General features: G+C 66.4%; 46 protein-coding genes and 1 pseudogene (1 of these 47 running past the window's edge). 24 read left to right on the plus strand and 23 right to left on the minus strand.

What is annotated here, in order from left to right; translation table 11 throughout:
* Nucleotides 1-211, minus strand: a pseudogene (locus OCW50_RS21515) (hypothetical protein); the annotation flags it as partial.
* A 308-nt stretch (nt 212-519) separates the two neighbouring features.
* Nucleotides 520-1218, minus strand: coding sequence for an alpha/beta fold hydrolase (locus OCW50_RS21520; RefSeq protein ID WP_262298888.1), 699 nt, complete (start codon nt 1216-1218; stop codon nt 520-522).
* A gap of 189 nt (nt 1219-1407) precedes the next feature.
* Here OCW50_RS21520 and OCW50_RS21525 point away from each other — a divergent pair, with 189 nt between their 5' ends.
* The gene (locus OCW50_RS21525) at nt 1408-2868 is read left to right on the plus strand and encodes a DEAD/DEAH box helicase (RefSeq protein WP_262298889.1); all 1461 of its coding nucleotides are present in this window, start codon (nt 1408-1410) and stop codon (nt 2866-2868) included.
* A 348-nt stretch (nt 2869-3216) separates the two neighbouring features.
* Here the strand turns inward: OCW50_RS21525 and OCW50_RS21530 are convergent, their stop codons facing one another.
* A complete protein-coding gene (locus tag OCW50_RS21530; protein ID WP_262298890.1) occupies nt 3217-3609 on the minus strand; it encodes a TfoX/Sxy family protein in 393 nt (130 codons plus the stop codon).
* 3 nt (nt 3610-3612) lie between these two features.
* The gene (locus OCW50_RS21535; RefSeq protein ID WP_262298891.1) at nt 3613-3993 is read right to left on the minus strand and encodes a HesB/IscA family protein; all 381 of its coding nucleotides are present in this window, start codon (nt 3991-3993) and stop codon (nt 3613-3615) included.
* Between the two features lie 172 nt (nt 3994-4165).
* On the opposite strand from OCW50_RS21535, the gene ybaL reads away from it, so the two are divergent.
* Together ybaL and OCW50_RS21545 are read left to right on the plus strand one after the other, a co-directional pair.
* A complete protein-coding gene (ybaL, locus tag OCW50_RS21540) occupies nt 4166-6019 on the plus strand; it encodes a YbaL family putative K(+) efflux transporter (protein ID WP_262298892.1) in 1854 nt (617 codons plus the stop codon).
* Between the two features lie 97 nt (nt 6020-6116).
* Nucleotides 6117-6881, plus strand: a complete 765-nt coding sequence (locus OCW50_RS21545) for an SDR family oxidoreductase (protein WP_262298893.1) — start codon at nt 6117-6119, stop codon at nt 6879-6881.
* A gap of 81 nt (nt 6882-6962) precedes the next feature.
* Here the strand turns inward: OCW50_RS21545 and OCW50_RS21550 are convergent, their stop codons facing one another.
* The 6 genes from OCW50_RS21550 to OCW50_RS21575 all read right to left on the minus strand — a co-directional run bounded on the left by OCW50_RS21550 (nt 6963) and on the right by OCW50_RS21575 (nt 13600).
* Nucleotides 6963-7259 (minus strand): SUF system Fe-S cluster assembly protein, encoded by a 297-nt coding sequence (locus OCW50_RS21550; protein ID WP_371823118.1) that lies wholly within the window; start codon nt 7257-7259, stop codon nt 6963-6965.
* An 85-nt stretch (nt 7260-7344) separates the two neighbouring features.
* Nucleotides 7345-8580 (minus strand): cysteine desulfurase, encoded by a 1236-nt coding sequence (locus tag OCW50_RS21555; protein WP_262298894.1) that lies wholly within the window; start codon nt 8578-8580, stop codon nt 7345-7347.
* 123 nt (nt 8581-8703) lie between these two features.
* Nucleotides 8704-10017: a Fe-S cluster assembly protein SufD gene (gene sufD, locus OCW50_RS21560; RefSeq protein ID WP_262298895.1), complete on the minus strand. Its 1314-nt coding sequence runs from the start codon at nt 10015-10017 to the stop codon at nt 8704-8706.
* Between the two features lies 1 nt (nt 10018).
* Nucleotides 10019-10771 (minus strand): Fe-S cluster assembly ATPase SufC, encoded by a 753-nt coding sequence (gene sufC / locus OCW50_RS21565; RefSeq protein ID WP_262271714.1) that lies wholly within the window; start codon nt 10769-10771, stop codon nt 10019-10021.
* A gap of 117 nt (nt 10772-10888) precedes the next feature.
* A complete protein-coding gene (sufB, locus tag OCW50_RS21570) occupies nt 10889-12361 on the minus strand; it encodes a Fe-S cluster assembly protein SufB (protein ID WP_262271715.1) in 1473 nt (490 codons plus the stop codon).
* A gap of 66 nt (nt 12362-12427) precedes the next feature.
* Nucleotides 12428-13600 (minus strand): cysteine desulfurase family protein, encoded by a 1173-nt coding sequence (locus tag OCW50_RS21575; RefSeq protein WP_262271734.1) that lies wholly within the window; start codon nt 13598-13600, stop codon nt 12428-12430.
* Nucleotides 13601-13832: 232 nt separating this feature from the next.
* Between OCW50_RS21575 and OCW50_RS21580 the strand changes: the two genes are divergently transcribed.
* The 5 genes from OCW50_RS21580 (at nt 13833) to OCW50_RS21600 (ending at nt 17520) form a co-directional block, all read left to right on the plus strand.
* The gene (locus OCW50_RS21580; protein WP_173945208.1) at nt 13833-14489 is read left to right on the plus strand and encodes an alpha/beta hydrolase; all 657 of its coding nucleotides are present in this window, start codon (nt 13833-13835) and stop codon (nt 14487-14489) included.
* 36 nt (nt 14490-14525) lie between these two features.
* Nucleotides 14526-15788: a tyrosine--tRNA ligase gene (gene tyrS / locus OCW50_RS21585; protein ID WP_262271716.1), complete on the plus strand. Its 1263-nt coding sequence runs from the start codon at nt 14526-14528 to the stop codon at nt 15786-15788.
* Between the two features lie 130 nt (nt 15789-15918).
* Entirely contained in the window at nt 15919-16611 is a 693-nt protein-coding gene (locus tag OCW50_RS21590) for a helix-turn-helix transcriptional regulator (RefSeq protein WP_262271717.1), read from the plus strand.
* A 69-nt stretch (nt 16612-16680) separates the two neighbouring features.
* Nucleotides 16681-17052: a VOC family protein gene (locus OCW50_RS21595; RefSeq protein ID WP_262298896.1), complete on the plus strand. Its 372-nt coding sequence runs from the start codon at nt 16681-16683 to the stop codon at nt 17050-17052.
* A gap of 12 nt (nt 17053-17064) precedes the next feature.
* A complete protein-coding gene (locus OCW50_RS21600) occupies nt 17065-17520 on the plus strand; it encodes an EVE domain-containing protein (RefSeq protein ID WP_262298897.1) in 456 nt (151 codons plus the stop codon).
* 71 nt (nt 17521-17591) lie between these two features.
* Here the strand turns inward: OCW50_RS21600 and OCW50_RS21605 are convergent, their stop codons facing one another.
* Entirely contained in the window at nt 17592-21062 is a 3471-nt protein-coding gene (locus OCW50_RS21605; RefSeq protein WP_262298898.1) for a YhdP family protein, read from the minus strand.
* A gap of 158 nt (nt 21063-21220) precedes the next feature.
* Here OCW50_RS21605 and OCW50_RS21610 point away from each other — a divergent pair, with 158 nt between their 5' ends.
* Nucleotides 21221-21688 (plus strand): peroxiredoxin, encoded by a 468-nt coding sequence (locus tag OCW50_RS21610; protein ID WP_262298899.1) that lies wholly within the window; start codon nt 21221-21223, stop codon nt 21686-21688.
* 74 nt (nt 21689-21762) lie between these two features.
* Nucleotides 21763-22905: a matrixin family metalloprotease gene (locus OCW50_RS21615; RefSeq protein ID WP_262298900.1), complete on the plus strand. Its 1143-nt coding sequence runs from the start codon at nt 21763-21765 to the stop codon at nt 22903-22905.
* A gap of 103 nt (nt 22906-23008) precedes the next feature.
* On the opposite strand, the gene prfB is transcribed toward OCW50_RS21615, so the two are convergent.
* The 3 genes from prfB to OCW50_RS21630 all read right to left on the minus strand — a co-directional run bounded on the left by prfB (nt 23009) and on the right by OCW50_RS21630 (nt 28137).
* Nucleotides 23009-24137, minus strand: a protein-coding gene (gene prfB / locus OCW50_RS21620) for a peptide chain release factor 2 (protein ID WP_262271723.1) whose coding sequence is annotated in 2 segments (ribosomal slippage) — nt 23009-24067 and nt 24069-24137 — 1128 coding nt in all. Because the reading frame shifts where the segments join, the coding sequence is not laid out codon by codon here.
* A 195-nt stretch (nt 24138-24332) separates the two neighbouring features.
* Nucleotides 24333-26780 carry a penicillin-binding protein 1A gene (locus OCW50_RS21625; protein ID WP_262298962.1) on the minus strand — a complete coding sequence of 816 codons (2448 nt, stop codon included), beginning with the start codon at nt 26778-26780 and terminating at the stop codon, nt 24333-24335.
* A 109-nt stretch (nt 26781-26889) separates the two neighbouring features.
* Nucleotides 26890-28137 carry an N-acetylmuramoyl-L-alanine amidase gene (locus OCW50_RS21630; RefSeq protein ID WP_262298901.1) on the minus strand — a complete coding sequence of 416 codons (1248 nt, stop codon included), beginning with the start codon at nt 28135-28137 and terminating at the stop codon, nt 26890-26892.
* A 605-nt stretch (nt 28138-28742) separates the two neighbouring features.
* Here OCW50_RS21630 and OCW50_RS21635 point away from each other — a divergent pair.
* Nucleotides 28743-31520 (plus strand): Rne/Rng family ribonuclease, encoded by a 2778-nt coding sequence (locus tag OCW50_RS21635; RefSeq protein WP_262298902.1) that lies wholly within the window; start codon nt 28743-28745, stop codon nt 31518-31520.
* Nucleotides 31521-31623: 103 nt separating this feature from the next.
* On the opposite strand, the gene OCW50_RS21640 is transcribed toward OCW50_RS21635, so the two are convergent.
* A complete protein-coding gene (locus OCW50_RS21640; RefSeq protein ID WP_262298903.1) occupies nt 31624-32805 on the minus strand; it encodes a pyridoxal phosphate-dependent aminotransferase in 1182 nt (393 codons plus the stop codon).
* 261 nt (nt 32806-33066) lie between these two features.
* Between OCW50_RS21640 and OCW50_RS21645 the strand changes: the two genes are divergently transcribed.
* The 5 genes from OCW50_RS21645 to aat all read left to right on the plus strand — a co-directional run bounded on the left by OCW50_RS21645 (nt 33067) and on the right by aat (nt 37512).
* Nucleotides 33067-33846 carry a DsbA family protein gene (locus OCW50_RS21645; protein WP_262271727.1) on the plus strand — a complete coding sequence of 260 codons (780 nt, stop codon included), beginning with the start codon at nt 33067-33069 and terminating at the stop codon, nt 33844-33846.
* A gap of 323 nt (nt 33847-34169) precedes the next feature.
* Nucleotides 34170-34637 (plus strand): type II 3-dehydroquinate dehydratase, encoded by a 468-nt coding sequence (gene aroQ, locus OCW50_RS21650; RefSeq protein WP_262298904.1) that lies wholly within the window; start codon nt 34170-34172, stop codon nt 34635-34637.
* Between the two features lie 26 nt (nt 34638-34663).
* Nucleotides 34664-35140 carry an acetyl-CoA carboxylase biotin carboxyl carrier protein gene (accB, locus tag OCW50_RS21655; protein WP_262298905.1) on the plus strand — a complete coding sequence of 159 codons (477 nt, stop codon included), beginning with the start codon at nt 34664-34666 and terminating at the stop codon, nt 35138-35140.
* Between the two features lie 8 nt (nt 35141-35148).
* The gene (gene accC, locus OCW50_RS21660; RefSeq protein WP_262298906.1) at nt 35149-36507 is read left to right on the plus strand and encodes an acetyl-CoA carboxylase biotin carboxylase subunit; all 1359 of its coding nucleotides are present in this window, start codon (nt 35149-35151) and stop codon (nt 36505-36507) included.
* Nucleotides 36508-36834: 327 nt separating this feature from the next.
* A complete protein-coding gene (aat, locus tag OCW50_RS21665; RefSeq protein WP_262298907.1) occupies nt 36835-37512 on the plus strand; it encodes a leucyl/phenylalanyl-tRNA--protein transferase in 678 nt (225 codons plus the stop codon).
* Between the two features lie 3 nt (nt 37513-37515).
* On the opposite strand, the gene OCW50_RS21670 is transcribed toward aat, so the two are convergent.
* Nucleotides 37516-38121 (minus strand): DUF2155 domain-containing protein, encoded by a 606-nt coding sequence (locus tag OCW50_RS21670; RefSeq protein WP_262298908.1) that lies wholly within the window; start codon nt 38119-38121, stop codon nt 37516-37518.
* A gap of 236 nt (nt 38122-38357) precedes the next feature.
* Between OCW50_RS21670 and OCW50_RS21675 the strand changes: the two genes are divergently transcribed.
* Nucleotides 38358-39365, plus strand: coding sequence for an SDR family oxidoreductase (locus OCW50_RS21675; RefSeq protein WP_262298909.1), 1008 nt, complete (start codon nt 38358-38360; stop codon nt 39363-39365).
* Between the two features lie 64 nt (nt 39366-39429).
* Here the strand turns inward: OCW50_RS21675 and OCW50_RS21680 are convergent, their stop codons facing one another.
* Nucleotides 39430-40422, minus strand: coding sequence for a bile acid:sodium symporter family protein (locus tag OCW50_RS21680; RefSeq protein WP_262298910.1), 993 nt, complete (start codon nt 40420-40422; stop codon nt 39430-39432).
* 209 nt (nt 40423-40631) lie between these two features.
* Entirely contained in the window at nt 40632-40787 is a 156-nt protein-coding gene (locus OCW50_RS21685) for a DUF1127 domain-containing protein (RefSeq protein WP_262298911.1), read from the minus strand.
* Nucleotides 40788-41015: 228 nt separating this feature from the next.
* On the opposite strand from OCW50_RS21685, the gene OCW50_RS21690 reads away from it, so the two are divergent.
* Nucleotides 41016-41633 (plus strand): hypothetical protein, encoded by a 618-nt coding sequence (locus tag OCW50_RS21690; RefSeq protein WP_262298912.1) that lies wholly within the window; start codon nt 41016-41018, stop codon nt 41631-41633.
* Nucleotides 41634-41982: 349 nt separating this feature from the next.
* Here OCW50_RS21690 and OCW50_RS21695 read toward each other — a convergent pair whose 3' ends face one another.
* Nucleotides 41983-42396 carry an NADH:ubiquinone oxidoreductase subunit NDUFA12 gene (locus tag OCW50_RS21695; protein WP_262298913.1) on the minus strand — a complete coding sequence of 138 codons (414 nt, stop codon included), beginning with the start codon at nt 42394-42396 and terminating at the stop codon, nt 41983-41985.
* 667 nt (nt 42397-43063) lie between these two features.
* On the opposite strand from OCW50_RS21695, the gene OCW50_RS21700 reads away from it, so the two are divergent.
* Both OCW50_RS21700 and OCW50_RS21705 read left to right on the plus strand, forming a co-directional pair.
* Nucleotides 43064-46765, plus strand: coding sequence for a vitamin B12-dependent ribonucleotide reductase (locus OCW50_RS21700; protein ID WP_262298914.1), 3702 nt, complete (start codon nt 43064-43066; stop codon nt 46763-46765).
* An 852-nt stretch (nt 46766-47617) separates the two neighbouring features.
* Nucleotides 47618-48838 (plus strand): AI-2E family transporter, encoded by a 1221-nt coding sequence (locus OCW50_RS21705; RefSeq protein ID WP_262298915.1) that lies wholly within the window; start codon nt 47618-47620, stop codon nt 48836-48838.
* 188 nt (nt 48839-49026) lie between these two features.
* Here OCW50_RS21705 and OCW50_RS21710 read toward each other — a convergent pair whose 3' ends face one another.
* The 4 genes from OCW50_RS21710 to OCW50_RS21725 form a co-directional block, all read right to left on the minus strand.
* Nucleotides 49027-49359, minus strand: a complete 333-nt coding sequence (locus OCW50_RS21710) for a hypothetical protein (RefSeq protein WP_262298916.1) — start codon at nt 49357-49359, stop codon at nt 49027-49029.
* Between the two features lie 98 nt (nt 49360-49457).
* The gene (locus OCW50_RS21715; protein ID WP_262298917.1) at nt 49458-50621 is read right to left on the minus strand and encodes an AraC family transcriptional regulator; all 1164 of its coding nucleotides are present in this window, start codon (nt 50619-50621) and stop codon (nt 49458-49460) included.
* 50 nt (nt 50622-50671) lie between these two features.
* Nucleotides 50672-51304: a response regulator gene (locus tag OCW50_RS21720; RefSeq protein ID WP_262298918.1), complete on the minus strand. Its 633-nt coding sequence runs from the start codon at nt 51302-51304 to the stop codon at nt 50672-50674.
* Between the two features lie 132 nt (nt 51305-51436).
* Complete coding sequence (locus tag OCW50_RS21725; RefSeq protein WP_262298919.1) at nt 51437-53182, minus strand: sensor histidine kinase; 1746 nt, start codon at nt 53180-53182, stop codon at nt 51437-51439.
* Between the two features lie 595 nt (nt 53183-53777).
* Here OCW50_RS21725 and OCW50_RS21730 point away from each other — a divergent pair.
* The 4 genes from OCW50_RS21730 to OCW50_RS21745 form a co-directional block, all read left to right on the plus strand.
* Nucleotides 53778-54701: a formylglycine-generating enzyme family protein gene (locus OCW50_RS21730; protein WP_262298963.1), complete on the plus strand. Its 924-nt coding sequence runs from the start codon at nt 53778-53780 to the stop codon at nt 54699-54701.
* A 53-nt stretch (nt 54702-54754) separates the two neighbouring features.
* Nucleotides 54755-56464, plus strand: a complete 1710-nt coding sequence (locus tag OCW50_RS21735; RefSeq protein ID WP_262298920.1) for an arylsulfatase — start codon at nt 54755-54757, stop codon at nt 56462-56464.
* A 115-nt stretch (nt 56465-56579) separates the two neighbouring features.
* Nucleotides 56580-56948, plus strand: a complete 369-nt coding sequence (locus tag OCW50_RS21740) for an Ig-like domain-containing protein (RefSeq protein ID WP_262271702.1) — start codon at nt 56580-56582, stop codon at nt 56946-56948.
* A gap of 199 nt (nt 56949-57147) precedes the next feature.
* On the plus strand, nt 57148-57671 hold the 5' portion of the coding sequence (locus OCW50_RS21745) for a hypothetical protein (RefSeq protein WP_262298921.1). 127 nt of this gene lie beyond the right edge of the window; 524 of the gene's 651 nt are visible here — the first part of the coding sequence; its start codon is at nt 57148-57150; the stop codon falls past the right edge of the window.

The following is a 57671-nucleotide window of genomic DNA, read 5'->3' on the forward strand; positions in this document are numbered from 1 at the left end:
CATCCAGGTCGAAGCGCAGGCCGCCGACCGTGATCGAGTCGTTCGTGTTCCAGCCGTAGCCGGCGTTCACACCCACGTAGAAGCCCGTCCAGGTGAACACCGGAACAGCAGCAACGATCGGAGCCGGAGCGCGGCGGGAGGGAAGGTCAGCAGCCAGAGCGCCCGTGGCGAGGCCGAGCAGAGCAACCGAAGAGAGGAGAATCTTTTTCATTGGTCTTGGTCCGTCCGTTAGAAGGATGTGACGCAGCTTGTAGCCGAGACTTGCCCCTGCGTCTGTCACTTTCCTGCCACAGTTGGGGCGAGAAGCAAAGCTTTTCCGACGCGCAGCCGTCGGGGTTCTGAAACGACCCCGCCGCCGGCGCATCCAAGCCATCCACCGCCCAAACTGGCGATGCGAATAATGCTTATCTATCAGACGGTTATATCCATGCGAAGCTCGGGCGGCCGTGCCTGACGCAGCGGTAACCGATCATTGACCATATCTTCGGGAAGGGTCGCAAGACCAAGGCGGAACGATGGTTAATCCCGCTTCAGCCATAATTGAAGGGCGTGCGTGACCCGGTCGGGCTGCTCGAGCGTCGACATGTGTCCGGCCCCGGGAACCACGACGAGCGAGGCCCATTCGATCATCTCGGCCATCTCGCGGGCGATCTCGACCGGCGTGACGGCGTCGCCTTCGCCGACCAGCACCAGGGTCGGGATCTCGATCACCGGGAGCGAGGTTCGGGAATCAGGCCGCGCCATGATCGCCCGTTGCTGCCGGATGTAAGCCTCGGCACCGGTTTCGCGCATCATCTCCAGCAGGACGGCCTGGAGGTCCGCGTCGCCTCTCCGGTCCGGATGGACCAGGCGAGGCCAGAGCACGGCATGGATCTCCTCGAATCGCCCGGCCTGGGCCAGTGCGATCAACCGCTCGCGGTCCTGGCTCGCCTCAGGGGTGTCCGGCCGAGCGCTCGTATCGAGCAGGGCAAGCCGCTCCACCCGGCCCGGCGCCTGGCGCATGACCTCCATGGCGATGTAGCCGCCCATGGAAAGCCCAGCGAGGGCGAACCTGTCCGGAGCAGCGCGGAGGAGCCGCGACGCGATGGCGGCAATCGAATCATCGAGCGTATGGTCGGCCACGACGATCGTGCGACCGGCCCCGAGGGCGGCGATCTGGGGCTCGAAGAGCCGGGCCGTGCAGGCCAATCCGGGAATCAGAACGAGCGATTCTGCCATCCAAACCTTCCTTTTGTTGCCTTCCGGCAAGTTTCCCTGGATTGACAAGCGCATAGCTTATCTTATGGTCCGGCCACTCCTCAACTTGAGCAAGAGCCTCAGGTGAAACCAGACACGCGCCTGTTTGTTGCCGTAGAGCGCGGCCGGCACTTTTAGAGCGCGCCCAGCCCTCAACGGTAATTATCATTCATGTCGTTCGCCGAACTCGGACTTAGCGATAAAGTTCAACAGGCCGTAGCAAGCGCCGGATATACGGAACCGACGCCCATCCAGGCGCAGGCCATCCCACACGTCCTCTCCCGTCGCGACGTGCTGGGCATCGCACAGACCGGCACGGGAAAGACGGCAGCCTTCACGCTCCCGATGCTGACCCTGCTCGAATCCGGCAGGGCCCGGGCCCGCATGCCGCGCACGCTGATCCTCGAGCCGACCCGCGAGCTGGCCGCCCAGGTCGAGGACAACTTCGACAAGTACGGGATCAACCATCGCCTCTCGGTGGCCCTGCTGATCGGCGGCGTGTCCTTCGGCGACCAGGACGCCAAGATCACCCGCGGCGTCGACGTGCTGATCGCGACCCCGGGCCGGCTGCTGGACCACTTCGAGCGCGGGAAGCTCCTGCTCACCGGCGTCGAGCTTCTGGTGATCGACGAGGCCGACCGGATGCTCGACATGGGCTTCATCCCGGATATCGAACGGATCGTGAAGCTCGTTCCGTTCACCCGCCAGACCCTGTTCTTCTCCGCCACGATGCCGCCCGAGATCCAGCGTCTGGCAGACGCCTTTCTTCACAATCCGGTGAAGGTGGAGGTTGCCCGCGCGGCCTCGACGGCCTCGACGATCACGCAGCGCCTGGTGGCCACCGGGCGCGAGGATTACGAGAAGCGCGAGACCCTGCGCGACCTGATTCGGGGCGCCACGGACCTGCAGAACGCCATCGTGTTCTGCAACCGCAAGCGCGACGTGGCCGTTCTTCACCGCTCCTTGCAGAACCACGGCTTCAGTGCTGTCGCCCTCCACGGCGACATGGACCAGCATGCCCGCATGGCGGCCCTCGACAGCTTCCGCACGGGAGAGACCCCTCTCCTGGTGGCGAGCGACGTGGCGGCCCGAGGCCTGGACATTCCGGCGGTCAGCCACGTGTTCAACTACGACGTCCCGCACCACGCCGAGGACTATGTCCACCGGATCGGCCGTACGGGCCGGGCCGGCCGGAGCGGCCAGTCCTTCACGCTGGTGGGACCGGGCGACGAGAAATCCCTCGCGGCGATCGAGAAGCTGATCGGCCAGCCGATCGAATGGCAGGGCCCGACGCTCGCCGAGCGTCCGCCGTCAGAAGGTTCGTCCCGCCGCCGCGGTGCGCGCGGCGAGGAGCGCTCACGAGGGCGCAAGGTCAAGGTGCGCTCGTCGGAACGCAGCCGAGGGCCTTCGGAAGAACGGCGCGAGGAGGCTCCCGCCCCGCGTGCGGCCCAGGCTCCCCGCGAGGAGCAGCAGAGCCGCCGGCCCCGGCAGGATCGCGGCGAGCGGTTCGCGGACCGGAGCCATCAGGGGCGCTCGCGGCGGGACGACGATGGGGACGAGAAGGTGATCGGGCTCGGCGATCACGTGCCGGCCTTCCTCATGCGACCGGTCCTGGCCAAGAAAGCCAAGTAAGGCGGCCCCCCTTGAGCGGCGCACCGTTCGGGACCCTGCCTCGATCGCTTGGCCGGATGGTCACCCCGGCGTCATCACCGGCCCGTACGATCCACCACCCCGTCATCACCGGGCTTGTCCCGGTGATCCCGGTCGGAAGAGCGCCGAGCCTCACCGCATCGGGATGGCCGGCACAGGGCCGGCCATGACGGGGGAGCATTTCGATCCATTCCGGGAGTGGCGCGGGCCTCGAGCATCGCATGTGAAATGGGGACCCACTTTCGGGATCGATGCTCCACTCTTGGCTGGGCTCCTGGCTGGCGCATCGTTCGGGTCACGAGCGTGGCCCGCTTTCGTCCGCGCGATGCGCTAGGCGACCGGCTTCGAGGCTTTCCTACGGGAATTCTGCCCCGGGGCCGGCCTGCCGGCTTTGCGAAGCTTGGGGGCTTTCGCCCGCCGGGCGGCCGCCAGGGCCATGGCCCCGAGTTCAGCCGCTTCGTCGGGATCGTCAAGGGCCGATTCCGGCATTCGCCAGTAGCTCGTGAGCGTCGTCCGGCCGTCGCGGGTCTGGAAGGTGAAGGGCCGGGACCCCTGGTCACGGAAGAAGCCGACGCTCTCCTCGTCGACCTTGAGATAAATCTCGTCGGACGCCACCAGGGCGAACATCAGCTCGCCCTGATACACCCCCTGCCCGCCGAACATGCGGCGGATGGAAACGGGCCCGAGACCGCGGAAGATGTCCCGGACGTCCTCGGCATCCATGGATCACCCGGCCGATTGGAGCGCCGCCGGCGTGGCGGGCGTGATCGCCACCGACTCGCCGCAGCCGCAGGCCGAGGTCTGGTTGGGGTTGTTGAAGACGAACTGGGACGACATCTTGGTCGTTTGGAAATCCATTTCCGTGCCGAGCAGGAACAGCACGGCCTTGGGGTCGATCAGGACGGTCACGCCCTTGTCCTCGACCACCTCGTCGAGCGGGTTGACGCTCTCGGCGTATTCCATCGTGTAGGACATGCCGGCGCAGCCGCCGTTCTTGACGCCCACGCGGACACCCACGATGGGGCGCTCCGCCTTGCCGATGATGTCCTTGACGCGGTTGGCGGCCGCGTCGGTCAAGGTGACGACCTTGAATCCGGGTAGTGCCATTGGCCTTCTCTCCTGGCGGCCGGGTTCAAGGCCCGGGCAGAACGAGTTCGATCCACCATAGATAAGAGCTGAAACGTCAAACGTCGAGACCGTTCAGGGTTGCCCGAACGGCCGAGGTCGACCATATCGGGGCCATCCCCTTCCCGCCCCCCCGACAGTCCGAGGAGAGCAGATGCCGCATCACACGCCGCTGATATCAACCATTGTCGTCGGCCTCGTGTTGGCATTCGCTCTTGGCGCCGTAGCGCACCGCTTCCGTCTTTCCCCCCTGATCGGATACCTCCTCGCGGGCGTCCTCGCCGGCCCCTTCACCCCCGGCTACGTGGCCGACCAGGGACTGGCCAACCAGCTGGCCGAAATCGGCGTGATTCTCCTGATGTTCGGGGTCGGCCTTCACTTCTCCCTGAAGGACCTCCTGTCCGTGAAGGCCATCGCGATCCCGGGCGCGGTGGTCCAGATCGCCAGCGCGACCGCCCTCGGCATCGGGCTCGCCTGGCTGATGGGCTGGAGCATCGGCGCCGGCCTCGTGTTCGGGCTGGCGCTCTCGGTGGCCAGTACGGTCGTGCTGCTGCGCGCCCTTCAGGAGCGCCGGCTCGTGGAGACCGAGCGCGGCCATATCGCGGTCGGATGGCTGATCGTCGAGGATCTGGCCATGGTCCTGACCCTCGTGCTCCTGCCCGCCTTCGCGGAAGCTGCGTCGAGCGCCTCCGCGGATCTCGAATCCATCGTGATCTCGCTCGGCATCACCCTCGGCAAGGTCGTGGCTTTCGTGGCGATCATGCTGATCGTCGGTCGCCGGGTCATTCCATGGATTCTCCACTACGTGGCCCATACGGGTTCCCGCGAACTGTTCCGCCTCGCGGTGCTCGCCATCGCGCTCGGTGCGGCCTTCGGGGCGGCGGAGCTGTTCGGCGTGTCGTTCGCTCTCGGGGCCTTCTTCGCCGGGATGGTCCTGAGCGAGTCGGAGCTCAGCCACCAGGCGGCGTCGGAAACACTGCCCCTGCGCGATGCCTTCGCGGTGCTGTTCTTCGTCTCGGTCGGCATGCTGTTCGACCCGATGATCCTCATCAACGACTTCGGCCCGGTTCTGGCGACCTTCCTGATCATCGTCGTCGGCAAGTCGCTCGCCGCCTTCGCGATCGTCCGGCTGTTCCGCCACCCGAACGCGACCGCGTTGACGATTGCCGCGAGCCTCGCGCAGATCGGCGAATTCTCCTTCATCCTCGCGGGCCTGGGCGTCGAACTCGAGCTTATGCCCGAGAAGGGGCGCGATCTGATCCTCGCCGGCGCCATCCTGTCGATCCTGACCAATCCCTTCCTGTTCAGCCTGCTCGACCGCTGGTCGTCGAAAAGGGAGGCCGCCAGGGCGCAGGCCACGGCGGACGCCGCTGCGGCCGAGCAGGAGGCCCTCGCGGCCGAAAGGGCGGCCGCAGCCGCCGCCCGGGAACCTCTCCCCGTCACGCCCCTGACGGATCACGTGGTGCTCGTGGGCCACGGCCGGGTCGGGAAGTTCATCAGCGCAAAGCTGGCATCGTCGGGAACGCCGTTCCTGGTCGTCGAGATGGACAAGAACCAGGTGTCCGATCTGCAGAAGGACGGCCAGGCGATCATCATGGGCAACGCCGCCGATCCCGATGTGGCGGCGGCCGCCAACATCAGGGCGGCACGCTGCCTTCTCATCGCGATCCCGGACGCCTTCGAAAGCGGCCAGGTGGTCGAGCAGGCCCGGACGATCAATCCCGACCTGCCGATCATCGTGCGCGTGCATTCCGCGGCGCAGGAGGAGCATGTGGAGAAGTACGGCGCCACCAGGGTGGTGATGGGCGAGCAGGAAATCGCCCGGGCCATGTTCGCGGCCGTACCCGATGCCCCGCGCGAGCCGGTCCTGTCGTCCGTCCAGGAGGCCGACGAGACCGCCGACGAGCATCAGGACGCCGACACGCCGGTGCGTCACTCAGACGATGCCGGCACCGGCCCGTCCGAGCCGGCGCCTTCGCGCCAGCCCGCCCATCAGACGGAGCATTGAGGCCCACAGAATTCGGGCGCAGGAAACGGGTCGGAAACAGTCGCCCCATCGGCGATCCCAGTCCCGAGCATCACGCTCATGAAGGAAAGGGATTTCTGTGACCACGCTCATGAACAAGACCGCGATCGTGACCGGAGCGAGTTCCGGGATCGGCCGCGCGACGGCCAGGCTGTTTGCCCGAGAGGGCGCGAACGTCATCGTTACGGCAAGGCGATCCGACGCCCTCGAGGCTCTCGTCGGCGAGATCGAGAAGGATGGCGGACGAGCCGTTGCTGTTCCCGGCGACATCAGGGACGAGGCTCTGGCTGAGGCGCTCGTCCAAACGGCGATCCGGCATTTCGGCGGGCTCGACATCGCCTTCAACAATGCGGGCACGAACGGCGAGATGGGCCCGACGCCGGGCCTGTCGCTCGCCGGCTGGCACGACACGCTGGCGATCAACCTGACGGCGCCCTTCCTGGGGGCGAAGCATCAGATCCCGGCGATGCTCGACCGGGGCGGAGGCTCTCTCATCTTCACCTCGACCTTCGTCGGCTACACGGCCGGAATGCCGGGCGTGGCCGCTTACGCGGCCAGCAAGTCCGGCCTGATCGGGCTCACGCAGTCGCTCGCCAGCGAGTTCGGGCCGAGAGGGATCCGTGTGAACGCCCTGTTGCCCGGGGGCACCGACACGCCCCTGGCCGAGGCCTGGGTCGGCACGCCCGAGGCGCTGGCTTTCGTGGAGGGCCTGCACGCCCTGAAGCGGCGGGCGCGCCCCGAGGAGATCGCCCGATCGGCGCTCTACCTTGCCTCGGACGCCTCCAGCTTCACGACCGGAACGGCGCTCCTCGTCGACGGGGGCGTCTCCATCAATCGGACGTGACGCCCCGGCGCTTCGAAAACGCAAATGGCCGGGACGAGCCCGGCCATGACGTGCTGATCTGACAAGGGAGGCCCGCCCGGCCTACCACATGTCGAGGGCCACCCGGGCCTCGTCGGACATGCGGCTCTGGTCCCACGGCGGATCGAACACCATGCTGACCTTGACGCTCTGAACGCCCTGGACCGTGGACACGGCGTTCTCCACCCAGCCCGGCATCTCGCCGGCGACGGGGCAGCCCGGGGCCGTCAGGGTCATGTCGATGGCAACATTGCGGTCGTCGTCGATATCGACCCGATAGATCAGGCCGAGCTCGTAGATGTCGGCCGGGATCTCCGGATCGTAGACGGTTTTCAGCGCCGCGACGATGTCGTCGGTCATGCGGTCGAGCTCTTCCGGCGGAATCCCTGAGCCGGGGGACACCTGCGGGGCGTTGGTCGGAGATAGATCGTTCACAGGTCAATCCTCACGCAAACAGGGCTTCCGCCTTCTGCAGGGCATCCGCCAGCTTATCGACTTCTTGCATGGTGTTGTAGAGGCCAAAGGACGCGCGGCAGGTCGACGTGGCGCCGAAGCGCTCCAGGAGCGGCATGGCGCAGTGGGTGCCCGCCCGAACCGCGACGCCCTGCCGGTCGATGACCGTGGCGACGTCATGAGCGTGCGCGTTCTTCATCTCGAAGGACAGGATCGCGCCCTTTCCCCGGGCCCGGCCGATGATGCGCACCGAATTCATGGCGCCGAGGCGCTCGTGGGCATAGGCCGAGAGCGCCGCCTCATGGGCCTGGATGTTCTCCCGCCCGAGCTGCATCATGAACCGCAGGGCCGCATCGAGGCCGATGGCCTCGATGATCGGGGGCGTGCCCGCCTCGAACCGGTGCGGCGGGTCGTTGTAGGTGATCGCATCCTGGCGCACTTCGCGGATCATCTCGCCCCCGCCCGAGTAGGGCGGCAGCTTCGCGAGCCATTCGCGCTTGCCGTAGAGCACCCCGATGCCGGTCGGCCCGTAGACCTTGTGGCCGGTGAACACATAGAAATCCGCATCCAGATCGCGCACGTCGACCTGCAGGTGCACGGCGCCCTGGGCGCCGTCGATCAGGACCGGCACCCCATGGGCGTGGGCGATGCGCACGATCTCCTTCGCGGGCGTCACGGTGCCCAGCACGTTCGACATGTGGGTGATGGCGACGATCTTGGTCCGCGGCGTGAAAAGCTTCTCGAACTCCTCGACGAGGAAGTTGCCCTCGTCGTCCACCGGCGCCCACTTGATCACCGCCCCCTTGCGCTCCCGCAGGAAGTGCCAGGGAACGATGTTGGAGTGGTGCTCCATGATCGACAGGATGATCTCGTCGCCTTCCCCGATGCCGAGGCGCCCGAACGAATCCGCCACGAGGTTGTAGGCTTCCGTGGCCGACTTGGTGAAGACGATTTCATCGACGGACTCGGCGTTGAGGAATTCCCGCACGGTCTCACGCGCGCGCTCGAATCCCTCGGTCGCCACGTTCGCCATGTGATGGAGACCGCGATGAACGTTGGCGTAGCCGGTCTGCATCGTGTTGACCATGGCGTCGATCACCGCGCGCGGCTTCTGGGCCGACGCGGCGTTGTCCAGGTAGACCAGCGGCTTGCCGTAGACCTCTTGCGCCAGGATCGGGAACTCCGCCCGGATCGCTTCGACGTCATAGGGCTTCACAGGTGCGTTCATTGCCAGTTTCTCTCCACCACCGTCATCGCCGGCCTTGTGCCGGTGACCCCGATGATGAGATGCGCTGTGCCCCACCGGATCGGGATGGCCGGCACGAGGCCGGCCATGACGCGTTGAGTTCCTTTACGCCCGAGCCTTCAGCCAGCTCTCGACCGTCTCGACGAGAGCCTCGCGGGCGGTCTCGTTCTCGACGAACTCCAGCGCCTCGCCCAGGAAGGCCTGAACCAGGAGGCTTTCGGCATCCTTCTTCGGCAGACCGCGGGCCATGAGGTAGAACAGGAGGTCCTCGTCGAGCTGGCCGCAAGTGGCGCCGTGGGCGCACTGCACGTCGTCGGCGAAGATCTCAAGCTCCGGCTTGTTGTTCATGGAGCCGCCCTCCTCGAGGAGGAGCGCCGCCGACATCATGCGGCCGTCGGTCTTCTGGGCATGATGCGGAACGATGATCTTGCCCTGGAAGACCCCGGTCGCCTCGTTGTCGATCACGGTCTTGAACAGCTCCCGGCTTTCGCAATGGGGAGCGCCGTGCTCGACCACGAGGGTCGAGTCGCCGTGCTGGGAACCCTTCAGCATCGTCGCACCGTTGACGCGCAGGTTCGTGTTCTCACCGTTCAGAACGGCGAAGACCTGGTGCCGCGAGGTCGCGGCACCCGCCACCACGTTGATGCTGTTGAAGATGGCGTCGCCGCCGATCTTGGCTGCCAGTGTGGACAGAGCCAGTGCCTTGTCGCCCTCGGCGTTGACGCGCACGTGCTGAACGTTGGTGCGGTCGCCCGCGATCAGCTCGACCACGTCGTTCGGCTGATGGTTGGCCCCGTCGGTGCTCTCGTGCGTCTCGAGAAGGGTCACGGACGCGTCCTCCTCCACGACCACGAGAACGCGGGTCGCCGTGGCGACGGCCGAGCTCGCCGCCGTCACGAAGCGGAGGTGAAGCGGGGTCGCGACCGGACCGGCGATCCGGATCATCACCCCGTCGGCCATGAAGGACGTATTGAGCTGATAGACCGGATTGTCGTTCGCCCAGGGCACGGGGCTCAGATGCGCGAGCCAGTCGTGGCCGTTCGCCAGCGCTTCGGCCATGGGCACGATCTCGACGTTCTCCGGCAGGCCGTGGAAATCCACCGCGTCGCGAACGAAGTGGCCGTTCACGAACGGGACCTGCAGAGCCTCGACTCCCTTGAGCGCCTTCGCACCCTCGAGAGCGGACCTCGCCTGGTCGGCCGACGGCGCGCCGGCGAAGGGCGCGACCTCGCGCAGGAGCGTCCGCAGATCGGTGTACTTGAACTCCTCGACCCGGCGGTGCGGAAGACCGCGCGAATTGAACTGCTCGAAGGCCTGAGCCCGCGACTCCCCGGTGCCGGGAAGCGTCGTCTTGGCGCTCTCGAAGGCCTGCGCCAGCGCGGTTTCCGCCGGCGTCTTCATGAGAGTGACGTCAGCCATGTTACGCGGCCTCGGTTTCACGGTAGTCGGCGTAGCCGTTCGCCTCGAGCTCGAGCGCGAGCTCCTTGCCGCCCGACTTCACGATGCGCCCTGCATGCATCACATGGACGGTGTCCGGCACGATGTGGTTCAGGAGGCGCTGGTAGTGGGTGATGACCAGGAAGGCACGGTCGGGCGAGCGGAGCGCGTTCACGCCCTCGGACACGATGCGCAGCGCGTCGATGTCGAGGCCGGAATCGGTCTCGTCCAGGATGCAGAAGGACGGCTGGAGCAGCGCCATCTGCAGGATCTCCATGCGCTTCTTCTCGCCGCCGGAGAATCCGACGTTGAGGGCGCGCTTGAGCATGTCCTTGGGGATTTCGAGCTGCTGGGCGGCGGCGTTGACGCGCTTGATGAAGTCCGGCGTGGTCAGCTCCTCCTCGCCGCGCGCCTTGCGCTGGGCGTTGAGGGCGGCCTTCAGGAACGTCATCGAGGCGACGCCGGGGATCTCCAGCGGATACTGGAAAGCCAGGAACACGCCCGCAGAGGCGCGCTGGTCCGGCTCCATCTCCAGAAGGTTCTGGCCGTCGAGCAGGATCTCGCCGTCGAGGATCTCGTAATCCTCCTTGCCGGCGATCACGTAGGACAGGGTCGACTTGCCCGAGCCGTTCGGCCCCATGATGGCAGCCACCTCGCCCTTGTTCACGGTGAGGTTGAGGCCGTTGAGAATGCGCTTGTCCTCGATCTGGACGACCAGGTTCTTGATTTCGAGCATTTGAGTATTCCGTTGTTTGCGCGTGGATGGCCGGATCCGGTCCGGCCATGACGGGCTTTGAAGCGTTCGCGTCGCGCCCGGGCTTCCGCCCTCGGCATCCACGTCCCGTTTCCTGAATTAACCGACCGAGCCTTCCAGCGAGATCGAGATCAGCTTCTGCGCCTCGACAGCGAACTCCATGGGGAGCTGCTGCAGCACGTCCTTCACGAAGCCGTTCACGATGAGCGCCGTCGCCTCCTCTTCCGAGAGGCCGCGCTGCTGGCAGTAGAACATCTGATCCTCGGAGATCTTCGATGTCGTCGCCTCGTGCTCGAACACCGCGGAGGCGTTCTTCGACTCGATGTAGGGCACCGTGTGCGCGCCGCACTGGTTTCCGATGAGGAGCGAGTCGCAGTTCGTGAAGTTGCGCGCGCCGGTCGCCTTGCGGTGAGCCGACACGAGGCCGCGATAGGTGTTCTCGGACTTGCCCGCCGCGATGCCCTTCGAGATGATCCGGCTCGTGGTGTTCTTGCCCAGATGGATCATCTTGGTGCCGGAATCGACCTGCTGCTTCCCGTTCGACACGGCGATCGAGTAGAACTCGCCGCGCGAGTTGTCGCCGCGCAGGATGCAGGACGGATACTTCCAGGTGATCGCGGAGCCGGTCTCGACCTGCGTCCAGGTGATGACCGAGTTCCGGCCGCGGCAATCGCCACGCTTCGTCACGAAGTTGTAGATGCCGCCCCGGCCTTCGGCGTCGCCCGGATACCAGTTCTGGACCGTCGAGTACTTGATCTCGGCATCGTCGAGGGCGATCAGCTCGACCACGGCGGCGTGGAGCTGGTTCTCGTCGCGCTTCGGAGCCGTGCAGCCCTCGAGATACGAGACATAGGAGCCCTTGTCGGCGATGATCAGCGTCCGCTCGAACTGGCCCGTGTTCTTCTCGTTGATGCGGAAATAGGTCGACAGCTCCATCGGGCAGCGCACGCCCGGCGGGATGTAGACGAACGAACCGTCCGTGAAGACGGCCGAGTTCAGGGTGGCGAAGAAGTTGTCCGTCACCGGCACGACCGAGCCGAGATACTGGCGCACGAGGTCCGGATACTCCCGGATCGCCTCGGAGATCGGCATGAAGATCACGCCCGCCTTGGCCAGTTCCGCCTTGAAGGTCGTGGCGACCGACACGCTGTCGAACACCGCGTCCACGGCGACCCGGTTCGTCGGCTCGACGCCGGCCAGGATCTCCTGCTCGCGCAGGGGAATGCCGAGCTTCTCGTAGGTCTTGAGGATCTCCGGATCGACCTCGTCCAGGGACTTCGGCGCCGGGTTCTTCTTCGGGGCCGCATAGTAGTAGATGTCGTTGTAGTCGATCTTGTCGTACGAGACCCGCGCCCAGTTCGGCTCCTTCATGGTGAGCCAGCGCTTGTAGGCGTCGAGCCGCCACTGGAGCATCCACTCCGGCTCGCCCTTCTTGCCCGAGATGAAGCGGATCACGTCCTCGGAGAGGCCCTTCGGGGCCTTTTCCATCTCGACTTCGGTCTCGAAGCCGTACTTGTACTGATCGACGTCAATCAGACGAACCTGATCGATCGTTTCCTGCACTGCAGGCATTCGTCTCTCCCACCGCTCACGGCTTCAAGGGCCGCGGGTTGATGACATGGAAACCGAACCGGCCCATCAGGCCGCGCTCGCCTTCCGCTTATATAAGGTGCCCACCACCCTTTCGCACGCCTCCGCGAAGCGGATCACGTCCTCTTGTGTGGTCGTCCACCCCAAACTCACGCGCAAAACGCCTTCGGCCAAGGCGGGCTCGACGCCCATGGCGTCCAGCACATGCGATCGCTTGACCTTTCCGGACGAGCAGGCCGAGCCGGAGGACAGGGCCACGCCTGCCAGATCGAAGGCGATCAGCGCCGTCTCGGCCCTGAGGCCGGGTATGGCAAAGGCCAAGGTATTAGGCAACCTTTCCGCAGCGGAAGACACAACAAGTGCGTCGGGGGCGATCCGCCGGACCTGCGCCTCGGCCTCGTCCCGCAGCTCCCGCAGCCGCCGGGTTTCCTGCTCGAGGCTCGCCAGCGCCAGCTCGGCCGCAGCGCCGAAGCCCGCGATGGCCGCCACGTTCTCGGTGCCGGCCCGGAAACCCTTCTCCTGGCCGCCGCCACGGATCAGCCGTTCGGCGACCTCCACCTGGTCCGAGGCCAGAATCACCGCCCCGATCCCCTTGGGACCGCCGATCTTGTGCCCGGAGAGCGTCATCGCATCGACGCCCAGCTCGACCAGGTCGACCCGGACCTTGCCGGCCGCCTGAACCGCATCGGTGTGGATCAGTCCGCCATGGTCGTGGACCAGCCGGGCCGCCTCGGCCACGGGCTGCACCACGCCGGTCTCGTTGTTGGCAAGCTGGACCGACACGAGAACCCGCCCGTCGCCCGCCTTCTCCAGGTGGGCCCGGAGCCAGGCCAGATCAAGGACGCCGTGCCGATCGACCGGGATGGTTTCCACCACCTCGACCGGGAAGCGGTGGCCGTTGAGCACGCAAGGATGCTCAGCCGCGCCGACCAGGAGCCTCTTCGCCCCGTCCTGCCCCAAACGGCGCAGGCCCGGGGTCAGGACGAGATTGGCCGCCTCGGTCCCGCCGCTCGTGAAGACGACGTTCTTCGCCTTGGCGCCGACAAGGCCCGCCACCGTTTCGCGGGCTTTCTCGATCTCGGCCCGGGCGGCACGCCCCTCCGCATGGACCGACGAGGCATTCCCCGGAAGCTGGAGCGCGCGCAGGACCGCCTCGGCCACCTCAGGCCGTACGGGCGAGGTCGCGTTGTGGTCCAGATATGTGCGCTGGCCGGAAGCCATAGCTGCTTGGAGCCTCACGAAATTCTTGCAATCGACCCTGGTTGCCGTGCTAAAGCACCGCAACCACATCTGTCCCAGGTTTCTCCCCATGGCCCTCGCTGCCGGGCCCATGAAACATTGGAACAATTTAGAATAGTTCTAAGGATCCTTTTATGAGGAACCGCGGCCTGGAGTCAAGGTCGCCCGCTGTTTTCCCCCTCCTGATGGAGGGGCGCTCAAGAGGTTCGCGTACATGCCTGAAGTCATCTTCACGGGTCCTGCCGGTCGCATCGAGGGACGTTACCAGCCTGCCAAGGAGAAGGGCGCGCCCATCGCCATCATCCTGCACCCGCACCCGCAATTCGGCGGGACGATGAACAACCAGATCGTCTACAACCTGTACTATGACTTCGTGAAGCGCGGCTTCTCGGTGCTGCGGTTCAACTTCCGCGGCGTCGGCCGCAGCCAAGGCGCCTTCGATCACGGCCAGGGCGAACTCTCCGACGCCGCCGCGGCTCTCGATTGGGCCCAGGCCATGAACCCGGACGCCCGCGCCTGCTGGATCGCCGGCGTCTCCTTCGGCGCCTGGATCGGCATGCAGCTTCTCATGCGCCGCCCGGAGATCGAGGGCTTCATCTCGATCGCCGCCATGGCGAACCGCTACGACTTCTCGTTCCTCGCCCCCTGCCCGTCCTCCGGCCTGTTCGTTCACGGCTCGGAGGACCGGGTCGCACCGGTGAAGGACGTGGTCAGCGTGATCGAGAAGGTGAAGACGCAGAAGGGCGTGAAGCTCGAGCACGCGGTGATCGACGGCGCCAACCACTTCTTCGACGGCCGCGTGGACGAGCTGATGGTGGCCGTGGACGAGTATCTCGACAAGCGCCTCGGCACCACCGAAGAGGCCGCCTGACGCGGTTCCGCTCACCGAACAGCAAAGAGAAACGCGATGAACGCGCCACGTTCCGAATTCCTGAAGGTGCTCACCGAGCGGGGCTTCATTCACCAGACCTCCGATTTCGAGGGGATCGACGCGGCTGCGCTCGAGAACCGGCTGACCACCTATGTGGGCTATGACTGCACGGGCCCGTCGCTCCATGTGGGGCACCTGCTGTCGATCATGATGCTGCACTGGCTCCAGAAGACCGGGGCCGGCAAGCCCATTACCCTCATGGGCGGCGGCACCACGCGGGTGGGCGATCCGTCCGGCAAGGACGAGAGCCGCAAGCTCCTCACCGTCGAGCAGATCGAGGCCAACAAGGAGAGCATCAGGACGGTCTTTTCCCGCTTCATCAGCTTCGGCGAGGGCAAGACCGACGCCATGATGGCGGACAATGCCGAATGGCTGACCAAGCTCAACTACATCGAATTCCTGCGCGACGTGGGCCGGCACTTCTCGGTCAACCGGATGCTGTCCTTCGACAGCGTGAAGCTGCGCCTCGACCGCGAGCACGAGCTGTCGTTCCTGGAGTTCAATTACATGATCCTCCAGGCCTACGACTTCGTGGAGCTCAACAGGCGGTACGGCTGCGTGCTGCAGATGGGCGGCTCGGACCAGTGGGGCAACATCGTCAACGGCATCGATCTCGGCCGCCGTCTCGGCACGCCGCAGCTCTACGCCGTCACCTGCCCGCTCCTGACGACCGCTTCGGGCGCCAAGATGGGCAAGACCGCGTCCGGGGCCGTCTGGCTCAACGCCGACATGCTGAGCCCGTACGATTACTGGCAGTTCTGGCGCAACACCGAGGACGCCGACGTCGCCCGCTTCCTGAAGCTCTTCACCATCCTGCCCATGGACGAGATCGCCCGGCTCGAGGCCCTTCAGGGCGCCGACATCAATGAGGCGAAGAAGGTTCTCGCAACGGAAGCGACGGCCCTCCTCCACGGCCGCGAGGCGGCGGATCTGGCGGCCGAAACCGCGCGCAAGACCTTCGAGCAGGGCGCGCTGGCCGAGACCCTGCCGACGGTCGAGATCGAGACCCGGCTGCTCGAGGCGGGCCTCGGCGTCCTGGCTGCCTTCGGGCCCGATTACGCCAAGCTCGTGCCCTCCTCGAGCGAGGCGCGCCGGCAGGTGAAGAGCGGCGGCCTGAGGGTGAACGACCAGACCGTCTCGGACGAGCGCGGCACCCTGGGCCTTTCGGACGTGACCGCGGAGGGCGTGATCAAGCTGTCGTTCGGCAAGAAGAAGCACGTGCTCCTGCGCGCCGTCTGATCGATCGCCCCCCCGGTCGCGCGAGGCGGCGCCGGACCCGAGCCGGGATGCTCGCCTCCGGGTCCGCCTCGGGGTAGGCAACGTCCGTCGAACCTGCCAGAGAATGGCGTCTGCTCATGAGGGCCCCGTCTTGACCCGCTCGGAGCGCCTGCTCGAACTCCTGCAAACGCTGCGTCGCCACCGGCGCCCGGTGAGCGGGAGGTCCCTCGCGCAGGACCTCGGCGTCAGCCTCCGGACGCTCTACCGGGACATCGCCAGCCTGCAGGCACAGGGGGCCAGCATCGAAGGCGAGCCGGGGATCGGCTATATCCTCAAACCCGGCTACATGCTGCCCCCGCTGATGTTCTCCGATGACGAGATCGAGGCGCTCGTCCTGGGGTCCCGATGGGTTGCCGAACGGGCCGACGGCCCCTTGGCGGCCGCGGCCCACAATGCGCTCGCCAAGATCGCCGCGGTCCTTCCGGACGATCTGCGCCGCAGCCTCGATGCCCCGCCTCTCCTTGTCGGTCCCGGCCAGCCGATCGCCGAAGACATCGTGGACGTCGCGGCGATCAGGACATCGATCCGGTCGGAGCGCAAGCTCCTGATCCGCTACAAGGACGGCGCCGGCAACGCCACCGAGCGGACGATCTGGCCCGTGGCCCTGGGCTATTTCGACCAGGTGCGAGCCGTCGTTGCCTGGTGCGAGCTGAGGCAAGGCTTCCGGCACTTCCGCACCGACCGGATTGCAAGCCTGACGCCCACACAGATCCGCTACCCGCGCCGGCGCCATGCCCTTCTGAAGGATTGGCGGGCCGCCGAGGGCATCCCGGCCCCGGCCTGATCACTGCTGCCGGAATCTGACAGCATGGTGTCCTAGAGTTCTCCGCGTTGCATCCAACGGAGACCAGACGTGCCGACCCCCAACTTCATCCTCCTCTACGTGGACAGCCCTGCCGCCAGCGCCGACTTCTACGGCGAGCTGCTTCAGCGCAAGCCTGTCGAGGCCTCGCCGACCTTCGTCCTGTTCGCCCTCGGGTCCGGCCTGATGCTCGGCCTGTGGTCGCGGCACACGGTTCAGCCCGCGGCGGCAGCGCCGGGCGGTGGCGCCGAACTCGCCTTCCCGGTCGAAAGGGACGCGGACGTCGACGCGACATGCGCGGCCTGGAAGGCCCGCGGTCTGTCGATCCTTCAGGAGCCGACCGTCATGGATTTCGGCCGAACCTTCGTGGCCCTCGACCCGGACAATCATCGCCTGCGCGTCTTCGCTCCGGCGGCCCGATAGGAAAGGGACATCATGACGAGCTTCTGGATGGCGATCGCCTCCGCCGAGCATGTCCGGCGGGGCCGGTCAGAAGGCTTCATGCAGGTGTGTCACGGCAAAGCCGCCCCCTTGCGGAGGATCAAGCCCGACGACGGGATCATCTATTACTCACCGACCCTGACCTTCGGCGGCCGTGAACGGCTGCAGGCATTCACGGCGATCGGGACCGTCCATGGAAAGGAGACCTACCGGTTCGACATGGGGGGCGGCTTTAGCCCCTATCGCCGGGACGTGGTCTGGGCGGAGGCCCGGGACGCACCGATCCATCCGCTGCTGGGCAGCCTCGACTTCACGGCCGGGCGACCGAACTGGGGGTACCGGCTCAGGTTCGGCCTGCTGTCGATCAGCGAGCGCGATTTCGACCTGATCGCCGCAGCGATGCAGCGCGACACGAGCTCCGCCGCCTCCGGGCCGATCCAGGGGCCGTGACGGGCAGAGGTCTCTTTTGGCAAGACATTCGCGCGCCTTCCGGCGGAGTGTTCCGCCGAACGCCGCGACGATCAGCGTTCCGGAACCGTCGGCAGGGACCCTGTCTGCGGTTCCACATTCGCCCCCACGCCGAAGAGCTTGCGCAGGAAGCCCGGCGCGACGGCCGACAGAGGGTTGACCGTCAGGGACGGAGCGCTGGCCTGGCCGTTGAGGCGGAAATTGACCGCGAACAGCCCCTCGTTCTGGCCGCCGCCCAAGAGCGGCCCGAAGAGCGGGACCTGGGCGAACACGTTGTTGAGGCCGTACGCCGGCACGAAGGTACCGGCGATGTCGAGCCGGTCGCGGGCGTAATCGATGAAGCCACCCAGGGTGAATCCGATCTGGTTGCCCCAGATCGCGGCATCCTTGAAGTCGAGCCGGCCGGCATTGCGGGTGAATTCGAGTCGGGCCTTGGTGAACTGCACCTCGTTCACATCCACCCGGACGTTCTGCGGGTTGCCGGCCCGATCCTGACCGGCGATGATCTGAGTCTGAGTGGGAATGATCCGGCGAAGGGCGGGCTCGTTGACCAGAGCGAACGAGTGCAGGATCACATGGCCGGCCTGCGGACCGTCGCCCGTGGCGAGCTGGAGGATGAGGTCGCCGCCGGACATGCGCCGGTAGACGTCGGTGAAGCGCAGAAGCGAACCCGCATCCTGCGCCTGGAGGATCACCACCGGGCCGCCGGGATCCGGCAGGGTCCGTCCGATGATGTCGGTCGCGCCGAGGCGTCCCTTCATGTCGAGCTGGCGCAGGTTGTCCTTGCGCACCGATGCCTTGATCACCGCGTTGGTGATCGCCTCCTCGTTGTAGCCGGTCAGGATGTTGAGGTTCAGGTCGAGGTCGAAGTCCTTGCTGTCCTTCTGCCCGGCCCCGTTCCGCCCCGACGGGCCCGGGGTGGCGGAGCCCGCCGCGCCACCCTTCAGGAACGGGCGGGCATCGCCCACATTGCCGCGGATCGCGACCTTGTAGACATTGCCGGAGCGTTCGATCTGCGCGCGCATGTCATCGCCGGGCGAGAGCTTGAAGGTCGAAAGCTCGGCCTTCTCCAGGCTTCCTTCGGCCGAGAGCGTCGCATTGCCCTTCAGCTGGACGGTGCCGCTGTCGAGCTGCAGATCCCTGATCTCGTCGGTCGGTCCTTCGACGAAGGTGAACGTCAGCTTTCCGGGCCGTCCGGCCGGCTTCACCCAACCGGGGATCAGCTGATCCACGGCGGCCTTTGCAAGATCGGCTTCGACCAGGATGGTCGATGGAGCCGAAGCCCCGAGAGGGAGGCTTGCCTTGAGCCCGACCGTTCCGGTCAGCTGGGAGCCGAAGGACAGCCCTCGCCTGCCGCGTGCCGCCTCGTCGAGGGAGAACGCCACGCTCGCCTGGCCGCCCTGCCGGTTCTTCTGCAGATCGATCACGGCCGCGCTTCCGGCCAGCTTGCCGTCGCCTTTGACGACGAGGTCGCCCCGGTCGTAGGCGATCGTCAGATTGGCGCCTTCGAGACGATCCTTGCCGAAGAACTTGTCGACGGCGAAGTCGCTGACGAGTCCCGTGACCTTCAGCGGCAGGTCGGCGAAGGCCGGGATATGGCTGACGAGAAGGCCGATCCCGACCCGCAGGTCCGTCCTGCCCTTCATGGTGGCGGGATCGATGTTGAACCCGGCGATTTCCTTGATCTGAGGCTCCAGCAGCAGCGCTCCGAGCCCGTCGGCACCGCCCGTCAGGCGGAAATCGATGCGGGCCAGCCCCTGATCGTCCCAGTAATCGTCCAGGATGAACGCGCCGTCGGAGGCATCCAGCGCATGGTTGCCCGCCATCTGGACGAGCCCGGAGGATGCACGGACGGCGACCTTGCGGCCCGTCACATGGCCGGTGACGTTCATGCCCGAGATCGGCGGCAGGCCGTCCGCCACCTGAAGAACGCCATCGGAGATCGTGAAGTCGATCTTCAGGGAATCGTCCGGCGTCGGGCCGCCCGTGACCGCCTTCTCGATATCGGCCCCGGTCATCGCGACCTTGAGATCGATGGCGTCCAGCCGGCCCGCCTTCAGGTTGGACACGAGGAACCGGCGGACCGGAGGCGCAACGGCCTCGGGCCAGATGCGAAGAGCCGAACGGATGTTCGTCTTCTCGGCCCGCACATCCAGATGGAGCCCCTTCGGATCCGCCGTGGCCCCGATAAGGCCGCTGATCCGAGCCGAGAGCTCCGGTCCCTTCAGCGTCAGGCTGTTGATCCGGACCCCGTCCGGCCCGGAGAGATCGGCGGAGAACTCGCCAACCTGGAGGGGCCGGTCTCCGGCCGCCGCACCGGACCAGACGAGATCGCGACCGCCGAGCGACAGGCGCCAGGGCTTGCCCGAGACAGGTGTCGCGAAACGCCCCTGCAGGAGCAGCTTCGTGTCGCCGCCCTTCAGGGAGAGTTCCTGCAGGTCGAGCGCCTTCTCGGCCTCGTTCCATTGAGCCGCGATGGTCGCGCGTTCCACCGGGAAGGGCGAGGTGTCCTTGTCTTCGATCTGGAACGTGCCGGCATTGCTCTCGAGCCTTGTCCTCAACTCGGTGATGCGCCCCTGCGCATAGGCAATGTCGAAACGGCCGGAGAATTCGAGATCCGTGGTCGCCGGCAGTTCGGAGGCGCCGGCGAGCAGCACGATGTCCTTGATCGGCACTTCCTTGGCGACCACCCCGGCCCGGTAGGCGCCATCGCCCTCCACGACGGCGTCGCCGTCGAGTTGCCAGGGTCCCTGATCGCCTTCGACGGTCGCGGCGAACCGCCGTCCGCCGCCCGCAGTCCGGTCGAAAGCCGCGTCCACGCGCTGGAACCGCGCCCGTTCGCGGCCGTCCGCGTCGACGAAGACGAGGCGGGCATTGGTCAGCTCGGCCTGGCCGAGCGCGTTGAGGACGCTGCCCGGGCCGACGATGAGGTCGAGCAGCGAGCCGACCACACCCGAGACGGGGGACGGTCCATCGGAATCGCGGGCCAGGGAGGCCGCCGCTTCCTTGGACGGCTCCGACGGGACCGGCGGCGGACCCGCCTCGACCTCGCCGGCCTGCACGGGCGAGAAGGCGAGCGAGCCGTCCCGGTTGACCAGGACGCGCAACTGCAGGTCCCGCACCTCGATGGCCCTGGGCTGAAGGTTGGCGGTCAGCAGAGACATGAGGTCGACGCTGAAGATCGCATAAGGCGCCCGCAGCACGAGGTCGCCGCCGGGCGCCCGAATATCGAGGCCGTTCGCCCTCAGGGCCGGCGAGCCGTCATGAAGCTCGATGGCAGTATTCCGTAGCGTTACGTCCCAGCCTGGCCCAATGCGGGCCGCCAGGGCCCCCGCGACCCGTTCCGGCAGGCTCCCGAAGCTCATGGGAGCCGCGGAGAGACGCAGGTAAAGCAGACCCATGGCAACCGCCACGAAGACGACAAGGCCGAGCTTCACATAGAGAGTGCCACGAAGAACGCGCTTGAAAAGGCTCCGTTTGACCGGGTCTCGCCGGGACAACGTAGGGCGGAATGGCAGCTTCATTCTTGTGACGTAGGGCAATCCGGTTCTTGCGCTCGGGCGCTTGTCAGGGAATCAGAGTAAAGACCTTAACCGTCTCAGGTGCCTCCCGCGACTGTCCCTGTCAGTCGTGCACACCAGAGGTTTCCAAACAGTACATTCCGCCAAAAGGAAGGCGACCCATGTCTCTTATCATCGGATCTCGAGCGCCGGCCTTCTCCCTGCCTGCGACAGATGGTCGACAGATCAGCCTGGAGAGCCTGAAGGGCCGCAAGGTCGTTCTCTACTTCTACCCCAAGGACGATACCAGCGGCTGCACCCTGGAGGCTCAGGCCTTTCAGGCCCTCAAGGCGGATTTCGCCGCCGCCGATACGGAGATCGTCGGCGTCTCGCCGGACTCCCTGAAGAGCCACGACCGGTTCCGTGCCAAGTACGGCCTCGCCTTCCCGCTCGCGTCGGACGAGGCCAAAACCATGCTGGAAGCCTATGGGGTCTGGGTCGAGAAGAGCATGTACGGGCGCCGATACATGGGCGTGGAGCGCACGACCGTCCTGATCGACCGTGCGGGCAACGTCGCCCAGGTCTGGAACAAGGTGAAGGTGGCGGGCCATGCGCAAGAGGTGCTGGCCGAAGCGAAAGCCTTGCGCTGACAGCCCCTTCCCTTGTTGCGTGGCGAGATCTTTGATGTTCTATTGTTTCATTTCGGGGTGAGGGGCAGCGTTGCATGATGCCGGACTACAAAGCCATTCTGGGTGGATACAACTGGAACTCTGAGCCAACCCTCGTCCCGCAGAGGTGTCCGATCTTCCTCACCTACTCGTTCGTGCCGGACTGGGGCGAGAAGCGCTTCAATGCCACCGATCAGAAGCTAGCCCGCTATGCCCTCAAGCAGTGGGGTGACGCTTGCGGCATTCGCTTCCTCGAGACGAAGAGCGGCAATGCGGAGATAACGTTCGGATGGTATACCTCCTATTTCGACAGCACCGTGGTCGCGTATGCCGGATTTCCCGAACTCTACAATGTCGATGACGTCGATCCAGGTGCAGTTCTGGAACGCGCTTTCGATGCCGGCGGGGTGCATTTCAATACGCAGTACAAGGAAGATCTGAAGAACACGTCCTACCAGACCTATGTTCTCCTCCACGAGATCGGCCACGCCCTTGGGCTGAAGCACCCGTTCCACACGTCTCCGTTCAACAGAAAAAAGCTCAGCGACGCGGACGACCATTCGAAGAACACCGTCATGAGCTACGACAACGGCGACAGCACGGTTTATCCGACCAAGCTGGGCCCGTTGGACAAGCTCGCCATCAGGGAAATCTACGGGTCGTCCAAAGCCGATGCAAAACATGTTGCGGCGTGGTCGTGGAACAAGCGTACGGAAACACTGACCCAGATCGGCAAGGACATCGGGGACAGGGTTCACGGGACAGGCGTCAAGGACGTCATTCAGGGGCGCGGCGGCAACGACCGCCTGCTCGGCCACGACGGTGCCGACACTCTCAACGGTGGGACAGGGAATGATACTCTGTATGGCGGTGACGGCGAAGACGTGTTCGTTTTCGATTCCCTCCTCGACCACATCGGGAATGTCGACAAGATCATCGAACTCGAAGAGGACGATTCGATCTATCTGTCCTCGGCCGTCTTCACGACACTCCCGCTCGGGCAACTCAGTCCGCAGAATTTCTCCGAATACTACACTCCGGACGCCAGGGGCTACATCGTCTTGGACGATGAGAGCAACCAACTCTACTTCGATCCGGATGGATCGGGCGCTGCAGAAAAGGTCCTTTTCGCGCGGTTCACGAGGAACTGGCACGATTCGGCAATGCACCTGAGCGCATCGGACTTTTACGTCGTCTGAACGGAAACCGGTTTCGCGCCTAGAGGCGAGTCGCTCTGCCATGATCTGGCAAGAGCGGCGGCAAGAGCGCCCGCAAGAGCGCCGGCTCGCCGGTCACAGGTGCCTAATCGATATCCTCGACCTCCGCGTCGCCGCCATAGACGCGCTGGGCGAGCGAGGCCTCCATGAAGGGATCGAGGTCGCCGTCGAGCACGTCCTGCGGGCTCGTCGACTGGGTGCCCGTGCGCAGGTCCTTCACCATCTGGTAGGGCTGCAGCACGTAGGATCGGATCTGGTGGCCCCAGCCGATATCCGTCTTGGCCGCGGCCTCCGCGTTGGCCTTCTCCTCGCGCTTCTTCAGCTCGGCCTCGTAGAGACGCGCGCGCAGCATGTTCCAGGCCGTCGCCCGGTTCTTGTGCTGGGAGCGCTCCTGCTGGCAGGCCACGACGATGCCGCTCGGGATGTGCGTGATGCGCACCGCCGAGTCCGTGGTGTTCACGTGCTGGCCGCCGGCGCCCGAGGAGCGGAACGTGTCGATCCGGCAGTCGGATTCCTTGATCTCGATGTTGATGCGGTCGTCCACCACCGGATAGACCCACACGGACGCGAAGCTCGTGTGGCGGCGGGCGTTCGAATCGTAGGGCGAGATGCGCACGAGGCGGTGCACGCCGGATTCGGTCTTGAGCCAGCCATAGGCGTTGTGGCCCTTGATCAGGAGCGTGGCGCTCTTGATGCCGGCCTCTTCGCCGTCGGTGATCTCGAGGAGCTCGACCTTGTACTTCCGGCGCTCGGCCCAGCGGGCATACATGCGCTGGAGCATGTTGGCCCAGTCCTGGCTTTCCGTGCCGCCGGCGCCGGAATGGACTTCCACATACGTGTCATTCGCATCGGCCTCGCCCGAGAGCAGGGTCTCGACCTGGCGGCGGGCCGCCTCCGCCTGGAGGTTGCGGATGGTCTCCTCGCCTTCCCGGATCGTGGCTTCGTCCTCCTCGGCCTCGCCGAGCTCGATCAGCGTGATGGCATCCTCGAGCTCCTGCTCGAGGCGCTTCACGGCCGCGATCTGGTCCTCGAGGGACGTGCGCTCGCGCATGATCTTCTGCGCGGCGTCCGCATCGTTCCAGAGGTTGGGGTCCTCGGCCTGGGCGTTCAGTTCCGCGAGGCGTCGCTGGGCAGTATCCCAGTCAAAGATGCCTCCTCAGCAGCCCGACTGACTGCTTGGTCTCTTCTACGAGATGTTGGATTTCGGCGCGCATCTTCTCTTCGCTGTCCGTCTCTTCTGATAGGGGCGTCTTAAGGGGAGCGCCGCCGGGTGTCAAAGGAACTTCCCCACACGGCAAGGGATTGCTCCGCGACCGGAGAACCGGCCGGGAGCAATCCGTTCTCGCTCGGTGGAGGGCCGCTTCCATATGGTGGCCAGGCGGCTCAGTGCAACGGCTCAGTACAACGGCTCAGTACAATCCGCTGGGGCCCGCGCCCGCCTGCCTGGGCGCTCCCGGAGGAGGCGCCGGCGCATATTCGGCCTGCGGAACCTCGTCAGGCTCCGGCGGCACGTATTCCGGCGGCGACTGGCCGGGCTTGAAGGCCTCGAGGATCGTCCCGCCGCCCTCGCCGCCCGCGCGGGTGCCGGTGGCGGCGTTGACGCGGATCAGCTTGATGCCGGGAGGAACGCGGAACGGCGTCGCCGGCTTGTCCTTGAGCGCCAGCTGCATGAAGTCGCGGAAGACCGGGGCGGCGTACTGGCCCGCCGTCGCCGCATTGCCGAGGGATTTGGGCTGGTCATAGCCGAGGAACACGCCGACGGCGAGGTCGGGCGAGAAGCCGACGAACCACACGTCCTTGGCGTCATTGGTGGTGCCCGTCTTGCCGGCGAGCGGCTTGCCGACCGCCTTGACCGTCTGGGCCGTGCCGCGCTGGACCACGCCTTCGAGGATCGAGGTGATCTGGTAGGCGGTCAGCGGGTCGAGGACCTGCTCCCGGGTGTCGGTCAGCTTGGGCGCCGCGCCGCCGTCCCACTTGTCCGCATCGCAGCTGGTGCATTTGCGGTCGTCGTGGCGGTAGATGGTCCGGCCGTTGCGATCCTGGATCTGGTCGATCAGGGTCGGCTTGATGCGGCGGCCGCCATTGGCGAACATGGAATAGGCCGACGTCATGCGCATGACCGTGGTCTCGCCGGCGCCGAGCGACATGGAGAGCAGCGGCAGCAGATCGTCATAGACCCCGAAGCGACGGGCATATTCCGAGATGGCCGGCATGCCGACCTCGTTGGCGAGGCGCACCGTCATGAGGTTCTTGGAATGCTCGACGCCATAGCGCAGCGTGCGCAGACCGCCCGACTTCCCGTCGTAGTTCGAGGGCGCCCAGGCCGCCTGCCCGGGCCCCATATCGAGCACGAAGGGCGAATCCATGATCTGGTTCGAGGGCGTGTAGCCGTTGTCGAGGGCCGTCGCATAAACGATCGGCTTGAACGAGGAGCCCGGCTGGCGCATGGCCTGAATGGCCCGGTTGAACTCGCTCTGGTCGTAGGAGAAGCCGCCCACCATGGCGTGGACGCGGCCCGTGTTGGGATCCATGGCCACGATGGCGCCCGAGATCTCGGGGATCTGGCGCAGGCGGAACTGGCCCGGCTTGTCGGAGAGCGGCTCCACATAGACCACGTCGCCCACCGAGACGGCCCGCTCGACGGGCCGGCGGGTCCATTTGGCGCCATCGGCCGTCACGAGGCCGGTCTCGCGGTCCTTGCCGACCTGACCGGAGGACTCGCGCTTGGGCTGGAGGCCGATCTTGGCCCGGCCTCCAGCCACCTCCAGCACGACGGCGAGGCGCCAGGGCTGAACGTCGCCCAGGGCCGGCACCTCGGCCAGCGCCAGACCCCACTCGCGGCCCGCGAGATCGATCTTCTGATGCGCGCCGCGCCATCCGCGCGCCTCGTCGAAGCGCACGAGACCGTCGACCAGGGCCTTGCGGGCCATGGCCTGCATCTTGGGATCGAGGGTGGACCGGATCAGCAGGCCGCCCTCGTAGAGGGTCTCCTCGCCATAGCGCTCGGCGATGTCGCGGCGCACGCCCTCGGCGAAGTAGCCCGAAGCGATGCTGTTCGGGGAGACCACCCGCGGCTTGACGTTGAGCGGTTCCTTCTGGGCCTCGTCGGCGGCCTCCTTCGAGATGTACCCGTTGGCGGCCATGCGCTCGATCACCCAGTTCCGGCGCTCGATGGCGGCCTTGCGCTGGCGGAACGGATGATAGTTGTTAGGCCCCTTGGGAAGCGCCGCGATATAGGCGGCCTCGGCGATGGTCAGCTCGTGGATGGACTTGCCGAAATAGTCGAGCGCGGCCGCCGCGACCCCGTGCAGGTTGCGCCCGGGGGTCAGGGTGCCCAGGAAGATCTCGTTGAGGTAGAGCTCGAGGATCTTGTCCTTGGAGAAGGTGGATTCCATCCGCAGAGCGATCAGCGCCTCGCGGATCTTGCGCTCGTAGCTGCGCTCATTGCCCACGAGGAAGTTCTTGGCGACCTGCTGGGTGATGGTGGACGCGCCCTGCTCCCGGGCCCCGCCGGACCGCAAATTGACCACGACCGCGCGCACCAAGCCCTCGGGATCGATGCCCACATGCTTGTAGAAATTCTTGTCCTCGGCCGAGAGGAACGCCCCAATCACGACCTTGGGCATAGCCTGGATCGGCACGTAGAGACGGCGCTCGCGGGCATATTCGGCGATCAGGCTGCCGTCCGCCGCATGGATGCGGGTCATGACGGGCGGCTCGTAGTTGGCGAGCTGGGCGTGATCCGGCAGATCCTTCGAATAGAACCAGAACCCATAGGCCAGCCCGACGGCGCCGATCAGGAAGAAGATCGCTCCAACGCTGAAGAGAAAGCCGAAAAATCGTAGGACGAAGCGCATCCGAAGGTGTTCCATGACGGCGCCGGTGGCGCCCGTTTAAGCAGATCTTGAAACGCGCATTCTCGTTACCCGATGAATCGCGCCCCCGCTACGGGTATGCACACTCTATCTATGGTAAAACTGCGGCAGAGCCCCTGCGGGCGAATCGCGCGGCGAAAAAGCGGTCGACCGCGACCGACATGGCGGAGACCATCTTGGCGCGCCAATCCTCGGACATCAGCATGTCCAGGTCCTTCTGGCTCGACAGGTAGCCGAGCTCGACCAGGACGGACGGAACGTCGTGCGCCCGCAGCACCTGGAAGCGGGCCTGCCGGTGAGGGTTCTTGTTGAGGCGCGCCACCGAGTCGAACTCGCCCACGAGGCGGCTGGCGAAGCTGTGGGAGAAGCCCCGCGTCTCCCTCAGGGTGAGCTCCATCAGGATGTCCGAGACATCGTCCGGCATCTCGCCCGATTCGACGCCGGCCACCGCGTCCGCCTTGTTTTCGCGATCGGCCAGCCGGGCGGAATCGGCATCGGAGGCCCGTTCCGACCCGGTATAGACCGTCAGCCCCCTCACCTCCTGGCCGCCGGAGATCGAATCCGCGTGAACGGAGATGAACAGGTCGGCCTGGGCGGCCCGCGCGGCGCGGACCCGGTCCCCGAGGGACACGAACACGTCCTGATCGCGGGTCATGACGATCTTGTAGCGTCCGCTCTCCTCGAGCTTCTTCCTCAGCCGCTGGGCGAAGGACAGCACGAGGTCCTTCTCCACCACGTTGCCGGAGGAGGCGTTCGCCCCCGGATCGATACCGCCGTGACCGGCATCGATCACGATGACAGGCCGCGAATCCTTGGTCTCCGGGGCGACGGGCGCGGCGGAGGCCTCTCTGGTCACGGCAGAGCTCTCGAGCACCGCCTTGCGGAATTCCTCCCGCTCGGCGCGGGAGAGCTCGATCGTCAGGATGGTCGCCGCACCCGTGGAATCGGGCGCGGTGGTCATCCCCGAGACCACGGCCGGCTGGGTGAGCTCCATCACCACCCGGGAGCGACCCGGAGCAAAGAGACCGTAGCGGTACGACGCAATCAGCCCTTCCTTGCCGCGTCCGGACTCCTGGGGCAGGTGGAAGGCGACCTCCGGCAGATCGACGATGACCCGGTCCGGACGCTCCATCAGGGAGACCTGGGCGGTCACCGCCTTCGACAGGGTTACCTTGAACCGGGTCTTCGCGCCGTCCGACTCGACCGCGACCGCAGCCGCGATGGCCGGAGAAGCGACCTTCCCCCCTTCCGCGGCGGCGCGGGCATGGCCAGCTCCTCCGGCCATGCAGGCCAGCATGAGGCACATGCCGATCAGGCGAATGAGGGGATGACGGGCCATCGTGATTGCTGCGAGTTCTCGCGTTCTTCCTATACTGATAGTCGGCCTTTGGTTAACGGAACCTCACGTCGCACGGACGTTTACTGAGATAGTGTTGCGTTCATAGCACAGTCACGCGGGATCTTGCCAAATGCCCCAATCGCTCTGTAATGATCTTGATCCCGTCCGGCATGGCCGAATCTGACGGCGGATCCGGAGGAGACGGTTGTGTTGACCGATCCTCCAGGAGACCCGTCACCCTCGACAGGCTCACGGACAGGACCAAATGGCGACGCTTGTCGCCACTCGCCGATGGCCGGTTTCCGGCTCATCGATATCTACGAAAGGGCCGTGTTGAATGGTTGCGCACGCGAAGTCAGGTCTGACCTTCGTTTCTGCACCGTTCGAATCGCGCGTCTCATCCCGCGCACGCCCGACCTCCACCCTTTCCGGCCACGAGCCGGCCCAATTCAACCCAGTATGCGCCCCAACGCGGCGCATGATGGCGATCGACAGCACTCCGAACGCAATCTCAGCCCGCCGCCCTCACCTGCGGCGTGCCCACCCGCCCACAATGCGGCCCCTGCCTCAGGTCCTGCCCTCGATCGCCATGTCGAGAGTTCAACATGGCAAACAAGATGCTCATCGATGCCTCCCACCCGGAAGAAACCCGGGTCGTGGTGGTGCGCGGCCAGAAGGTCGAAGAGTTCGACTTCGAATCCGCTAACCGGAAGCAGCTGCGCGGGAATATCTATCTCGCCAAGGTCACCCGGGTCGAACCGTCGCTCCAGGCGGCCTTCGTGGAATACGGCGGAAACCGCCACGGGTTCCTCGCATTCAGCGAAATCCACCCCGATTATTACCAGATCCCCGTCGCCGACCGTCAGGCGCTGCTCGAGGCCGAGGCCGAAGCCCAGCGCGAGGAGGAGCACGAAGAGGAGCGCCGCAGCAACCGCCGCCGCCGGCGTTCCTCGCAGCGGCGTGCCGAGTCCGACGAGACCGTGGTCTCCACCGAGACCGAGGCCGGCACGGAGTCCGGGATCGCGGCACTCTCTCCGGGCGAAGACGCGGAGAACGGCGAAACCTTGAGCGCAGACGGCGCAGCCGCCGCCGGTGGGACCGAATCCCCGGCCGCCTCGACCGACGGCGCCACCCCCGATGAAGGCGCCGCCGAGGATGCGATCCAGGCGGTCGAAGGATCGGCCGCGATCGTTGCTCCCGAGGGAGCCGAGCAGGACGACACGGCGCGCGGCTCCGAAGCCGCGAACGAGGACGACACCTCCGCGACGGAAGCCCGGCAGCCCGAAGGGGACGAGGACGGCGAAGAGGACGACGAGGACGAAGACGATCAGGACGTGGAAGAGCACGAGATCGTCGAGCAGCTCGGCGGCGACGACGCCATCGAGGATCTTCCGCAGCGCCGGCGCGCGCCGCGCAAGCAGTACAAGATCCAGGAAGTCATCAAGCGCCGCCAGATCCTGCTGGTCCAGGTCGTCAAGGAGGAGCGCGGCAACAAGGGCGCGGCCCTGACCACCTACCTGTCGCTCGCCGGACGCTACTCGGTTCTCATGCCCAATACGGGCCGGGGCGGCGGCATCTCCCGCAAGATCACCAATGCGGCGGACCGCAAGCGCCTGAAGGAAATCGCCCAGGAGCTGGAGGTGCCCGAGGGAATGGGCATCATCCTGCGCACGGCCGGCGCCTCGCGCACCAAGCCCGAGATCAAGCGCGACTACGAATATCTCATGCGCCTTTGGGAGAGCGTGCGCGAGCTGACCCTCAAGTCGGCCGCTCCCTCCCTAGTCTATGAGGAAGGCTCCCTCATCAAGCGGGCCATCCGCGACCTCTACAACAAGGACATCGACGACGTTCTCGTGGCCGGCGAAGACGGCTATCGCGAGGCCAAGGACTTCATGCGGATGCTCATGCCGAGCCATTCGAAGCTGGTCCAGCCCTATCGCGATCCGCAGCCGCTCTTCGCGAAGTTCGGCGTCGAGGCCCAGCTCGACGCCATGTTCTCGAACGTGGTCACGCTGAAATCGGGCGGCTACCTGGTGATCAATCCAACCGAGGCCCTCGTGTCCATCGACGTGAACTCGGGCCGTTCGACCCGCGAGCACAACATCGAGGACACGGCGCTGCGCACCAACCTCGAAGCCGCCGAGGAAATCGCCCGCCAGCTCCGGCTGCGCGACCTCGCGGGCCTCGTGGTGATCGACTTCATCGACATGGAGGAGAAGCGGAACAACCGCGCCGTCGAGAAGAAGCTCAACGAGTGCCTGAAGAACGACCGCGCCCGCATCCAGGTCGGACGCATCTCGCCCTTCGGCCTCCTGGAAATGTCGCGCCAGCGCATCCGCACCGGGGTGCTGGAATCCTCCTCGATCCCCTGCCCGCACTGCGCCGGCACCGGCTTCGTGCGCTCGACCCCGTCGGTGGCCCTGCAGGTGCTGCGTTCGATCGAGGAAACCCTCATCAAGAATTCCAGCTACAACCTCGTCGTCCGCACCCGGATGGAGGCGGCGTTCTACATCCTGAACCAGAAGCGCATCCACCTGCGCGACCTGGAGACCCGCTTCGGCGTCGCGATCTCGATCGTGGCGGACGACAGCCTCCACGGCACGACCACCTATGCCATCGAACGCGGCGAACCCGCGCTCAAGCTGGAGCACAAGGCGGCCGCCACCGGCATCCAGATCGACGCCATCGCCATCGATGAGCCCGTCGAGGAGGTCGAGGTGGAGGTCGAGGCCGACGACGAGAGCGTCGAGGAAGCGCAGGGCACGGACGAGCGCGGCGAGGAAGGCGAAGGCGGCGGTCGCCGCCGCCGCCGTCGGCGCCGCCGTCGCGGCCGCGACCGGGGGACCTTCGCGGGCGAATCCCAGACCGAGGACGCCGGCGAGACCGAGGACGAATCCGACGAGGAGGAGACCGAGGTCGAGGCCTCCGGCGACGGAGCGGCTCCGGTCGAGGCGGGCGAGGCCAACGAAGCCGGCGAGGCCGACGACGATACCCGCGGCGGGCGCCGCCGTCGCCGGGGCCGTCGCGGCGGCCGGGGACGCGGCCGGGACGAAACGGTCGAGTTCGCCATGGAGGAGGGCTTCGTGGCCGCCGACGAGGCGCAGGCCGCACCGGCTGCCGAGGAGCCTTCTCGGGAAACCGCCGAGCAAGCCGCCCCTGCCGAGACCGGCACCGCGGCGCCGGCGGAAGAGCCCCGTCCTGTCACCGAGAGCGAACCGATCGTCGCCGCGCCCCATCCCGTGGCCGAGGCTCCGGTTCCGCCGCCCGCCCCGGTCGCTCCCGAACCGGAGCCGGTCGCGGTCGTCCTGACCCCGGAAGATCCCAACCGGCCCAAGCGCGCCGGCTGGTGGTCCAAGGCCAAATCGGTCCTCAGCGGATCGTAAGGTTCACAAGAAATGCCCGGCGCGAGCCGGGCATTTTCGTTTCACCTCGCGCCGCCATTCCGGGTTCGGCCGATCATCTCCTCGAAACGGCTCGCTGGTGACGCTACCGCAGCCAGCCCCTCAGCCGGGCCACGGTTTCGCGGCAGTCGGTCTCCGAGCCTGCGAACGAGAACCGCAGGTAGTGGGAACCCTCGATGGGGTCGAAGTCGAGGCCCGGGGTGGCGGCGACGCCCGCCTCCTCCAGCATGCGCCTGGAGAAGCCGATGGAATCGTTGGTGAAGCGGGCGATGTCGGCGTAGATGTAGAAGGCACCGTCCACCGGGTGCATCTCCGTGATGCCGACCTTGGGCAGCTCCTCGAGCAGATAGGCCCGGTTGCGGGCGTAGCCGGCCTTCACGGCCTCGAGTTCCTCCGCCGCGTCGAAGGCGGCGAGCGCCGCCACCTGGGACAGGTAGGGGGGCGAGATGTAGAGGTTCTGGGCCAGACGCTCGATCGGGCGCACCAGACGGTCGGGCACCACGATCCAGCCGATGCGCCAGCCGGTCATGCAATAGTATTTCGAGAACGAGTTGATCACCACCGCATCGTCGTCGGACGCGAGCGCCGCCGAGGCGGCCTCGCCGTAAGTGAGCCCATGGTAGATCTCGTCCGACACGAACCACAGGCCGAGGCGGCGGCAGGTCTCGCCCAGTCCCGCCAGGGCCCGGCGGCCGATCATGGTGCCCGAGGGATTGGCCGGGCTCATGGCCAGGATCCCGTGCAGGGGCTTCTCCGCATGGGCCTTCTCGACCGCTTCGGCGGTCATGATCCAGCCGTCCGCCTTGGCGAGCGGGATCGTCACCGGCTCGATGCCCAGCGCCTCCAGGATGTTGCGATAGGCCGGATAACCCGGCGCCGTGATCGCCACGCGCTGGCCCGGATCGAACAGGCTCAGGAACGCCAGCACGAACCCGGCCGAGGAGCCGGTGGTCACCACGACGCGCTCGGGCGCGACGCTCACCCCGTAGGCGTCGCGGTAATGGCGGGCGATCCGCTCCCGCAGGGCCGCGATGCCCAGCGCCTCCGTGTAGCCGATCCGGCCGAGATCGAGGGCGGCCTTGGCCGCCTCCCTGGCCGCGCGGGGCGCAGGCGCGGACGGCTGTCCCACCTCCATGTGGATCACGCTGTCCCCGCGGCGCTCCTTGGCGGCGGCCGCGCTCAGCACGTCCATGGCCAGAAAGGAGGCGACGCGGTCCATGCGGCGCGCGATGAGGGGCGAGTGGAGATCGGCGGGTGATTTGGTCATGGGAAGGCTCGTATCCCGTCGGACGGGCGGTCTCAAGACGGTTCTTCCATAGACGGTTCTTCCATGTCTCGGGCGCTCTGTCCCGTGATGGCCGGCGCAAGCGAGGTGATCACGGGGAGGCACCGAGGCTCGGCAATACGAACCCGTGATTTGACGTCACAGGGCCGAAGCCGCTAACTCGCGGGTGAACACCGAGTCTCAACTCCGCCTCGAACCGTTGCTAGTCTCAGAGGCATCGACGACTCCCGCAAAGGACCGCATATGCGCTTTTCGCTTCTCACCATCGGCCGGACCGCAGCCCTGCTCGGCGCTCTGGCGATCGCTCCCGCCGCGATGGCGCAGGGCCCGGCCTTCAACGAGCAGCAGAAGCAGGCCATCGGCGAGATCGTGAAGGACTACCTCCTGAAGAACCCGGAGGTGCTGACCGAGGTCATCGCCGAGCTCGAGAAGCGCCAGGCGGAAGCCCAGCAGGTCGCCCAGGCCAGCGCCGTGAAGGAGACCAAGCAGTCGCTCCTGAACGCCTCGCACTCCTATATCGTCGGCAATCCCTCGGGGGACATCACCCTGGTGGAGTTCTTCGACTACAATTGCGGCTACTGCAAGAAGGCCCTGTCCGACGTCCAGACCCTCATGAAGAGCGACCCGAAGCTGCGCGTCGTCCTGAAGGATTTCCCGGTTCTCGGGCCCGATTCTGTCGAGGCCAGCCGGGTCGCCCTGGCGGTCAAGAACCAGCTCCAGGGTCAGAAGCTGTTCGATTACCACGTCAAGGTCCTGGAAAGCCGCGGCCGGGTGAACGGGGAGCGCGCTATGGCGGTCGCCAAGGAGATGGGCGTCGACATGGCCCGCCTCCAGAAGGACGTGGAAAGCTCCGAGGTTCGCACCGCGCTCCAGGAGAACATGGCCCTCGGCGACAAGCTCAGCCTGACCGGAACTCCGGCCTTCATCGTCGGCGAGACGGTGATCCCCGGGGCGGTCGGCCTGGAGCCCCTGAAGCAGCTCGTGGACAATGTCCGCCAGTGCGGCAAGGCGAACTGCGGGTAGTCTCGCCCCCAACGTCATCACCGGCCTTGTGCCGCTGATCCCGACGAGAAGCGCCGCGCCTTTCCGGATCGGGATGGCCGGGACAGGCCCGGCCATGACGTGGAGGGTGACGGAACGGCCGTCGGAGGCCCGGAAAAGCCCGGCCCTGACGGAGGATAGCGCCTCCTCTGCCGGCCGGTCGGCCCCGAGCGGCTCATCCTCCAGTTACGGAATGCGCGCCTAGCTTGGGAAAGCCTTGGTTTTCCCCTTCCCCCCTGCCCGCCTTTTGGATAAGAGGGCGTTTCGGCTCCGCCTCGCGGGGCACCAGGAACGCTCCTTTCGCGATGACCACCGTCTTCGTCCTCAACGGACCCAATCTCAACCTGCTCGGCCGCAGAGAGCCGCAAGTCTATGGCAGCACGACGCTGCAGGACATCGAGAAGCTCGTGCGCGAGAAGGCGGAGGCTCTGGGGATGTCGGTCACGTTCCGCCAGTCGAACCACGAGGGACATCTGGTCGACTGGATCCAGGAGGCGGGCGCTCAGGGAGCCGGCATCGTCATCAATGCCGGTGCCTATACCCACACCTCGATCGCGCTCCGCGACGCCATATCCGGCAGCGGCGCTCCGACGGTCGAGATCCACATTTCGAATGTTCATGCTCGCGAAGGCTTTCGCCATCGCTCGCTCATCGCGCCCGTCTCCGTCGGGGTGATCTGCGGTTTCGGGCCCCAGAGCTACGTGCTCGGCCTGGAAGCGGTTCACCAGGTGATGGCCGAGCGGGCCCGCCAGGCGAAGTCGTCCCAGCATTAGTTCCTCAGGAAGTAGAGGTAAGCCCCATGGCCAAGGAAAACCCTTTCGATCCCGATCTCGTCCGTGAACTGGCGAATCTGATCGCCGATACGGATCTCAGCGAGATCGAAGTGGAGAAGGGCGACCTGCGCATCCGCGTGGCCCGTATGGTGACCGCCGCGGTGACCGTTCCGGTCGCGGCTCCCGCCGCGCTCGCCCCTGCGCCGGTCGTGGCGCCGCCGCCGGCCGCCGCCTCGACGGACGCTGCCGCGAAGCCGGGCGCGCCCCATCCGGGCGCCGTGCTCTCGCCCATGGTGGGCACCGCCTACCGCAAGCCGTCGCCGGACGCGAAGGCCTTCGTCGAGGTCGGCTCCAAGGTCCAGGCTGGCGACAAGGTTCTGCTCGTGGAGGCCATGAAGACCTTCAACGAGATCGTGGCCCCCCGCTCCGGCACCGTGACGGCCATCTTTGTCGAAGACGGAACTCCTGTTGAATACGGCGAACCCCTCCTCGTCATCGAGTAAGGCGCGACATGTTCGATAAGATCCTCATTGCCAATCGCGGCGAGATCGCCCTGCGCATCCTGCGCGCGGCGAAAGAGCTCGGCATTGCCACCGTGGCGGTGCATTCCACCGCCGACGCGGATGCCATGCACGTGCGCCTTGCCGACGAGAGCGTCTGCATCGGCCCGCCGGCCGCCCGCGACAGCTACCTCAACATTCCGGCCCTGATCGCCGCCTGCGAGATCACCGGCGCCGACGCCATCCACCCGGGCTACGGCTTCCTGTCCGAGAACGCCCGCTTCGCCGAGGTGCTGGAACACCACCGCATCGCGTTCATCGGCCCCAAGGCGGAGCATATCCGCATCATGGGCGACAAGATCGAGGCCAAGCGCACCGCCAAGCGCCTCGGCATCCCGTGCGTGCCGGGCTCCGAGGGCGGCATCAATGACGAGGACGAAGCCAGGAAGGTCGCCAAGGACATCGGATACCCGGTGATCATCAAGGCGGCGGCCGGCGGCGGCGGGCGCGGCATGAAGGTGGCGCGCAACGAGGACGACCTGGTCCACGCCTTCCAGACCGCCCGGACGGAGGCCAAGGCGGCGTTCGGCGACGATGCGGTCTATATCGAGAAGTATCTCGAGAAGCCGCGCCACATCGAGATCCAGGTCCTGGGCGACGGCCGGGGCAACGCCATCCATCTGGGCGAGCGCGACTGCTCCCTGCAGCGCCGCCACCAGAAGGTCTGGGAGGAAGGTCCCTCCCCGGCGCTGAACGTCGAGATGCGCGAGCGCATCGGCGGCGTCGTGGCCAAGGCCATGCAGGACCTGCAATATGCGGGCGCCGGCACGATCGAGTTCCTCTACGAGGACGGGGAGTTCTATTTCATCGAGATGAACACCCGCATCCAGGTGGAGCACCCGGTCACGGAGATGATCACCGGAATCGACCTGGTCAACGAGCAGATCCGGGTCGCGGCCGGGCATCCGCTCTCGGTGCGCCAGGAGGACATCCATATCGAGGGCCATGCCATCGAATGCCGGGTGAACGCCGAGCATCCCTCGACCTTCCGCCCCTCGCCCGGCACGATCAGCTACTTCCATCCGCCGGGCGGCCTGGGCGTGCGCGTCGACTCGGCCGCCTACCAGGGCTACCGCATCCCGCCGCACTACGATTCCCTCGTGGGCAAGCTCATCGTTCATGGCCGCACCCGCAACGAGTGCCTCATGCGCCTGCGGCGCGCCCTCGACGAGTTCGTAGTCGACGGGATCGACACCACCCTGCCCCTGTTCCGGACCCTCGTGCGCAACCCGGACATCCAGAACGGCCAGTACGACATCCACTGGCTGGAGAACTTCCTGAAGACAGGCGGCCTGGGCGAGACCGAATAGTCTTGTCATGACATGACGCGTCCCCTCATCCGGCAGGATCGGAACAGGGGCCGCGCTTTCTCGAAACGAGGCCATGGGAGACTAAAGCATCGGACGTGAAAAGTGGACTTGCACTTTTGGAATCCGTCCGATGCTCTAGGCCTCGCTCTCTTCTTGGGGATGCGGCCGCAAGCGCAAGCATCCGATTGCGGGGCCTCGCCGCGAAGGGCCGGACCTCGGATGAAAAGATCCGCGAGCTTGGCAAAATCTACCTGAGACCGGTCTGACTTCGCGGTTCGCCTATCCTATTTTATGCGGGATAGCTCGAACGATCGGATATGTGCGTGAATGACCCGGTCTCCCGACCACGCGATTGAGATTACCCCCGACATCCTGCTGAAGGCCTATGCGGCCGGGATCTTTCCCATGGCGGAGGATGCCGACGATCCTTCGCTGTTCTGGGTCGAGCCGCGCGAGCGGGGCATCATCCCGCTCGACCATTTCCACATCTCCAAGCGCCTCGCCCGCACGGTCCGCTCCGACCTTTTCGAGATCCGCGTCGACCGGGATTTCGACGGCGTGGTGGCCGGCTGCGCGGCGCCCGGCGTGGACCGGGAGAAGACCTGGATCAGCCGGCGCATCCGCGAACTCTACGGCGAACTCTTCGATGCCGGCTATTGCCACACCGTGGAGGTCTACCGGGACGACCGGCTCGTGGGCGGGCTCTATGGGGTGCGCCTCAACGGCGCCTTCTTCGGCGAGAGCATGTTCCACACGGAGCGGGACGCCTCGAAGGTCGCCCTCGTGCATCTCGTCGCCCGGCTGCGCCGGGGCGGATTCTCGCTCCTGGACACCCAGTTCGTGACCTCGCATCTGGCGCAGTTCGGCGCCATCGAGGTTCCCCGCCGCACCTACAAGCAGATGCTGCGCAACGCCATGGACCACGGCGCCGATTGGGCGGCCTGGCCCCTGGACCGGGCCGTCAGGGGCGAGGAGGTCCTCGCCGCCCTTCACGCCGCCGGATGAGCCTTACCGATCCGTGTTGATGATCGGTGCCGCGGGCGCCTGGCGCCGGACCGGCTGCCGCGGCTCGGGCTGACGCAAGGGAGCCGTCTGGACGGCCGGCGGGCGCGGCGCCGTCGCCCCGGTGGGCGCGATGATGTCGCCCGGACGGCCGCTCTCAGCCGGGGCGCGGGTCGCGTCCTGGATCGGCGGCAGTTCCTCGGGCGTCTCCTTCGGCTCGGCGATGACCTCCGTGCCGCCTTTGCAGTCGACCAGCCAGATGTCGTAGACCGGATGCTCGAGACCGTGCAGGCCCGGGCTCGCGGCGAAGAGCCAGCCGGAGAAGACCCGCTTGGTCTTGCCGTCGGTGCCTGGCTCGTCCACCTCGATGAAAGACGTGGTGTTGGGCGCTTCCGTCGGCGGCTTGGTGAAACAGACCCGCGGCGTCATCTGGAGGGCGCCGAACTGGACGGTTTCGTCGATCCCGACCTCGAACGACACGATGCGCCCGGTGATCTTGTCGAGGCCCGAGAAGACGGCCGTGGGATTCTTGATCCGGTCCGCATGGGCCGCGCCGAGGCCGCCGATTAGCGATGCGAGCACGAAAGCCGCCCGCGTCCATCCGAGTTTCATCATCTGATCCAAGCCACATCCGATCCGGCGGTTTCCGCCCGGCCTGTCCGGCCGCGCCCCTGTTCCGGGCAACGCGATACCACGCGAACCATGATGGAAAAAGGGCAAGCCGGGAAAGAAGCCCCGGGAGATCCACCCGGATGTCGGGATTACCCTCACGACAACGTCAGCGGACAAAGTGAACCACTGGCCGTCCGGCCAGTTAACCGGGCTTGTTGAATGATGGAAGGCTGGCCATGGACGAGAGCAACGGCAATGCGATTTCACGGCGTGGGGTGATGGGTGGCGCGGCGGTCGGCCTCGCCGCGGCGGCGGCCGGGCCGGCCGGCGCCCAGACCTCGGGCACCCCCGCGAGCCGCACCGCGGCCAAGGACGATCCGACGACGAAATACCCCAAGCCGCCGTTCCGCTCGCAGTCCCAGCCCTGGCCGGGCCTCGCCGGCAAGATGGATCCGCGGCCGGACCACGGCGAGACGAGCTACAAGGGTTCGGGCCGGCTCCAGGGCCGCAAGGCCCTGATCACGGGAGGCGACTCGGGGATGGGCCGGGCCGCCGCCATCGCGTACGCCCGGGAGGGCGCCGACGTGGCCATCAGCTACCACCCGGACGAGGAGCCGGATGCCCGCGAGGTGATCGACCTGATCCGGAAGGAGGGCCGGATCGCCGTGGCGCTCCCCGGGGACATCCGCGACGAAGCCCTCTGCGGCCGCATCGTGGCGGATGCCGTGCGGGAGCTCGGCGGGCTCGACATCCTGGTCAACAACGCCTCTCGCCAGCAGCAGCGGCAATCGCTTCTCGACATCACGTCCGAGGACTTCGACGCGACCATCAAGACCAACATCTACGCCATGTTCTGGCTCACGAAGGCCGCCCTGCCGCACCTGACCCCGGGATCGGCGATCATCCAGACCACCTCCGAGCAGGCCTACGACCCGTCGGCGAACCTCGTCGATTACGCGATGACCAAGGCGGCCATGATGAACTTCACCAAGTCGCTGGCGAAGCAGCTCGGTCCGAAGGGCATCCGGGTCAACGGCGTGGCGCCCGGGCCGATATGGACCCCGCTCCAGGTCAGCGGCGGCGCCACGCAGGAGAAGCTGCAGCAATTCGGCGGCGACACGCCCCTCGGCCGCCCGGGCCAGCCCGTCGAGCTGGCCTCGATCTACGTCCAGCTCGCGGCCGCGGATGCGAGCTATGCGACCGGACAGGTCTATGGAGCCGCCGGGGGCGGCGGCCAGCCCTAGATCCCGCCTCTCGCCGCGTCCCGGCTCCGCGTGGCCCGGGGCGCGGCCCATCATCGCCGCGGAATCAGACGGACTTTGCCGTCTCGGGCGCGGCAGGCGCCTTCCCGCTGCTGGCGAAGCGGCGGGCCAGGACCGCGCAGGCCATGAGCTGGATCTGGTGGAAGATCATGAGCGGAAGCACGATGGAGCCGACATCCTGGCCGGCGAAGATCACGTTGGCCATCGGGGCGCCCGACGCCAGGCTCTTCTTGGACCCGCAGAACGTGATGGTGATCCGGTCCGCCCGGTTGAAGCCGAACCAGCCGCTGACATAGAACGTGAAGCACAGCACGACGACGAGCAGCACGATGTCGATCACCACGACGGCCACGAGATCCTGGGCCGAGAGCTTGTGCCAGAGCCCCTCGATGACGGCCTCGCTGAAGGCCCCGTAGACGACCATCAGGATCGAGCCCCGGTCGACGATCTGCGTCAGCTTCTTGTGCCGGCCGAGCCATCGCCCGAGATAGGGCTGAAGCACCTGACCGAGAATGAAGGGGGCGAGCAGCTGCAGCAGGATGCCTTCGAGCGCCCCGAGGGAGAAGCCCCCGCTCCCCTGGGTATGGAACAAGAGCCCCACGAGCAGCGGGGTCAGGAACATGCCCAGGATGTTCGACGCGGAGGCCGAGCAGATCGCCGCTGGGACATTGCCCTCGGCGATCGACGTGAAGGCGATCGACGACTGGACGGTCGACGGGAGAACGCACAGGAACAGGATGCCCGTCGCCAGCGCCGGCGTCATCAGGTCCGGCACGGCCAGGACGATGAGGCCGAGAATCGGGAAGACCACGAAGGTGGTGACCAGCACGAACAGATGCAGACGCCAGTGGATCATGCCGGCGATCACCACGTCGCGCGACAGCCTGGCGCCATGGAGGAAGAACAGCAGGGCGATCGCGAGATTGGTCGCGACGGAGAACACCTCGGCCGGCGCGCCGCCGATCGGAAGGATCGACGCGATCACGACCATGCCGAAGATCGCGATCGTGTACCATTCCCGTGAGATGAGAGAAGCCATGGGGACCTTCAAAATGGTTGGCGTCTCGGACGACGCATGACCGGGCCTAGAGCATCGGACCTGAAAAATGGACCCACTTTTCAGGTCCGATGCGCTAGGTCTAACGCTCCAGGCGGTCGTTCTCCTTCGGCGGCTGGGCCGGAATATGCCCTGAAACGCGAACGCCCGCCGAGGGCGGGCGCGAGCGTCAGGATCCGGCGCAGCCCGGCTTACGCGAAGGCCGCCGCCCGGGCGATCCGGGAAATGTCGTAGCGGGCGATGCCCAGATCGGACAGGTCCCGGTCGGAAAGCTGCGACAGCTCGCGGACCGTCTTGCGGTACGCATGATATTTGCGAATCTTCGCAAGAATGTAGGAAACGAACATCAAAACCCCCATCAGTGGACCGGCCCTTGCGGCCGGTTGTCTTTGCTCTTGCAGCGATGCGCATATAAGGGTGCCGGCCAGACCTGAGGAGCCATAAGAACTCGCGCCCGTTATGCCTCAGCAGCATAACGAGGCCTCGATCGCGCCCCGCCCCTGCAACGGACGGGCTTTGCTCCATGGCCGATTCCGTTAAGCTTCGGCCGGCGCATCCAGCAGGATCACAGGCCTATGAACGAAACGGATCACCTGGGCGATGAGGCGCGCCGGCGCCTCGGCTTCCTGTCTCAGGGAGACACGGCCGCCCTTTCCCGGCGCGGCATCCTGGTGCCGGATCCAGGCTCGGTGCTGATCTCGGGCGACGTGCGGCTCGAAGACGATGTCGTCCTCTGGCCCAACGTCGTTCTGCAGATCGCGGACGGCGGGACCGTCGCAGTCGCCCGGGGAACGCAGTTGTTTCCGGGCACCCGGATCGTCGCCGCGGGGGGATGGGTCGGGATCGGCGCCGACGCCGAGATCGGCGAGGAAGGCGGCTTCACCCTCAAGGCCGCGGCAGGCGACACCATCGCGGTCGGAGACGGCGCCCGCCTCCTCGGGGGAGGATCGCTCACCCGGTCGAACCGGATCGGCCGCGGGGCCCAGATCCTCGGCCCGATCCGGTGCCAGACCTGCACCCTGCGCGACGGCGGGACCCATCGCGATCCCGAGCCTGACGAGCGCGGCGGTGTTCTGAAGGGGTTCGGCGTGGCCCGAGGGATCGAGGTACCGCAGGGCCATGTGATCCAGGCCTTCGGCCTGTTCGCCGATGCCGTCATGCGGCGCCAGTCGTATTTCCATCCCAAGGGCTAGAGCCTCGGACCCAAAAGTGGACACCACTTTTGGGATTTATCCGAGGCTCATTCTCTTGACCGGCGCATCGGATGAGACGGACCCAGCGGGCCGCGCAAGCGAAAACCGGGTCCGCTTTTCGCTGACGCGGCCCTTCGGGTCCGTCCGATGCGCTAAGAGCGCCGACAGGGCTGAGCCCGGCTCAGGACGCCCCGGTCCGACCAATTGGCCGGGCCGTTCTCGCCCCGGCCCGCATGGGAGCTGAAATCGGGCTGGCCTTGGGGAGCCCGCACCCGACGCAGGTGCGGACCCGGATTCGTTGCAGCATGAAGACCGCCTTAAGGGACGCGGCGGCGCCTCACTCGCCGGGTCACTCCCCTGGCGTCCACGGCACGTAATCGCCGGTGGCGGCGGGACGCTGTCCGGCCGACAGGCTGGAGCCCTGCGGACGATAGGCCTGGGCCGTGCCGGTCATGTTGGGCACGTAGGACCTCTCCCAGGGATGAGCCCTGTAGGTTTCCTCGCTCGGGGGCACGTCGCCGTTGTGGCACAGCCAGGCGCGCCAGCCGGGCGGCACCTTCGAGGCATCGGCATCGCCGTTATAGACCACCCAGCGGCGCTCGGCGCCCACGTTCGAATCGATGGCCTGGGCCTGGACATACCGGTAGTAGCGGTTGCCGAACTCGTCCTCGCCCACGAACTGCCCCTTGCGCCAGGTGAAATACCGGGTGCCCAGGGTCTGTCCGTTCCACCAGGTGAAGAACTGAGTCCAAAACTGTTTCATCGCTGCCGCCGAGAGGGGTTCGTCAATTCGCGCGGAATATGGCGACAGCGCACAGGGAAGTCCAGCCTTTCCGACTCGCGAAAAGCGAGACTGATTCTCGGGTGTGCACCTGTCGCGCGGCCCTGCGGGACATTTCCCGCATTTGCGCCATTCCGGCGCTTTCGTGGCGGACCTGGCCCCCCGCCCCGGCCCGGCGCCGATTGATGCGCCGGCACAACATCTCGGCCCTTTCGAAACCGGCTCGGAGCCGGCGAAGCTTGGCCGGGGAAAATTCGCGGAACGGATTCTCAGAGGAGTCTCTGTGGCTTAGCTAGTTTTCCACATTCTTAACACTCTCCACACTATATATAGTTGGAACCGTGAGCCGCGACACAAGTTCTTGACGTAAGGCTCGCAACACGACTAGCTTGCCGGGGTACCGACCAGAGACCGGTGACCGACCCGAAAAGGCCGGTTGAAACTCCCAGAGTGAGCGTCAGAGCCCCGTGGCAACCGCGTTGCCGCGTGACCTGTGGCGCCCGAGGGAGGCCGTAACTCAGGCGTGTTGCGTGTGGCGATCCGGAAAGAACGGATCGTTGGGGCGTCGAACAACAATTGTGGGCTGATGAGCTGCGGGGCAAATCGCGGCCATGGGGACGTTTTGTCCCCGGAACTTAGGAACCTGATGATGCGGATCGAGCGGCGTTATACGAAAACCGGCCAGTCGCCTTATTCCTCCCTCGCCTTCCGGCTCGCCACGAGCGAGATCCGCAATCCGGACGGCTCGATCGTCTTCAAGCTCGAGAACATCGAGGTGCCGGAGACCTGGAGCCAGGTGGCGTCCGACGTGCTGGCCCAGAAGTATTTCCGCAAGGCCGGCGTCCCGGCCCGGCTCAGACGAGTCGAGGAGAACGACGTCCCGTCCTGGCTCTGGCGCTCCGTGCCCGACGAGGCGGCGCTTGGCCAGCTCCCCGAGGACCAGCGCTTCGGCTCCGAGATTTCCTCCAAGCAGGTCTTCGACCGGCTCGCCGGCTGCTGGACCTATTGGGGCTGGAAGGGCGGCTACTTCTCGTCGGAAGAGGACGCCCAGGCGTTCTACGACGAGCTGCGCTTCATGCTCGCCAACCAGATGGTGGCGCCGAACTCGCCGCAATGGTTCAACACCGGCCTGCACTGGGCCTACGGCATCGACGGTCCCGGCCAGGGCCACTTCTACGTGGACTACAAGACCGGCAAGCTGACCAAGTCGAAATCCGCCTACGAGCACCCGCAGCCGCATGCCTGCTTCATCCAGGGCGTCGAGGACGACCTGGTGAACGAGGGCGGCATCATGGACCTGTGGGTCCGCGAGGCGCGCCTGTTCAAGTACGGCTCCGGCACCGGCTCCAACTTCTCCAAGCTGCGCGGCGAGGGTGAAAAACTCTCCGGCGGCGGCCGCTCGTCCGGCCTCATGAGCTTCCTCAAGATCGGCGACCGCGCCGCCGGCGCCATCAAGTCGGGCGGCACCACCCGCCGCGCCGCCAAGATGGTGGTGGTCGACGTCGACCATCCGGACATCGAATCCTACATCGACTGGAAGGTGAAGGAGGAGCAGAAGGTCGCCGCCCTCGTGACCGGCTCCAAGCTCGGCAACAAGCACCTCAAGGCCATCATGAAGGCCTGCGTGAACTGCGAGGCCGAGGGCGACGCCTGCTTCGATCCGGAGAAGAACCCGGCCCTCAAGAAGGAGATCAAGCTCGCCCGCCGGGTCATGATCCCGGACAACTACATCAAGCGCGTGATCCAGTTCGCCCGCCAGGGCTACACGGACATCGACTTCCCGATCTACGACACGGATTGGGATTCCGACGCCTACCTGACCGTCTCGGGCCAGAACTCCAACAACTCCGTGTCGCTCACCGACGACTTCCTGCGCGCCGTGGAGAACGATGCGGACTGGCACCTCACCGCCCGCAAGGACGGCAAGGTGGTGAAGACCCTCAAGGCCCGCGACCTCTGGGAGCAGATCGGCCACGCCGCCTGGGCGTCCGCCGATCCGGGCCTGCACTTCAACACCACAATGAACGACTGGCACACCAGCCCGGCCGGCGGCCGCATCCGCGCCTCGAACCCGTGCTCGGAATACATGTTCCTGGACGACACGGCGTGCAACCTGGCCTCCGCCAACCTGCTGCAGTTCTTCGACCGCCAGAACCACAAGATCGACGCCGAGTCGTTCGAGCATGCCTGCCGCCTGTGGACGATCGTGCTCGAGATCTCGGTCATGATGGCGCAGTTCCCGTCGAAGGAGATTGCGCAGCTCTCCTACGAGTACCGCACGCTGGGCCTCGGCTTCGCCAATATCGGCGGCCTGCTCATGACCATGGGCCTTCCCTATGACTCCGACGCCGGCCGCGCGCTCGGCGGCGCGCTGACCGCGATCATGACCGGCGTGTCCTACGCGACCTCCGCCGAGATGGCGGGCGAGCTCGGGCCGTTCCCGAACTACAAGGCCAACGCGAAGCACATGCTGCGCGTGATCCGCAACCACCGCCGCGCCGCGCACGGCGAAGCCGCGGGCTACGAGGGCCTCGCGGTCGACCCGGTGCCGCTCGATCACGCCTCCTGCCCGGACCAGGATCTCGTCGCCCACGCGAAATCCGCCTGGGACAAGGCCCTGCAACTCGGCGAGAAGAACGGCTATCGCAACGCGCAGGCCACCGTGATCGCGCCCACCGGCACGATCGGCCTCGTGATGGATTGCGACACCACCGGCATCGAGCCAGACTTCGCCTTGGTGAAGTTCAAGAAGCTCGCCGGCGGCGGCTACTTCAAGATCATCAATCGGGCGGTGCCCGATGCCTTGAGAGCTTTGGGGTATCGCGAGTCGGAGATCGCCGAGATCGAGGCCTATGCGGTCGGCCACGGGTCGATGAAGCAGGCACCCGCCATCAACCCGGGCTCCCTGCGCGCCAAGGGCTTCACGGATGAGAAGATCGACGCGGTGGAGAAGGGCCTGAAGAGCGCCTTCGACATCAAGTTCGTGTTCAACCGCTGGACCCTGGGCGAGGACTTCCTGACCGGCACGCTCAAGGTGCCGGCGGACAGGCTCAACGACCCGTCGTTCGACCTCTTGTCCTTCCTCGGCTTCTCGAAGGCCGACATCGAGGCCGCGAACATCCACATCTGCGGGGCGATGACCCTCGAGGGAGCACCCTTCCTCAAAGTCGAGCACTACGCGGTGTTCGACTGCGCCAATCCATGCGGCAAGATCGGCAAGCGCTATCTGTCGGTGGAGAGCCACATCCGCATGATGGCGGCTGCCCAGCCCTTCATCTCGGGGGCGATCTCCAAGACGATCAACATGCCCAACGACGCCACCGTCGAGGACTGCAAGAACGCCTACATGCTGTCCTGGAAGCTGGCCCTGAAGGCGAACGCCCTCTACCGCGACGGCTCCAAGCTGTCGCAGCCGCTGAACTCCGCCCTCATCGCCGATGAGGACGAGGACGCGGAGGATGCGGCGGAAGCCGTCGCCGCGATGCCGGCCGCCGCGAAGGCCGCGCATGTGTCCGAAAAGATCGTCGAGAAGGTGATCGAGCGCGTGGTCGCCATCCGCGACCGCGAGAAGATGCCCGACCGCCGCAAGGGCTACACCCAGAAGGCCGTCGTCGGCGGCCACAAGGTGTACCTGCGCACCGGCGAGTACGACGACGGACGCCTGGGCGAGATCTTCATCGACATGCACAAGGAAGGCGCCGCCTTCCGGGCCATGATGAACAACTTCGCCATCGCGATCTCGCTCGGCCTGCAATACGGCGTGCCGCTGGAGGAATACGTGGAGGCCTTCACCTTCACGCGCTTCGAGCCGGCGGGCTTCGTCCAGGGCAACGAGCGCATCAAGTCGGCGACGTCGATCCTCGACTACGTGTTCCGCGAGCTCGCGGTCTCGTATCTCGCCCGCAACGACCTCGCCCACGTCGACCCGTCGGAGGCCGGCCCCACCACCATCGGGTCGGGCGAAGCCCAGTCCAAGGCCCCGGAGCCGGCGCCCGCCACGGCGGTCGTCTCCCGCGGCTTCACCCGCGGCTCCGTCGACCGCCTCATGCTCATCCCGGGCGGGGCCGGCAGCGCCGGAAGCGCGACGCAGCGCTCGCCCGGTCTGACGGTCGGCGCGAATGCCCTCAAGGGCGAACTCGCCCCGGCCGGCGCCCCGGTGGAGGAGACGGTCGGAGAAGCCGAGATGGCCAAACTCGCCTTCGCGGCCCCGTCCGTCGCCGACCGGCGCGCCGAGGCCAAGATGAAGGGCTATGTCGGCGAATCCTGCCCTGAATGTGCGAACTTCACGCTGGTCCGGAACGGGACGTGCCTGAAGTGCGATACGTGCGGCAGCACGACCGGGTGCTCGTAAGATCATTTTACCTTCGGACAATCGAGATCACCGGCACAAGGCCGGTGATGACGTGGAGAAGGTGGTCAGGGCCGGTGACAACACCCTCCCACGATCACTCCTCCGTCATGGCTGGCCTTGTGCCGCCCTTCCTGCCACCCTCCCCACGTCATGGCCGGGCTTGTCCCGGCCATCCCGATCGGAAAGGCGCCGCGCTCCCAACAATCGGGATCACCGGCACAAGGCCGGTGATGACGTGGAGGGTGGTGTGAGGCGGTGCGAACACCCTCCCACGACATGGCCGGGCCTGTCCCGGCCATCCCGATCCGAGAAGCGCCATGCCTCACAGAAGCGGAATCACCGGGACAAGCCAGCTGATGACGAGACGGGCCACCGTCGGAGCGGCGTCGCCCTGCCCCGTCATCGCCGGCCCGCCGCGGGCCGGCCGCCCACTCCCGCCGCTCCGCCCGGTTCCGGCCCGGGTGTCCCAAGATGTTCATTCCCTGTCCTGATCGATCAAGCAGACGCGCGGGCCGTGCCTATCCTGGACTGCAACGGGGCGGGCTCACTCGGGCGCGCGCGGCGGACCGGACCGGCGACGGGCTGACCTGCGGACGCGCGCTCGACGCGGCGCGTCGCGCCCAGGGTCGCGAGAGCATCGGACGTGAAGATTGGACCCACTGTTCACGTCCGATGCTCCGGCCTCCTTGACGAGCGCATCGCGCGGGTCCCAGTTCGCCGCCGATCCGGACCGGTGGCGGCGACGGGCGGGGCGACACGGGCGACCGAGTTCAGGAAGCAACAGGCCATGATTCAGAGGATTGTCCGTCGGCCGGCCCGACCCGTGCCCGCTCCGGAGCCGGGAGGGACGCGATGACGATCGCACGCTCCACCCTGTTCTGGATCGCGCTCGCCGTATTGGCGCTTCTGATGCTGGTTCTGCTGCGCCCGATCCTGCTGCCGTTCGCCGTCGGCATCGCGCTCGCCTACCTGCTGGCCCCGGTGGTCGACGGACTGGAGCGGATCGGTCTCAACCGCGCGCTCGCCGCCCTGATGCTCGTGCTGCCCCTGGTCGTCGGGTTCGTCGGCCTCGTGCTGGTGATGCTTCCGGCGCTCCTGCGGGAATTGCGGTTCTTCGTCGACGAGTTCCCCCGCTATGTCACGCAGGTCCAGGCCCTCATGGCCGATACGAGCCGGCCCTGGCTGCATGCGCTCATGGGCCAGGAACTCCGGATCGAGGAATCGGTCACCCGCGAGATGGCCGGGACGGGCAGCGCCTGGCTCGACGAGCTTCTGCGCTCGGCATGGTCGGGCGGGAAGGCCGTGTTCTCGCTCCTGTCGTTGCTCGTGGTGGTGCCGATCGTCAGCATCTACCTTCTGATCGACTGGGAGCGGATGACCGCGACGCTGGACGCCTGGGTGCCGGCCGAGCACCGCGAGGATGTCCGGGCCCTTGGGCGGGAGATCCACGGGACCGTGGCCGGCTTCGTGCGCGGGCAGATCGTCATCTGCCTGATCCTGGCCGCGTTCTACGCCGCCGCCCTGCGGCTGACCGGCCTCAACCATGCCATCCTGATCGGCGTCACGGCCGGCCTGATCAGCTTCGTTCCGTTCCTTGGACTCGGCGTCGGCTTCGTCGTTGCGACCTGCGTGGCCATGGCCCAGTTCTGGCCCGACTGGACGCCCCTGGCCGTCGTGGCCGGCACGTTCCTGATCGGGGAAATCCTTGCCGATTACGTGCTGTCGCCGCGCATCATCGGAAGCCGGGTCAAGCTCAACCCGGTCTGGCTGATCTTCGCGCTGTTCGCCTTCGGGTACCTGTTCGGGTTCGTCGGCCTGCTGGTCGCGATCCCGCTGGCCGCATCGCTGGGCGTGATCCTGCGGTTCGTCGTGCGGAGCCCGTTCGCCGGTCCTGAGCTCGGCGCCATGCCGACACCGTCCGCATACGGCGCGACGGCTTCGCGATCGGCGCCTCCCGAACGCGGCGACGTCGGGCAACCCGCCGAGGACGCCACGACCGCGGGACGGCGTGACGTGATGGCCGTCCCCACCGGTCCAATGGGGGGGGCGGCCCGGGACACGACCATCACCTAGAGCATCGGACGGAAAAGTGGATCCGGTTTTCGCTGGCGCGGCCCGCTGGGTCCGTTCTGACCGATGCTCTCATTCAAGAAGAAAGCATCGGATGAGGCGGACCCGGCGGGCCACGCTCGTGACCCGAAGGGCCGCACGATGCGCCAGGGGCCGATGTGGCCGCTTCCGGGACGAAGGCCCGTCCGACGTTACTGGCCCAAGCAGCCGGGACTGGCGAACAGGGTGCCGTTGATCCGCGTGAACCGACACGACGCGGACGATATCGGCAGAGTGATCGCGATGTTGTTGGCGGAAGGGCCGAGCGGAGGCGCAAGTTCGATCGGATCGAACGGATTCCTCGGTTCATAGGTTGAACCGACGAGATAGAGCGGGAGCCGGCCGAAGGAGCTGCTTGGCCTCACTCTCAGGACAAGGGGCCCGCTCAGCCCGACCCGCTGCACGCGCGGTTGCGCCTCGGCCTGCACGGGAATGATCACGAACGCGATAGCCGCAAGAGCAATGAGAGCAGATGTGCACTTCATGCGCTGTCCTCCTCACCATGGATGCGTCTTTGAAGAATTCATTGCTGAAGCCAAATCGGTCGAGGCCGTCCGTGCCGGCCCTCCGCCGGAATGGCCTCTCATGGCGGCCCGGCTCTTGCAGCGCACGATCCCATCGAGGGTGGAGTCCAGGCCGGGGCTTGGGCCTCGCTCACGCGCGGCTTCTCCGGCCTGCGGGATTGCGGAGTGGGATTGCCCGTTCGGGGCGGAGCATGTTCCTCACGCCAAGCCGCCGGAGCTTGCCCCGTCCAGCGTCGGAACGCCCGCGTGAAGGCGCTCGCCTCGGAATAGCCGAGGGCTGCCGCCACCTGGCTCAGAGGGATTTTCGTCTGGGTCAGGAGCTGGCGTGCGATCTCGAACCGTGTCTCGTCAACGAGCCGCTGGAAGCGCGCGCCCTCAGCCTGGAGGTGGCGGCTCAGCGTGCGGCGGTGCACGGCAAAGCGGTCCGCGACCGTCGCGGCCGAGCACCGGTTCGCCAGGATCTCCGTCCGCAACACCCGGCGCAGGCTTTCCTTCCAATCGCCCTCCGCGGCAGCCTCGAGTTCCCGGATCCGGTCCTCGAAAACCTTGCGGAAGACCGGGTCGGCGTCCGCGATGCGGTGATCGAGCCAATGCGTCGGGAATACGAGGGCGGCAGCCTCCTGGCCGAAGCGCACGGGGGCCTGGAAGAACCGCCGGTAGGGTGCCGGATCGACGGCCTGGTGCTGAGACAACAGCACTTCGTCCGGTGCCCAATCGGGACCGCACAGCCGGCGCATGACGTTGGTCGCAACGGCCATGACCCCATCTGAGATCTGCCCGGGGCTCTCCACGTCCGGCTCGTAGATCGCATATCCCAGGACCGCCACATCCCCATCGACGAAGAGGGTCGTAGCGGCGCCCCGGTCATGGAGATGACTGTGCCTGATCAGAGCCGACAAGGCCTCGCCGACGGTCGGCGAGTGTTGCAGGAGACCGCCGACCGGCCCGAGCGAGGAGATCGCGCCCCTCTGCCCGAGAAGAAGACCGAAGTGCAGGCACTCGGTGTGCATGACGCACGCCGTAAGCACCCGGCCCAGGGCGGCGTATGGGATGACGTTGTCCTGGTCCCCGAAAAGCCGCGCGTCGAGACCGGCCTTACGGAACACGATGTCCGTATCCACCCCCATTTCACCGAGAACAGGGACGATCTCCTTCGCGACGCCGACGCGGACAACGCCTCTGCCGATCGGTCGTTGCAGCGTCAGGTCGGATGGCTGTTCCATGGGCGGGGGCCGCCTTCGGCCGCCCGAGTTGGAACGATCAAAGGTCATGATCAGCCCTCCACGAGCTTGTTGCGAATGGCGTAGCGGATCAGGGCGGCGGTCGTGTCGAGGTTGAGCTTGCGCAACGCCAGTGCGCGGTGGGTCTCGACGGTCTTTGTGCTGATGCTGAGAATGTCGGCGATCTGCTTGTTCGTCTTTCCCTCGGCGATCAGTTGCACCACCGCCTTCTCACGGGAGGTCAACGCCGACTCGTGTGTGCATCCCTTCGCCAGGTAGGTCTCGAGCAGGGTCTCCGACACCTTGCCGGTAAAGAACGGCTTGTGGGCCGCCAGACTCTCCACCGCCGAGACCAGAAACTGCTTGGCGTCGGATTTGAGCAGGAACCCGCGGGCGCCCGCCTCCAGCACGTCGCGCACGAGACTGTCGGTATCATGCATGGTGAAGATCAGCACTTCGACACCGGGCACGCGCGCCCGGATCTGGCGGGTGGCCTCGACCCCGTTCACCAGCGGAAGGCCGTAGTCGAGGATGACGATATCGGGACGTGTCGCCTGAGCCTGATCGATGGCATCCTTGCCATTTCGGGCCTCGCCGACCACCTCCCAGCCTTCATGCCCCTCCAGGATGGTCCGCACGCCGGAGCGGACCACGTCATGATCGTCGGCGATCAGGATGCGTGTCATCGCGAGAGTTCCTCCCGCGCCCCAGGGTAGCGGCCGATTCGGTGTCCCTGAGTGCCATGGCAGGATACACCTCCTGGCAGCGGGGCCCACCTGTGCAAAACCCTGAATTTGCCGGAGGCAGACCCTGAAACTTCACCCGAGGGTCTTGCCGTCGGCCTCCGTCATGTCGGACGTCCATGGCCTCAGCAGGCGGCCTGCCTGAGTCAGCGCCCGTCCCGTCACTGTCCTCGGAACGACGGCAACGACCGACGTGCCGCCTGGGCCGGTCGTAATCCTCAGGTCACCGCCAAACTGCTCCAGGCGAGCGCGCATGCCCGTCACGCCGACGCCGAGCCGGATGCGGCCCTCGGCGCCGTTCGGGCCTGCCATGCCGTGCCCGTTGTCGCGGATGCGGACCACGAGCCGTCCGGACCTGATCTTGGCATCCACCGATACCTGCGAGGCCCCGGCGTGCCGGTGCACGTTGGTGAGGGCCTCCTGCACCACGCGCAGGATCGTGCGCTGGAGCTCTGGCGGCAAGTCATCGACCTCCTCGGGAATCCGGATGCGGGCAACCAGTCCCGTTCGGCCTGCAAAGCCTTCGGCGAAGTCCCGCAACGTGGTCTGGAGGCCGTCCTTCGTCAGGTTGGGCGGATGCAGCAGATAGGTGAAGATGCGCAACTCGCGCAGCGCCTCCGTCAGCAGGCTCTCCACCTCGGCCAGTGCCTTGCGGCCGGAGGGGTTCTCCTGGACCTGTGCCTCGAGGCCCGCCAACCCAAGGTTCGCCGCCACGAGGTGCTGCGCCGTCGAGTCATGCAGCTCACGCGCGATGCGCTTCCGTTCCTCTTCCTGAAGGGCAAGCAGTTGCCCGGACAATTCGTTGACCTGTTTCCTCGCTCCCGTGACCTGGTCGGACAGGACCCGGAGCGGCTGCTCGACCTGGCGGGCGGTGAACCAGGCGGCAATCCCTCCGGCAAGCAGGAGAAGGGCCGCCGGTCCGGCCATCCGCCGCAGGGCCCCCGTGACGGGAGCATTGAGATCGGCCAGCGGCACCGTGACCACACTCGTCCAGTTGGTCGCCCCCGAACGGCGGAAGGTGACGAGAACCGGAACCCCACGATCATCGGTGGCCTCGACGGTTCCCGTGATCGTGCTCGCCGGACCCGCATCGGCGAGGCGCGTGGCCAGGGTCGCGGGGACCGGCAGGTCGGACCCTTTGTGACCGTCCCGGTCGGCCACGATCGGCTGGAGCTTGCGGTCGTAGAGCCCCTTCACCCAGCCAGCCGGCAGCGCCTGGTCGTCCAGGATCGTGCCCAGGCGCGCTTCCGTCAGGGTAATGGTCAGATGGCCGTTCATCCGACCGTCCGGATCATCGAGCCGGAGGCTGAGGGCCACGACGATTTGGCCCTTCAACGGGGCTAGCATCCGCCCGGACACGGACCACCTGCGCTCCCGGATCCGGTCGAGCTGCTCCTGGTAGTTCGGGAAGTCCACATGTCGCGGCAACGGTGATCCGAACGGGCGCAGGGTATTGGCAACCTGCCGCTCGAGGTCGTTCAGGACCAGCCAGGAGCCTTCCGGAACCGGCGTGATCTTGAGCTGATCGTAAAAGGCCTTGGTGTCGCCCGAGAGGAGTGCCGGAGACTTCGACAGCCCCTTCAGCAGGTAGTTGACCGCAGCCACCTCCTGATCGAAGCCGAAGGAGAGCGCCTTGGCAGCCTCCAGGGCGCGATGTTCGATCGCGTGGCGCTCCTCGGCCGCACGGGAGAGCAACAGCGCCGCAGCGACGAGGCAAGCCGCCACGGTGACGACCATGAAGGTCAACGCGATCCGCCGCCGCAGACGGAGCGGCAGGCCCGAGAGGGACCGCGCAACCACCGGGACGGTGCCATTGCTCATGCTGGCGGTCTCCGGCCGCAGGGGCAACGCAACGGGACCGGGGATCGCGACGGGGCCCTCGTCCGGTCACGTATGGTAAACCCTGAGGCCGCCCGAGTCGACCGGGATTCACGAGGATGGGAAGGTCGTCCCCTCCCGGCTAGAGCGGTTTCCACTCACATGGAATCATCGCTCGTCTTGGCCTCGCCGCATCTTCGGACGGTGAACCGGATCCACTTCACCGAACAATGCTCTCGGTGCCGGCAGAAGATGTCAGCGGTCCCAAATCAGGGTCTGCCTCCGTCACTTTCAGGGTCGACCCTAATAGACCCACGGCCACGAACAGGACGACAATCCCGCAATAGCAGACGGAACCAGCGGTTACTGCGGTTGCTCTCTCGGACATCGGATAACGCGCGCGGCGAAAGGATAGCCCGCTGGGTCAAGGAGGCTCCGCCAATCCGTCCGCGACACAGGCTTCCAGGAAGGCTCAGGGCCTTTCCGCCAGCTCGTCGGGCTGGCAGCGCACATCTTTGCGAGGACCGATGCCATGACCAGCGCGGACTTGGTCGAGCGGACGGATAAGACCATCGGCATTCTGCCCGACGACAGCGGTATGGTCCGGATCCCCGGCGGCACGTTCCGCATGGGATCAGACCGTCACTATCCCGAAGAGGCCCCGGTCCACCGCGTCACGGTCGATCCGTTCTGGATCGACCGTACCCCGGTCACCAACCGCCAGTTCCGCGACTTCGTCCGCGCCACGGGGCACGTGACGGTCGCGGAGATCACGCCCGACCCCAAAGATTATCCCGCTGCCCTGCCCCACATGCTCTTCGCCGGCTCGCTGGTCTTCAGTCCGTCGGACTATCCGGTCGATCTGCGTCACTTCAGCCAATGGTGGGCGTTCAGGCCCCGAGTGAACTGGCGGCGTCCCTATGGTCCGGGCTCGTCGATCAAGGAGCTGGACGATCATCCGGTCGTGCACGTCGCCTACGCCGATGCCCTGGCGTATGCGCATTGGGCCGGCAAGGACCTGCCGACCGAGGCCGAGTGGGAGTTTGCGGCCCGCGGTGGACTGGACCAGGCGGAGTTTGCCTGGGGCGACGAGTTCACTCCGGGCGGCCGGCAGATGGCCAACACCTGGCAGGGTGCCTTCCCGTTCCAGAACACGCGCGAGGATGGCTACGAACGCACCTCGCCGGTCGATGCCTATCCGCCCAATGCCTATGGCCTTTACGACATGATCGGCAATGTCTGGGAATGGACGAGCGACATCTACGCGCCGAAGCATCCGGCCGATGCCCCGAAGGCCTGCTGCATTCCCGAGAACCCGCGCGGCGCCCGTGAGGTCGAGAGCTACGCTCCCTGCGAGCCCGGAATCAAGATCCCGCGCCGGGTGCTGAAGGGCGGCTCGCATCTGTGTGCGCCCAACTACTGTCGCCGCTACCGTCCGGCAGCGCGCCATCCGCAGCCGGTCGACACCTCGACGAGCCATGTCGGATTCCGCTGCATCATCAGAGAGAGGAGAGCCCCATGAACAGTGATCATGCGTCCTCACGCGCTGTTGACGAACGACGCCGAGCCCGGCGCATGCGGGCAAGATCCGCCCTGGTCGGGGCGACGGCTCTGGTCGCTGCTGCCATTGCGGGCCCGGCCACCGCGCAGGCGCCGCAGCAGAAGCCCAACATCCTGTTCATCATGGGCGACGACATCGGCTGGATGCAGCCGGGCATCTACCACCAGGGGCTGATGGTGGGCGAGACCCCCAACATCGACCGGATCGGGCGGGAAGGCGCCAAGTTCATGACCTACTACGCCGAGCAGAGCTGCACGGCGGGGCGCAACGCCTTCTTCACCGGCATGAATCCGCTCCGGACCGGCATGATCCCGCCGCAACTGCCCGGCAGCCCGTCCTATCTGCGGCCCGGCACGCCGGCGCTGGCCAAGTTCCTGTACGATCTCGGCTACACCACGGGCGAGTTCGGCAAGAACCACCTCGGCGATCACACCGACGCGCTGCCGACCGCGCACGGGTTCCAGGAGTTCTGGGGCTACCTCTATCACCTCGACGCCATGCAGGGCGTGAGCTTCCCCGACATCAACAAGACGCCGACCGAGCAGACAGTGGCGCCGGCCTGCCGCAACACGCCGATCCCCGGGCTGGCCCAGGATCCCGCGGCCGTCGATCCACGAACCACCCCGTGCCTGACGCCTCCTCGGCCGGTGATCTCGTGCCGGTCGTCGGACGGGACCTCCGGCAATCAGACATGCCGGGACGAGGGCCCGCTGACGCTGGAGCGCTCGAAGACGGTCGACGAGGAGATCTCGGCCAAGGTCATCGACTTCCTCGACCGCAACGACCCGAAAAAGACCAACAAGCCGTTCTTCGTCTGGTACAACCCGGCGCGCATGCACATCACCACCGTGCTGTCGGACAAGTACATGGCGATGGTGGGCGAGCCGGGCGGCAAGGACTGGGGCGTCAACGAAGCCGGCATGAAGCAGATGGACGACAACATCGGCTATGTGCTGAAGAAGCTCGAGGAGATGGGGCAACTCGACAATACCGTCATCGTGTTCACCACCGACAACGGCGCCGAGACCTTCACCTTCCCTGACGGCGGCACCACCCCGTTCAAGGGCTCGAAGATGACCACCTGGGAAGGCGGCATGCGTGCTCCGGCGCTCATGCGCTGGCCTGGCGTCATCCGGCCCGGCACGATCAAGGACGGCATCTTCGCGTCCCTCGACTGGCTACCCACGCTGGTCAACATCGCCGGCGGGGACAAGGGCGACGGGCTGAACAAGCGCATCATGGCCGGCACCTATCCGGGCATCGTCAAGACCAAGCTCGATGGGGTGGATCAGACCGACTACCTGAGCGGCCGCTCTGACAAGTCGGCGCGCGACACGTTCTTCTACTATGCCAGCAGCCATCCGTCGGCGGTGAGATACAAGAACTGGAAGATGTATTTCGCGATCGCGCCCGAAACCGCGCTGGGCTTCAACGTCCCGGGCGTTCAGACCCAATTCGCGGCCGGCATGGTCAACCTCAAGCGCGATCCGTTCGAAACCGGCATGGGCGAGTGGAAGAAGGCGAATTTCTGGATGGCGGGCGCGCTCGCCGCGCCGGCCACGGCCTGGGTCTACGACTGGAACCTGCTGCCCATCGGACAGGCGCTGTGGCTGAGGGAGCTGGAATCCTACAAGGAGTTCCCTCCGCTCCAGGATCCGGCGAGCTACAACCTGGATCAGGTCATGACTGAGCTCAGGAACGCCGCCACGCATCCGAGCCAGTGAGCCATGCGAGATCGGCGGGCACCCTTCGAACCTGGTGCCCGCCACCCCAATCCAACAACAAGAACCGGTGCAGGGGCAGACCTCGATCGCAGAGGATCATCGAGAGGAGACTGTCATGATGAAGTCGGTTTCGATCGTAGCACTCCCATTGGCGTTGCTGTTTGCCGGCCCGGCATCGGCCCAGAGCATGTGCGTCATCGCGGGCAATCGGGCCATCATGGGAGCCAATATGGAAGGCGCCTTCGACGTGCAGGCCGGACAGGGCTGCATGTCCGACATCACCCCTCAGGGCACGCTGACCAGTTCCGAGATCAGCCAGCGTCCGCAGCACGGCACTCTGACCATGGTCGACAAGGACACCTGGACCTACACGCCCGCTCCGGGCTACAGCGGCCCCGATGCCTTCGCGATCACGGCGAAAGGGCAGAGCATCGACGAGAAGCCCGGCACCTCCGTGCTCAGCTACAGGGTGACCGTGAAGTAGCGGCGAACAGCCCGTGAGCTGCTCGCACACACGAGATGGAGAGCGCCGGGTTCCAGGGATCTCGGTTCCAGGGATCTCGGTTCCTGGGATCTCGGTTCCTGGGATCTCGGCGCCCCGTCTCCAGACGCTCGCATCGATGACGTCGGTCCGGTGCGAGCGAACCCGGCGACAGCCGGTCAGTCGAAAGGGAGTCCGCGCCATGTTCAGCAAGCACTTCGCCTGTCTTATCCTGGTCACCGGGGGCCTCTGCACGATGACCATCGGCGCCCGCGCGCAGGACGCGCCGGCCCACCCGCAAGTGCCGATCAGGAAGGCCATCGGCCGGGTCACGCCCACCGGCCCGGTGCCCTCGCTCGCCGTGCTCAACGCGGCGGGCGCAAAGCTCGAGGGAACCAAGCTGACCCTGACGGGCGTATCGCCGAGCTCGATCGTGTTCGCCGATCGCCCGGTGCGGGCGGCCGGTCACGTCATGACCCAGCAGTTCATCATGCAATGGGACGAAGGCAAGAACAGCTTTGCCGTTGATCCGCCCAACGCCACCGTGTCCGTCCTGGGCGGCGACGGCTCGAAGGTGAGCGATGCCGTGGTGACCCTGAAATCGCCCAAGCTCGAGGGCGGCAACCTCACCTTCGACGTGGCGGTGCTGGAAGGCAACTTGGACGGCGCGAGCGGGCCGGCGGCCCTGTTCATCGACGATTTTGGCCGCTACTGGCACGCCCCTGC

The organism is Microvirga sesbaniae, from assembly GCF_025460805.1.
In the GTDB taxonomy this organism is placed as follows: Bacteria; Pseudomonadota; Alphaproteobacteria; order Rhizobiales; family Beijerinckiaceae; genus Microvirga; species Microvirga sesbaniae.

Bases quoted from the DNA above. Each gene is read 5' to 3' on its own strand.
- OCW50_RS21610 (WP_262298899.1), top strand. From the start codon at position 21,221: ATGTCTCTTATCATCGGATCTCGAGCGCCGGCCTTCTCCCTGCCTGCG.
- sufD (WP_262298895.1), bottom strand. From the start codon at position 10,017: ATGGCTGACGTCACTCTCATGAAGACGCCGGCGGAAACCGCGCTGGCG.
- tyrS (WP_262271716.1), top strand. From the start codon at position 14,526: ATGAACGCGCCACGTTCCGAATTCCTGAAGGTGCTCACCGAGCGGGGC.
- OCW50_RS21605 (WP_262298898.1), bottom strand. From the start codon at position 21,062: ATGAAGCTGCCATTCCGCCCTACGTTGTCCCGGCGAGACCCGGTCAAA.
- OCW50_RS21710 (WP_262298916.1), bottom strand. From the start codon at position 49,359: ATGAAGTGCACATCTGCTCTCATTGCTCTTGCGGCTATCGCGTTCGTG.
- OCW50_RS21615 (WP_262298900.1), top strand. From the start codon at position 21,763: ATGATGCCGGACTACAAAGCCATTCTGGGTGGATACAACTGGAACTCT.
- OCW50_RS21680 (WP_262298910.1), bottom strand. From the start codon at position 40,422: ATGGCTTCTCTCATCTCACGGGAATGGTACACGATCGCGATCTTCGGC.
- OCW50_RS21630 (WP_262298901.1), bottom strand. From the start codon at position 28,137: ATGGCCCGTCATCCCCTCATTCGCCTGATCGGCATGTGCCTCATGCTG.
- OCW50_RS21580 (WP_173945208.1), top strand. From the start codon at position 13,833: ATGCCTGAAGTCATCTTCACGGGTCCTGCCGGTCGCATCGAGGGACGT.
- OCW50_RS21555 (WP_262298894.1), bottom strand. From the start codon at position 8,580: ATGAACGCACCTGTGAAGCCCTATGACGTCGAAGCGATCCGGGCGGAG.
- OCW50_RS21740 (WP_262271702.1), top strand. From the start codon at position 56,580: ATGATGAAGTCGGTTTCGATCGTAGCACTCCCATTGGCGTTGCTGTTT.
- OCW50_RS21700 (WP_262298914.1), top strand. From the start codon at position 43,064: ATGCGGATCGAGCGGCGTTATACGAAAACCGGCCAGTCGCCTTATTCC.
- sufB (WP_262271715.1), bottom strand. From the start codon at position 12,361: ATGCCTGCAGTGCAGGAAACGATCGATCAGGTTCGTCTGATTGACGTC.
- OCW50_RS21535 (WP_262298891.1), bottom strand. From the start codon at position 3,993: ATGGCACTACCCGGATTCAAGGTCGTCACCTTGACCGACGCGGCCGCC.
- OCW50_RS21525 (WP_262298889.1), top strand. From the start codon at position 1,408: ATGTCGTTCGCCGAACTCGGACTTAGCGATAAAGTTCAACAGGCCGTA.
- OCW50_RS21640 (WP_262298903.1), bottom strand. From the start codon at position 32,805: ATGACCAAATCACCCGCCGATCTCCACTCGCCCCTCATCGCGCGCCGC.
- OCW50_RS21690 (WP_262298912.1), top strand. From the start codon at position 41,016: ATGAACGAAACGGATCACCTGGGCGATGAGGCGCGCCGGCGCCTCGGC.
- OCW50_RS21600 (WP_262298897.1), top strand. From the start codon at position 17,065: ATGACGAGCTTCTGGATGGCGATCGCCTCCGCCGAGCATGTCCGGCGG.
- OCW50_RS21670 (WP_262298908.1), bottom strand. From the start codon at position 38,121: ATGAAACTCGGATGGACGCGGGCGGCTTTCGTGCTCGCATCGCTAATC.
- ybaL (WP_262298892.1), top strand. From the start codon at position 4,166: ATGCCGCATCACACGCCGCTGATATCAACCATTGTCGTCGGCCTCGTG.
- OCW50_RS21695 (WP_262298913.1), bottom strand. From the start codon at position 42,396: ATGAAACAGTTTTGGACTCAGTTCTTCACCTGGTGGAACGGACAGACC.
- OCW50_RS21645 (WP_262271727.1), top strand. From the start codon at position 33,067: ATGCGCTTTTCGCTTCTCACCATCGGCCGGACCGCAGCCCTGCTCGGC.
- OCW50_RS21725 (WP_262298919.1), bottom strand. From the start codon at position 53,182: ATGAGCAATGGCACCGTCCCGGTGGTTGCGCGGTCCCTCTCGGGCCTG.
- aroQ (WP_262298904.1), top strand. From the start codon at position 34,170: ATGACCACCGTCTTCGTCCTCAACGGACCCAATCTCAACCTGCTCGGC.
- OCW50_RS21550 (WP_371823118.1), bottom strand. From the start codon at position 7,259: ATGACCGACGACATCGTCGCGGCGCTGAAAACCGTCTACGATCCGGAG.
- OCW50_RS21685 (WP_262298911.1), bottom strand. From the start codon at position 40,787: ATGTTCGTTTCCTACATTCTTGCGAAGATTCGCAAATATCATGCGTAC.
- accC (WP_262298906.1), top strand. From the start codon at position 35,149: ATGTTCGATAAGATCCTCATTGCCAATCGCGGCGAGATCGCCCTGCGC.
- OCW50_RS21625 (WP_262298962.1), bottom strand. From the start codon at position 26,780: ATGCGCTTCGTCCTACGATTTTTCGGCTTTCTCTTCAGCGTTGGAGCG.
- OCW50_RS21735 (WP_262298920.1), top strand. From the start codon at position 54,755: ATGCGGGCAAGATCCGCCCTGGTCGGGGCGACGGCTCTGGTCGCTGCT.
- OCW50_RS21530 (WP_262298890.1), bottom strand. From the start codon at position 3,609: ATGGATGCCGAGGACGTCCGGGACATCTTCCGCGGTCTCGGGCCCGTT.
- OCW50_RS21635 (WP_262298902.1), top strand. From the start codon at position 28,743: ATGGCAAACAAGATGCTCATCGATGCCTCCCACCCGGAAGAAACCCGG.
- OCW50_RS21715 (WP_262298917.1), bottom strand. From the start codon at position 50,621: ATGGAACAGCCATCCGACCTGACGCTGCAACGACCGATCGGCAGAGGC.
- OCW50_RS21730 (WP_262298963.1), top strand. From the start codon at position 53,778: ATGGTCCGGATCCCCGGCGGCACGTTCCGCATGGGATCAGACCGTCAC.
- sufC (WP_262271714.1), bottom strand. From the start codon at position 10,771: ATGCTCGAAATCAAGAACCTGGTCGTCCAGATCGAGGACAAGCGCATT.
- OCW50_RS21675 (WP_262298909.1), top strand. From the start codon at position 38,358: ATGGACGAGAGCAACGGCAATGCGATTTCACGGCGTGGGGTGATGGGT.
- OCW50_RS21720 (WP_262298918.1), bottom strand. From the start codon at position 51,304: ATGACACGCATCCTGATCGCCGACGATCATGACGTGGTCCGCTCCGGC.
- OCW50_RS21575 (WP_262271734.1), bottom strand. From the start codon at position 13,600: ATGGCTTCCGGCCAGCGCACATATCTGGACCACAACGCGACCTCGCCC.
- OCW50_RS21705 (WP_262298915.1), top strand. From the start codon at position 47,618: ATGACGATCGCACGCTCCACCCTGTTCTGGATCGCGCTCGCCGTATTG.
- OCW50_RS21520 (WP_262298888.1), bottom strand. From the start codon at position 1,218: ATGGCAGAATCGCTCGTTCTGATTCCCGGATTGGCCTGCACGGCCCGG.
- accB (WP_262298905.1), top strand. From the start codon at position 34,664: ATGGCCAAGGAAAACCCTTTCGATCCCGATCTCGTCCGTGAACTGGCG.
- aat (WP_262298907.1), top strand. From the start codon at position 36,835: ATGACCCGGTCTCCCGACCACGCGATTGAGATTACCCCCGACATCCTG.